Annotated in this window: 63 protein-coding genes (1 of these 63 running past the window's edge); 37 read left to right on the top strand and 26 right to left on the bottom strand. The window is 70.3% G+C overall.

What is annotated here, in order from left to right; translation table 11 throughout:
• Together QSK31_RS38985 and QSK31_RS38980 are read left to right on the top strand one after the other, a co-directional pair.
• On the top strand, positions 1-598 hold the 3' portion of the coding sequence (locus QSK31_RS38985; RefSeq protein WP_285689746.1) for an aldo/keto reductase. The gene continues 377 nt to the left of window position 1, outside the view; only the last 598 of its 975 coding nucleotides appear in the window; its start codon lies off the left edge, out of view; it ends in the stop codon at positions 596-598.
• Positions 595-1317 carry a YqjF family protein gene (locus QSK31_RS38980; protein ID WP_285689812.1) on the top strand — a complete coding sequence of 241 codons (723 nt, stop codon included), beginning with the start codon at positions 595-597 and terminating at the stop codon, positions 1315-1317. The genes QSK31_RS38985 and QSK31_RS38980 overlap by 4 nt, the downstream gene beginning before the upstream one ends.
• Here QSK31_RS38980 and hpt read toward each other — a convergent pair.
• On the bottom strand, positions 1304-1870 hold the full coding sequence (gene hpt / locus QSK31_RS38975) for a hypoxanthine phosphoribosyltransferase (RefSeq protein ID WP_285689745.1): 567 nt from the start codon (positions 1868-1870) through the stop codon (positions 1304-1306). The two genes, QSK31_RS38980 and hpt, sit on opposite strands and share 14 nt — an antisense overlap.
• 121 nt (positions 1871-1991) lie before the next feature.
• Here hpt and QSK31_RS38970 point away from each other — a divergent pair, with 121 nt between their 5' ends.
• Positions 1992-2948, top strand: coding sequence for a CDP-alcohol phosphatidyltransferase family protein (locus QSK31_RS38970; RefSeq protein WP_285689744.1), 957 nt, complete (start codon positions 1992-1994; stop codon positions 2946-2948).
• On the opposite strand, the gene QSK31_RS38965 is transcribed toward QSK31_RS38970, so the two are convergent.
• Entirely contained in the window at positions 2914-3360 is a 447-nt protein-coding gene (locus tag QSK31_RS38965; RefSeq protein WP_285689743.1) for a GNAT family N-acetyltransferase, read from the bottom strand. The two genes, QSK31_RS38970 and QSK31_RS38965, sit on opposite strands and share 35 nt — an antisense overlap.
• Positions 3361-3417: 57 nt before the next feature.
• On the opposite strand from QSK31_RS38965, the gene QSK31_RS38960 reads away from it, so the two are divergent.
• Together QSK31_RS38960 and QSK31_RS38955 are read left to right on the top strand one after the other, a co-directional pair.
• Positions 3418-3957 carry a hypothetical protein gene (locus tag QSK31_RS38960; RefSeq protein WP_285689742.1) on the top strand — a complete coding sequence of 180 codons (540 nt, stop codon included), beginning with the start codon at positions 3418-3420 and terminating at the stop codon, positions 3955-3957.
• Between the two features lie 9 nt (positions 3958-3966).
• Complete coding sequence (locus tag QSK31_RS38955) at positions 3967-4380, top strand: SRPBCC family protein (protein WP_285689741.1); 414 nt, start codon at positions 3967-3969, stop codon at positions 4378-4380.
• Between the two features lie 99 nt (positions 4381-4479).
• Here QSK31_RS38955 and QSK31_RS38950 read toward each other — a convergent pair whose 3' ends face one another.
• The 5 genes from QSK31_RS38950 to QSK31_RS38930 form a co-directional block, all read right to left on the bottom strand.
• Positions 4480-4803 carry a nuclear transport factor 2 family protein gene (locus QSK31_RS38950; RefSeq protein ID WP_285689740.1) on the bottom strand — a complete coding sequence of 108 codons (324 nt, stop codon included), beginning with the start codon at positions 4801-4803 and terminating at the stop codon, positions 4480-4482.
• Positions 4800-5816, bottom strand: a complete 1017-nt coding sequence (locus QSK31_RS38945) for a DUF695 domain-containing protein (RefSeq protein WP_285689739.1) — start codon at positions 5814-5816, stop codon at positions 4800-4802. Before QSK31_RS38945 ends, QSK31_RS38950 begins: the two co-directional genes overlap by 4 nt.
• Before the next feature lie 161 nt (positions 5817-5977).
• Positions 5978-6922 (bottom strand): nucleoside hydrolase, encoded by a 945-nt coding sequence (locus QSK31_RS38940; RefSeq protein WP_285689738.1) that lies wholly within the window; start codon positions 6920-6922, stop codon positions 5978-5980.
• A gap of 2183 nt (positions 6923-9105) precedes the next feature.
• Positions 9106-9921: a hypothetical protein gene (locus QSK31_RS38935; RefSeq protein WP_285689737.1), complete on the bottom strand. Its 816-nt coding sequence runs from the start codon at positions 9919-9921 to the stop codon at positions 9106-9108.
• A 17-nt stretch (positions 9922-9938) separates the two neighbouring features.
• A complete protein-coding gene (locus tag QSK31_RS38930) occupies positions 9939-11078 on the bottom strand; it encodes an NsdA family TPR-like regulatory protein (protein ID WP_285689736.1) in 1140 nt (379 codons plus the stop codon).
• A gap of 597 nt (positions 11079-11675) precedes the next feature.
• Between QSK31_RS38930 and QSK31_RS38925 the strand changes: the two genes are divergently transcribed.
• From QSK31_RS38925 to QSK31_RS38845, 17 genes are all read left to right on the top strand, one after another.
• Complete coding sequence (locus QSK31_RS38925; RefSeq protein ID WP_285689735.1) at positions 11676-12062, top strand: hypothetical protein; 387 nt, start codon at positions 11676-11678, stop codon at positions 12060-12062.
• A 128-nt stretch (positions 12063-12190) separates the two neighbouring features.
• Positions 12191-13114: a hypothetical protein gene (locus QSK31_RS38920; protein WP_285689734.1), complete on the top strand. Its 924-nt coding sequence runs from the start codon at positions 12191-12193 to the stop codon at positions 13112-13114.
• Positions 13115-13227: 113 nt separating this feature from the next.
• Positions 13228-14079, top strand: a complete 852-nt coding sequence (locus tag QSK31_RS38915) for a cell division protein FtsK (protein WP_285689733.1) — start codon at positions 13228-13230, stop codon at positions 14077-14079.
• Positions 14076-14261 (top strand): hypothetical protein, encoded by a 186-nt coding sequence (locus QSK31_RS38910; protein ID WP_285689732.1) that lies wholly within the window; start codon positions 14076-14078, stop codon positions 14259-14261. Before QSK31_RS38915 ends, QSK31_RS38910 begins: the two co-directional genes overlap by 4 nt.
• A gap of 121 nt (positions 14262-14382) precedes the next feature.
• A complete protein-coding gene (locus QSK31_RS38905; RefSeq protein ID WP_285689731.1) occupies positions 14383-14940 on the top strand; it encodes a DUF6197 family protein in 558 nt (185 codons plus the stop codon).
• Positions 14940-15263 (top strand): hypothetical protein, encoded by a 324-nt coding sequence (locus QSK31_RS38900; RefSeq protein ID WP_285689730.1) that lies wholly within the window; start codon positions 14940-14942, stop codon positions 15261-15263. The genes QSK31_RS38905 and QSK31_RS38900 overlap by 1 nt, the downstream gene beginning before the upstream one ends.
• A gap of 281 nt (positions 15264-15544) precedes the next feature.
• Positions 15545-16390 (top strand): RRQRL motif-containing zinc-binding protein, encoded by an 846-nt coding sequence (locus QSK31_RS49305; RefSeq protein ID WP_502873077.1) that lies wholly within the window; start codon positions 15545-15547, stop codon positions 16388-16390.
• On the top strand, positions 16387-16836 hold the full coding sequence (locus tag QSK31_RS38890; RefSeq protein WP_285689729.1) for a hypothetical protein: 450 nt from the start codon (positions 16387-16389) through the stop codon (positions 16834-16836). Before QSK31_RS49305 ends, QSK31_RS38890 begins: the two co-directional genes overlap by 4 nt.
• The gene (locus tag QSK31_RS38885; protein WP_285689728.1) at positions 16833-17015 is read left to right on the top strand and encodes a hypothetical protein; all 183 of its coding nucleotides are present in this window, start codon (positions 16833-16835) and stop codon (positions 17013-17015) included. Before QSK31_RS38890 ends, QSK31_RS38885 begins: the two co-directional genes overlap by 4 nt.
• Positions 17012-17452 carry a hypothetical protein gene (locus QSK31_RS38880; RefSeq protein ID WP_285689727.1) on the top strand — a complete coding sequence of 147 codons (441 nt, stop codon included), beginning with the start codon at positions 17012-17014 and terminating at the stop codon, positions 17450-17452. The genes QSK31_RS38885 and QSK31_RS38880 overlap by 4 nt, the downstream gene beginning before the upstream one ends.
• A complete protein-coding gene (locus QSK31_RS38875; protein ID WP_285689726.1) occupies positions 17449-17919 on the top strand; it encodes a Pycsar system effector family protein in 471 nt (156 codons plus the stop codon). The genes QSK31_RS38880 and QSK31_RS38875 overlap by 4 nt, the downstream gene beginning before the upstream one ends.
• Before the next feature lie 13 nt (positions 17920-17932).
• Positions 17933-18130, top strand: a complete 198-nt coding sequence (locus tag QSK31_RS38870; RefSeq protein WP_285689725.1) for a hypothetical protein — start codon at positions 17933-17935, stop codon at positions 18128-18130.
• A complete protein-coding gene (locus QSK31_RS48970) occupies positions 18130-19050 on the top strand; it encodes a hypothetical protein (protein ID WP_352244540.1) in 921 nt (306 codons plus the stop codon). Before QSK31_RS38870 ends, QSK31_RS48970 begins: the two co-directional genes overlap by 1 nt.
• Positions 19051-19120: 70 nt before the next feature.
• Positions 19121-20626 (top strand): replication initiator, encoded by a 1506-nt coding sequence (locus tag QSK31_RS38860; protein WP_352244542.1) that lies wholly within the window; start codon positions 19121-19123, stop codon positions 20624-20626.
• Between the two features lie 71 nt (positions 20627-20697).
• Positions 20698-20946: a hypothetical protein gene (locus tag QSK31_RS38855; protein WP_285689818.1), complete on the top strand. Its 249-nt coding sequence runs from the start codon at positions 20698-20700 to the stop codon at positions 20944-20946.
• Positions 20894-21088, top strand: a complete 195-nt coding sequence (locus tag QSK31_RS38850; protein WP_285689723.1) for a helix-turn-helix domain-containing protein — start codon at positions 20894-20896, stop codon at positions 21086-21088. Before QSK31_RS38855 ends, QSK31_RS38850 begins: the two co-directional genes overlap by 53 nt.
• Entirely contained in the window at positions 21088-22326 is a 1239-nt protein-coding gene (locus tag QSK31_RS38845) for a tyrosine-type recombinase/integrase (RefSeq protein ID WP_285689722.1), read from the top strand. The genes QSK31_RS38850 and QSK31_RS38845 overlap by 1 nt, the downstream gene beginning before the upstream one ends.
• 57 nt (positions 22327-22383) lie before the next feature.
• Here QSK31_RS38845 and metH read toward each other — a convergent pair whose 3' ends face one another.
• Entirely contained in the window at positions 22384-25908 is a 3525-nt protein-coding gene (metH, locus tag QSK31_RS38840) for a methionine synthase (RefSeq protein ID WP_285689721.1), read from the bottom strand.
• Positions 25909-26064: 156 nt separating this feature from the next.
• Here metH and QSK31_RS38835 point away from each other — a divergent pair, with 156 nt between their 5' ends.
• Positions 26065-26934, top strand: coding sequence for a PAC2 family protein (locus QSK31_RS38835; protein WP_285689720.1), 870 nt, complete (start codon positions 26065-26067; stop codon positions 26932-26934).
• A gap of 5 nt (positions 26935-26939) precedes the next feature.
• Here QSK31_RS38835 and QSK31_RS38830 read toward each other — a convergent pair whose 3' ends face one another.
• The 6 genes from QSK31_RS38830 to QSK31_RS38805 form a co-directional block, all read right to left on the bottom strand.
• The gene (locus QSK31_RS38830) at positions 26940-27125 is read right to left on the bottom strand and encodes a DUF397 domain-containing protein (protein ID WP_285689719.1); all 186 of its coding nucleotides are present in this window, start codon (positions 27123-27125) and stop codon (positions 26940-26942) included.
• Positions 27126-27242: 117 nt separating this feature from the next.
• Positions 27243-27410, bottom strand: a complete 168-nt coding sequence (locus tag QSK31_RS38825; protein ID WP_285689810.1) for a DUF397 domain-containing protein — start codon at positions 27408-27410, stop codon at positions 27243-27245.
• A gap of 35 nt (positions 27411-27445) precedes the next feature.
• Entirely contained in the window at positions 27446-28324 is an 879-nt protein-coding gene (locus QSK31_RS38820; protein ID WP_285689718.1) for a helix-turn-helix domain-containing protein, read from the bottom strand.
• Positions 28325-28436: 112 nt separating this feature from the next.
• A complete protein-coding gene (locus tag QSK31_RS38815; protein WP_285689717.1) occupies positions 28437-28850 on the bottom strand; it encodes a DUF6232 family protein in 414 nt (137 codons plus the stop codon).
• A gap of 224 nt (positions 28851-29074) precedes the next feature.
• Positions 29075-29866 (bottom strand): class I SAM-dependent methyltransferase, encoded by a 792-nt coding sequence (locus tag QSK31_RS38810; RefSeq protein WP_285689716.1) that lies wholly within the window; start codon positions 29864-29866, stop codon positions 29075-29077.
• A 171-nt stretch (positions 29867-30037) separates the two neighbouring features.
• Complete coding sequence (locus tag QSK31_RS38805) at positions 30038-30385, bottom strand: hypothetical protein (RefSeq protein ID WP_285689715.1); 348 nt, start codon at positions 30383-30385, stop codon at positions 30038-30040.
• A 93-nt stretch (positions 30386-30478) separates the two neighbouring features.
• Between QSK31_RS38805 and QSK31_RS38800 the strand changes: the two genes are divergently transcribed.
• Complete coding sequence (locus QSK31_RS38800) at positions 30479-31270, top strand: GntR family transcriptional regulator (RefSeq protein WP_285689714.1); 792 nt, start codon at positions 30479-30481, stop codon at positions 31268-31270.
• A gap of 9 nt (positions 31271-31279) precedes the next feature.
• On the opposite strand, the gene QSK31_RS38795 is transcribed toward QSK31_RS38800, so the two are convergent.
• The 6 genes from QSK31_RS38795 to QSK31_RS38770 all read right to left on the bottom strand — a co-directional run bounded on the left by QSK31_RS38795 (position 31280) and on the right by QSK31_RS38770 (position 36296).
• Positions 31280-31699 (bottom strand): HEAT repeat domain-containing protein, encoded by a 420-nt coding sequence (locus tag QSK31_RS38795; RefSeq protein WP_285689713.1) that lies wholly within the window; start codon positions 31697-31699, stop codon positions 31280-31282.
• The gene (mshC, locus tag QSK31_RS38790; RefSeq protein WP_285689712.1) at positions 31696-32934 is read right to left on the bottom strand and encodes a cysteine--1-D-myo-inosityl 2-amino-2-deoxy-alpha-D-glucopyranoside ligase; all 1239 of its coding nucleotides are present in this window, start codon (positions 32932-32934) and stop codon (positions 31696-31698) included. The genes QSK31_RS38795 and mshC overlap by 4 nt, the downstream gene beginning before the upstream one ends.
• Positions 32935-33071: 137 nt before the next feature.
• Entirely contained in the window at positions 33072-33872 is an 801-nt protein-coding gene (locus QSK31_RS38785; protein WP_285689809.1) for an SCO1664 family protein, read from the bottom strand.
• A gap of 2 nt (positions 33873-33874) precedes the next feature.
• Complete coding sequence (locus QSK31_RS38780; protein WP_285689711.1) at positions 33875-34471, bottom strand: DUF3090 domain-containing protein; 597 nt, start codon at positions 34469-34471, stop codon at positions 33875-33877.
• 98 nt (positions 34472-34569) lie between these two features.
• Positions 34570-35226, bottom strand: coding sequence for an MSMEG_4193 family putative phosphomutase (locus QSK31_RS38775; RefSeq protein ID WP_285689808.1), 657 nt, complete (start codon positions 35224-35226; stop codon positions 34570-34572).
• Positions 35227-35243: 17 nt separating this feature from the next.
• Complete coding sequence (locus QSK31_RS38770) at positions 35244-36296, bottom strand: LLM class F420-dependent oxidoreductase (protein ID WP_285689710.1); 1053 nt, start codon at positions 36294-36296, stop codon at positions 35244-35246.
• A gap of 127 nt (positions 36297-36423) precedes the next feature.
• Here QSK31_RS38770 and QSK31_RS38765 point away from each other — a divergent pair, with 127 nt between their 5' ends.
• The 5 genes from QSK31_RS38765 to QSK31_RS38745 all read left to right on the top strand — a co-directional run bounded on the left by QSK31_RS38765 (position 36424) and on the right by QSK31_RS38745 (position 40657).
• Positions 36424-37395 (top strand): aldo/keto reductase, encoded by a 972-nt coding sequence (locus tag QSK31_RS38765; RefSeq protein ID WP_285689709.1) that lies wholly within the window; start codon positions 36424-36426, stop codon positions 37393-37395.
• On the top strand, positions 37392-38660 hold the full coding sequence (locus QSK31_RS38760) for a sensor histidine kinase (RefSeq protein ID WP_285689708.1): 1269 nt from the start codon (positions 37392-37394) through the stop codon (positions 38658-38660). Before QSK31_RS38765 ends, QSK31_RS38760 begins: the two co-directional genes overlap by 4 nt.
• Positions 38638-39276, top strand: a complete 639-nt coding sequence (locus QSK31_RS38755; RefSeq protein ID WP_285689707.1) for a response regulator — start codon at positions 38638-38640, stop codon at positions 39274-39276. Before QSK31_RS38760 ends, QSK31_RS38755 begins: the two co-directional genes overlap by 23 nt.
• Positions 39277-39368: 92 nt before the next feature.
• Positions 39369-40460 carry a hypothetical protein gene (locus QSK31_RS38750; protein ID WP_285689706.1) on the top strand — a complete coding sequence of 364 codons (1092 nt, stop codon included), beginning with the start codon at positions 39369-39371 and terminating at the stop codon, positions 40458-40460.
• 5 nt (positions 40461-40465) lie between these two features.
• Complete coding sequence (locus QSK31_RS38745) at positions 40466-40657, top strand: DUF5703 family protein (protein ID WP_285689705.1); 192 nt, start codon at positions 40466-40468, stop codon at positions 40655-40657.
• Between the two features lie 16 nt (positions 40658-40673).
• Here the strand turns inward: QSK31_RS38745 and QSK31_RS38740 are convergent, their stop codons facing one another.
• Both QSK31_RS38740 and QSK31_RS38735 read right to left on the bottom strand, forming a co-directional pair.
• Complete coding sequence (locus QSK31_RS38740; RefSeq protein ID WP_285689704.1) at positions 40674-41330, bottom strand: hypothetical protein; 657 nt, start codon at positions 41328-41330, stop codon at positions 40674-40676.
• Between the two features lie 37 nt (positions 41331-41367).
• Complete coding sequence (locus tag QSK31_RS38735; RefSeq protein WP_285689703.1) at positions 41368-42675, bottom strand: M20/M25/M40 family metallo-hydrolase; 1308 nt, start codon at positions 42673-42675, stop codon at positions 41368-41370.
• Between the two features lie 58 nt (positions 42676-42733).
• Between QSK31_RS38735 and QSK31_RS38730 the strand changes: the two genes are divergently transcribed.
• Both QSK31_RS38730 and QSK31_RS38725 read left to right on the top strand, forming a co-directional pair.
• A complete protein-coding gene (locus QSK31_RS38730; protein WP_285689702.1) occupies positions 42734-43333 on the top strand; it encodes a hemerythrin domain-containing protein in 600 nt (199 codons plus the stop codon).
• 95 nt (positions 43334-43428) lie between these two features.
• Positions 43429-44409, top strand: a complete 981-nt coding sequence (locus QSK31_RS38725; RefSeq protein WP_285689701.1) for a LysR family transcriptional regulator — start codon at positions 43429-43431, stop codon at positions 44407-44409.
• On the opposite strand, the gene QSK31_RS38720 is transcribed toward QSK31_RS38725, so the two are convergent.
• Positions 44380-46848, bottom strand: a complete 2469-nt coding sequence (locus QSK31_RS38720; RefSeq protein ID WP_502873076.1) for an ATP-dependent Clp protease ATP-binding subunit — start codon at positions 46846-46848, stop codon at positions 44380-44382. The two genes, QSK31_RS38725 and QSK31_RS38720, sit on opposite strands and share 30 nt — an antisense overlap.
• Positions 46849-46936: 88 nt before the next feature.
• Here QSK31_RS38720 and QSK31_RS38715 point away from each other — a divergent pair, with 88 nt between their 5' ends.
• The 6 genes from QSK31_RS38715 to QSK31_RS38690 all read left to right on the top strand — a co-directional run bounded on the left by QSK31_RS38715 (position 46937) and on the right by QSK31_RS38690 (position 52175).
• Entirely contained in the window at positions 46937-47290 is a 354-nt protein-coding gene (locus QSK31_RS38715) for a PIN domain-containing protein (protein WP_285689699.1), read from the top strand.
• 99 nt (positions 47291-47389) lie between these two features.
• Positions 47390-47650, top strand: coding sequence for a hypothetical protein (locus QSK31_RS38710; protein WP_285689698.1), 261 nt, complete (start codon positions 47390-47392; stop codon positions 47648-47650).
• 7 nt (positions 47651-47657) lie between these two features.
• Positions 47658-48578 carry a hypothetical protein gene (locus tag QSK31_RS38705; RefSeq protein WP_285689697.1) on the top strand — a complete coding sequence of 307 codons (921 nt, stop codon included), beginning with the start codon at positions 47658-47660 and terminating at the stop codon, positions 48576-48578.
• Complete coding sequence (locus QSK31_RS38700) at positions 48571-51204, top strand: FtsK/SpoIIIE domain-containing protein (protein ID WP_285689696.1); 2634 nt, start codon at positions 48571-48573, stop codon at positions 51202-51204. Before QSK31_RS38705 ends, QSK31_RS38700 begins: the two co-directional genes overlap by 8 nt.
• Complete coding sequence (locus QSK31_RS38695) at positions 51201-51893, top strand: hypothetical protein (protein WP_285689695.1); 693 nt, start codon at positions 51201-51203, stop codon at positions 51891-51893. Before QSK31_RS38700 ends, QSK31_RS38695 begins: the two co-directional genes overlap by 4 nt.
• A gap of 66 nt (positions 51894-51959) precedes the next feature.
• Positions 51960-52175, top strand: a complete 216-nt coding sequence (locus tag QSK31_RS38690; protein WP_285689694.1) for a hypothetical protein — start codon at positions 51960-51962, stop codon at positions 52173-52175.
• Here QSK31_RS38690 and coaD read toward each other — a convergent pair.
• Genes coaD through QSK31_RS38675 form a run of 3 tightly spaced genes read right to left on the bottom strand, consistent with a single transcriptional unit; the run spans position 52165 to position 54074 of the window.
• A complete protein-coding gene (gene coaD, locus QSK31_RS38685) occupies positions 52165-52572 on the bottom strand; it encodes a pantetheine-phosphate adenylyltransferase (protein ID WP_285689693.1) in 408 nt (135 codons plus the stop codon). The two genes, QSK31_RS38690 and coaD, sit on opposite strands and share 11 nt — an antisense overlap.
• Positions 52572-53336: an aminotransferase class IV gene (locus QSK31_RS38680; protein ID WP_285689692.1), complete on the bottom strand. Its 765-nt coding sequence runs from the start codon at positions 53334-53336 to the stop codon at positions 52572-52574. The genes coaD and QSK31_RS38680 overlap by 1 nt, the downstream gene beginning before the upstream one ends.
• Positions 53337-53345: 9 nt before the next feature.
• On the bottom strand, positions 53346-54074 hold the full coding sequence (locus QSK31_RS38675) for a DUF72 domain-containing protein (protein ID WP_285689691.1): 729 nt from the start codon (positions 54072-54074) through the stop codon (positions 53346-53348).
• Positions 54075-54236 lie beyond the last annotated feature (162 nt).

Raw genomic sequence — 54236 nt, 5'->3', positions numbered from 1 at the left:
GGTCGACACGACGATCCCGATCGAGGACACCGTCGGCGCGATGGCCGAGCTCGTGGCGGCCGGCAAGGTCCGGCACCTCGGGCTGTCCGAGGCGGCGCCCGCGACGATCCGCCGGGCCCACGCGGTGCATCCGATCACCGCGCTGCAGTCGGAGTACTCGCTGTGGACCCGTGACCCGGAGGCCGAGGTGCTGCCCACGCTGCGTGAGCTGGGCATCGGGCTGGTGCCGTTCTCGCCGCTGGGCCGCGGTTTCCTGACCGGCCACATCACGTCCCCCGACGGCTTCGACGACGACGATTTCCGCAAGGGCAATCCTCGGTTCACCGGCGACAACTTCACCGCGAACCTGGAGATCGTGCGGGTCGTCCGCGAGGTCGCCGTGGAGGCGTCCGCGACCCCGGCGCAGGTGGCGCTGGCCTGGCTGCTCACTCAGGGTGACGACGTGGTCCCGATCCCCAGCACCAAGCGGGTGGCGCGGCTGGAGGAGAACGCCGGCGCCGTCGCGCTCACGCTGACGCCCGGGCAGCTCGACCGGCTGACCGCGATCGCGCCGCCGGCCGGTGACCGCTACGCCGACATGTCGCAGGTGGGGCACTGAACGTCGAGGGGGTCACGCCGCTCACCACCCGGCCGGTCCGCCGGCCCTGGCTGGTCCAGCAGTGGCGCGACCTCGCCTTCCTGCACTGGGCGCTCGATCCGGCGGTGGTGGCGCCGTTCCTGCCGCGCGGCACCCGGCCCGACGTGATCGACGGCGTCACGTACGTCGGCCTGATCGGCTTCCGGATGGTCGGGCTCGGCCCGCTGCGCGGTCCCGGCATCCCCTACCTGGGCACCTTCTGCGAGACCAACGTGCGCCTCTACAGCGTCGACGCGCGCGGCCGGCGGGCGGTCGTCTTCCTCTCGCTCGACGCCGAGCGCCTGATCCCGGTGCTGACCGCCCAGGCCACGCTGCGCCTTCCCTACCGCTGGGCCCGGATGAGCCTGCGGCAGAAGGACCAGGTCTTCGAGTACGCGAGCAGCAGGCGCACCGCCCGCTCGTCGTTCGCGGTCCGTCGCGGCGAGCCGATCGAGACGCCGACCCCGCTGGAGCATTTCCTCACCGCGCGCTGGGGACTGCACACCCGTGCCTGGGGCCGCACGGTCCACCTGCCCAACGACCACCCGACGTGGCCGCTGCACCGGGCCGAGCTCCTGCACTGCGACGAGTCCCTGATCGCGGCATCGGGACTGCCCGCGCCGACGGGCCTACCGGCGAGCGTCCTCTACTCCCCCGGCGTCCGGGTGGTCTTCGGCGGCCCGGGGGTCAGTGCGCGCTGACCGCCGCATGGACGTGCGGGGCCAGGACCGCGGCGCAGCTGAGGTTGCGGTACCGGCCGCGGTGGTCGAGGCCGTAGCCGACGATCAGGCCCGGCGGGACGTCGAAGCCGACGTACGCCCGCGTGTCCCCGAAGTCCGGCGTGTCCGGGCGCCGCATCAGCGCACACGCCGCGATCGACCGTGGCCCGCGCTGGCGCAGATTGCCGATCAGCCAGTTCATCGTCAGCCCGGTGTCGATGACCCCCTCGACGATGATCACGTCGCGGTTCTCGATGTCCAGATCAAGATCTTTGAGCAGGCGTACGGAGCCGGACGCCCGGTTGCGCGTGCTGTAGGACTTGATCGCCATCCAGCCGATCTCCACCTGGCCGGGATAGGCGCGCGCCAGGTCGACGGTGAACGTCGCCGCGCCCGCCAGCACACCGACCATGACCGGCGTGCGCCCCGCGTAGTCGGTGGCCAGTTCCGCGGCCAGGGCGGCCACCCGCTCGCGGATCTGCTCCTCGGTCAGCAGCACGGACTCGAGGTCCGCGGCGACGTGCTCGGCGTCCACACACTCTCCCAGCAAAGATCCGACCCGCCGGGGTGATCCTGTCACGATCACCGTCACCGAGGGGCCTATGCTGCACGACAGCTTTTGTTCACGTGTACATAACATCGGCGGGGTAGCGGTCATGGCGGAACGAGTAGCGCTGGCGGACATTCGCGAGCGCACTTACAAGGATCGCGACGCCTGGTGGACGGTCTGGCTGGTCGATCCGCTGGCCTCCCGGCTGGTCCGGCTGGTCTCACCGTGGCGTGCGGTCACGCCGAACCGGCTGACGATCACCGCGTTCCTGGTCGGTGTCGCCGCGGCGGCCTGCTTCTGGCAGCAGACGTGGGGCTGGCTGGTCGCCGGCGCCGCGCTGTTCCACCTGAGCTTCGTCCTGGACTGCATGGACGGCAAGATCGCCCGGCTGAACGGCAGCGGGTCGGTGTTCGGCTCCTGGCTCGACTACGTGTTCGACCGGCTGCGCGTGCTCGTGTGCACGATCGCGCTGATGGGCGGGCAGTTCGAGCGCACCGGCGAGTTCGTCTACGTCTGGCTCGGCGGCCTGGTGATCTTCCTGGACATGTTCCGCTACCTGAACGCGCTCCAGATGACCGCGGTCAAGAACGACATGCGGTCCCGGCTGGCCGCCGCCCGCGGCGAGACCGAGCCGATCTACCTGGAGGACGGCGAGGACAAGGGCGACGGGCGGGCGGTCGTCGACATGTACGGCGACTTCCGCGGCCGGTTCGGCGCCTTCTCCACGCTGCGCAACCGGCTCTTCGGCCGGCGGATCCGGGCGCACCTGTTCAGCGGCATCGAGTTCCAGATGTTCGTCTTCATCGTCGGCCCGGCCACCAGCCTGATCATTCCGGCCACGCTGGTGGCGGCGGCGCTGCTCGTCGGGTTCGAGCTGCTGCTGATCTACAAGCTGTGGTCGGCGACGCGGACCTTCGCCCGGCACCTGGCCGAGGCCACCGCGCCGGGGTCAGGGCCGGAGTCAGGGCCGGAGTCAGGGCCGGAGTCAGGGCCGGAGTCAGGGCCGGAGTCAGGGCCGGGGCCACGGATCACAGCACTCGAGCCCAGTTCACCACTTCCGTGACCGGCTGGAATCCCGCCGAGACGTAGAGCTGGATGGCCCGGACGTTGTCGGGCTCGGTCTGCAGCGACAGCCGGTGCGCGCCCTCCTCGCGGGCCGCCTCGGCGACGTGCGCGAGCAGCGCGTGGGCCAGACCGGCGCGGCGCGCGGACGGGTCGACGTAGACGTCGCGGATCATCCAGATCGTGCGCAGGGTGAGGGACGCGGGTACGACCGTGATGGTGAGCACGCCGCGGACCATGTCGTTGTGTCCCGCCGCGAAGACCCGCAGCCGGTCGGTGACCATCTGGTCGCGCATCCACTCCTCGGTCGCCTCGGGCGCCGGGTTCGCGCCGTAGTGCTGCCGGTACGCGTCGAACTGCGCGACCGCGTCCGGGAACCACGGATGCGTCGCGGTCAACCTCACCACCGTCATGTGATCATGATGGCGCATCTCCGGCCTGTGAGCGTCAAACCGGGGCATAATGCCCTCATGGACCCCGAGCATCCGGTAATCGGCCCCACCGAGGACACGGCCGGTTTCTTCCAGCCGCGCGGCCAGGTCTTCGTGACCATGCTCTGGGTCATCGCGATCGCCTGGGCGGTCTGCCGCGGGCTGTGGATCCTGATCGCGGCGGCCTTCGGGTCACGCCCCGGCGCGGACGACATCGCCACCATCGCCGAGAGCCTGATCCTCGTCCCCACGGTCACCGCCAGCGTGATCATCCTGGTCGCCTGGAACCGGCTCGGCTGGCTGCACAGCTCGATGCACGGGCTGGAGTTCGCGGCAACCGGCCGGCGCGGCGTCGCCATACCCTGGTCCGGCGTGGCCGCGGTCGCCCTGCGCCACCGTGGCGTCTTCACCGAGCTGGTCGTCACGCCGACCGGCCCCGGCGCGGTCACCGAGCTGCCCGGCCCCGGACGGCAGCCCCGGCGGCGCGGCGACTCGTACCTGGTCGACATCGGACTCATGTCACCCGGGCCGCGTACGCTCCTCGCGGAACTGCACCGGCGGATGCCCTCCAAAGTCTGAGGTGAGATCGTGACCGACCTCGTCATCACCCGCGTCTTCGACGCGCCCCGCGAGCTGGTCTACCGCGCCTTCGTCGACCCCGAGCAGCTGGCGAGCTGGTTCGGCCCGGTCGGCTGGTCGGTGCCCCGCGACAGCGTGTCGATCGACGCGGTGACCGGCGGCCACCAGCGCTTCACGATGGTCAGCGACGAGGACCCGGCCCTCACATCACCGGTCGAGGCCACGTTCCTCGAGGTGATCGAAAATCGGCTGCTGGTCGGCGAGTCGGCCGGCATGCGCCTGAGCATCGAGTTCCACGACGAGGAGGGCGGGCGTACCCGTCTGGTCCTCACCCAGGGCCCGTACCCGCCCGAGGTCGAGGGCGGCGCGCGCGAGGGCTGGAGCTCCAGCTTCACCAAGCTGGACAAGCTCCTGTCCCGCTGACCACGCTTTTCGCGGCCGTGCGCGCCGACTGACCATGCTTTTCGCGGCCGTGCGCGCCGACTGACCGCGCCCTTCGCGGCCGTGCGCGCCGCGCCGGGCTCAGTCGAACCGGACCAGCAGGCCGGTGATCAGCCCGGCGCGGCGCCGGATCTCCAGGCTGCCGGTGCCGCCACGCGACCAGGCGAACGCCACGACCTCGGTGCCGCCGTCCACCCGGACGGCGAGCACGCGCATCGTGTCGTCCGGCGGGTTCGCCGCGTAGGCCTCGGCGATGGCGTCCCTCCCCGCGAAGGGCCCGACCGGCGGCCCGTCGAAGGCCATCACCGCGTCCGGGTGCAGCGTGGCGACCAGCTCGGACCAGTCGCCGCTGAGCACCGCCGCGTTGAACCGGTCGATGTGCGCGCGGGCCGCCGCCTCGGTCACGGGATCAGGTGCTGGACGCCCGCCCAGCCCGGGTCGTGGGTGACCGTGGTGCGGACCTTGCCCTCGGGCCACGACTGGACGATCGGGGCGAGCGCGTCGATGGCCGGCTGCCGGTCGGCGTACAGGTGATACGTGCGTACGCCGTCGCAGGCCTCCTGCGCGACCAGGACCGGACCGTCCGCGTACGCCATCATCCGGTCCTCCAGGCCGTGCAGCGCCTCGAGGGAATCGCCGGCCGGAAGCCCACCGGGGTTGGCCGTGCGATAGGGGACGTCGAGCCGGACGTGCGTGTCCGCGGCCGGCCAGCGCGCGGCCCGCAACGGCACCCGGATCGTGGCGACCAGCGGACGGCCGGCACGTTCGCCGCCGAGCATCGCCCAGCGCGGCTCCAGCGCCTGCACGGCCGTGAGGAGTTCGCCGCCGGTCAGCGCCGGCCCGGCCACGGCGGTCGTGTCGATGCCACGGATCCAGATCTCCACGCTGTCCTCGCCGAGCAGCCAGTCCAGCGCCAGGAAGGCGACCTGCACCCGGGCCTGCTCGTCCAGCCCGCCGAATGCCGGGTGCCACACGGTCACGTCGATCTGCGCGGCGTTCTCGTCCACCTCGGCGGCGAAGCGCAGGCCGGACAGCTCGACATCCTGCCCGGCGATCCCCAGCCGGTGGTCGAGGGCGCCCGGGGACGCCTGCCGGGACGACGCGAACGAGAACGTCTCGTCGGCGTCCGGGGCGGCCCGCAGCCAGCGTTCGGCGGTGGCCCGCAACTCCCGGTTCCCGTCCGCCGACATCACGAGCAGATGCTGCGATCGGGGCGCGCCGGACGCGAACTCCCACGCCAGCCCCGGCGCGACGGCCGACACCCGGTCGCCGAGCTCGTCGACCAGGCCGCTGTTCCAGTCGTTGCCGGCGATGGCCTGCTCGGCGCGGGCCCGGCCGGTGGCCGCCCACCAGGCCCAGAACGCCGCGATCGCGTCCTCGGACGGCTTGACGCCCTTGCCCCGCTTCCCGAAAATCACCGCGGCAGACTACCGAGCGTTGTCCCTCCCCGCCGCCCTTTCCCGGGCCCGGGCCGCGCTTTGCCGAGCCTGCACCGCGCTTTGCCGAGCCTGCACCGCGCTTTGCCGAGCCTGCACCGCGCTTTCCCGGGCCCGCGCCGCGCTTTCCGGGCACCTCGCCCCTATCGGTCTCCGAAGCGGGCCAGGATCCGCTCGTGCAAGTCGGCGGCGTCGAAGTCCGCCGCCACGTCGATCTCGCGGCCCTCACGCGGCCCCTGCCGGTAGCGCCGCCGGTCGGCCAGCGTGGCGCCGCGAGCCGGGCCGTGCCCGTCCTCGACGTCGACCCACACCCGCTCCGGCCGCAGAATCCCCGGCCAGACCGCCTCGGCGACCGCCACCAGGTCGTGGATGATCAGCCGCCGCTCCCCCAGCATCCGCTCGTACATCGCCCAGTTACCGGCGGCGATCCGCGACAGCCCCTCCCCGACCGCTCCGGTGGCGACCAGCGCCGCCATCCACTCCTCGGACACACCCGCCCGGTGGGTGAGATCCAGCGGAACCAGCGTGACCGCCAGATCCGACCGCACGATCACCCGGCGCGCAGCCTCCGGATCGCACCAGATGTTGAACTCGGCGCTCGCGGTGACGTTGCCACCGCGGAAGCCGCCGCCCATCACCACCAGCCGCCCGATCCGCCCCGCCGCCTCCGGATGCTCGGCGAGCAGCGTGGCGACGTTGGTGAGCGGCCCCAGCGCCACCACGGTCACCGGCTCGTCCGAGGCCAGCAGCGTCCCCGCGAGCACCTCGACGGCCGGCCGCGGCTCGACCGGCCGGGCCCGCAACGGCATGCGCCCGGCCTGCCCGCCCAGCCCGTCCCGGCCGTGCACGTATTCGGCGGCGCGCAGACTGTGCCCGGCCAGCGGCCCGTCCGCACCGCGTGCCACCGGAAGCTCCGCGCACCCGCACATCTCCAGCACCCGCAGCGCGTTGCCGGCCGTCCGCTCCCCCGGCACATTGCCGTAGGTGGTCGTCACCAGCCGCAGGTCGACCTTCGCGCCGGCCGCGGCCAGCGCCAGCCCGAACGCGTCGTCAACCCCCGGATCGGTGTCGATGATGAGCGGCAGCACGTTACTTGGCGTTGCAATAGATGACGGCGGAAGGGTGTGCAGTTCGCGCGGTCATAAGGTCTCCTGAGCTGGGTGCCGACTGTGTGACACGAGTCAACGTTAGGCGTAGCTGGTCATCGCCGGACGGCATGAGGACGGCATGATCTTGACTGGGCCTGGTTCTGGCCAAGCTAGCTGCCCGCGCGCACAGTGGGCGCTCAACGTTCGTCGTGGGCCGGGTGAAATCACAGAGTCCGGCGTACAGGCCGACTCGTCCGCCGCCCTCCTGCCGAAGACCGCGAAGACGGCGCTGAACTGCGACAACTGGCGGTCGTCGACGGTCATCAATGGTCGGTACCGGGCAACGTCGTGCACCCTGTAGACGCCCTGACGCCCTGTAGACGCCCTGACGCGGGCACCGCTGGGGTTGGCCGGCTCCCGGGATTCCGAAGCCAGCCAACCCCCTCGATGGGCTTAGCCGATCATGACGTCTTTTACGATGGCCGAGACGGTGCCGACCAGCGACACCAACGTTCCCCCAACCAAGCAGACCTCCTGCACGCTCAGACGGCGCTTCGGCCGCCGCGCAGGGTTCTTGGTGCCCTTTCTCTTCCTCCGCGCCATACTTACTCTGAGTCCCCTTCCAGTGGGCTCGACGAGCGGCACCTTCGGTTTCGAGGCCTTGGGGGTGCCGCTCGGCTCTTTTCCTGACCACCACGAGGGTGGGATTTGTCCGTTTTCGCGAATCTGACCTGCACAAACACCCGAGTCCTGTTGACATTCCCTCACTATAGCGATAGGATAGGTGTAGGTACCTGCGAGGACTATACCCCAAGCGGCTTGTCAAGAAAAGTTCGTCTTCACGTCGGCGCGCGCAGAAACAAGATTTTTCTGCGAAAACTTTTCTGACCGACCTGCCAGGACTCGCGAACTTCCTAGTCACGTGACTAGTTCAGGCTAATGCTACCCGCGCCTTGATCGCTACGGACCGCCACCACTCAAGGGCCCAGCCAACGCGACGCGCGACATGTCATCCCGGTCGCCTGAGCTCCGCTATGTCGGGCCACCGCCAGGGCGCCAAGGTGGAGCGCCCAACTGGACGAACGACCTTGGCGCCCTGGCGGTGGCCTGGCATCCCCTCTGGGCAGGCGACCGGGATGACTCCCGACCCTTGACCGACCCTCCGACGAAGGCCGGCCCTGCTCCCGTGATGGCCATCCTGGGAGCCTGCCCGTCCGGCGAGGACGCTTCTTAGATCTTCGAACGCACGTATCGGTTTACGGCGATGTAGCAATAATCGCACTTACCTGCCAGTCGTCGGCCGTCCGCAAACCCCAAATGCCAAGCCCTGGTCAACCGCTTTGCGGAGTCCAGGGCTTCTTCGTGTTCGCGCCTGCCGCCGGGCTGGAACCGCCGGGGTGCCGCCTGGCGCTTGCGCCTTAGGCGGCGGGGTCCCCGAGTGGCGGGCCTCCGGCCCGGCCCTGCTGGGCGGCGCGAGCGGCCCGCGGAGCGGGTCGCCTTGAACCCGTATAGAAACTTCTCACAAAAGCCCGTGCCCAGCCCTTGCCTTGCCCGTGCCCTGTCCTGTCCTCCGTCGACTGATGCGCGACACACGTTCGTCAGGCGATCTGCAACGGCAGTCCGTCTCGGCACCCTGTGCCCGACGTCAAGGGAGCCGGATTACCTCGCTAAAAGCCTCCAACGCCTCCCCGAAAGCGTCCGCGGTCTCGTCCATCGTGTAGAACGTTTGGGGGCCGTTCTTCGCGTTGCGTGCATCTCGGAGCGCGTACGCCGCCGCCACCTCCTTACTCGGTCCTGTCGGCGGAGGCCCCTGCAGCGAACAAGCTGCGGCGTACAGGTCATGCCACGCCTGCTCGACCACTCGCTCCTTGGCGCCGGCGCGAAGGGCTTGCCTGTAGATTTCAAGTCGTTGCTCGAATTCGCGACGCCCCATGCCCCTGTGCATAGCACGCAGGCCCGGCTTGCCGTGCGGAGACCGGAACTCAAATCGGCCCCACTGCGCTAGATCCTGGATGCACATTTTCTAGCCGGAACGGCCACCACCGTCCCGCAACTGGTCTGCCACGCACGCCTTGAGACTCGGCGAAGATCCGTACCTGAGGCGAATGGACCTGAGGTGACCTGAGGTGAGGGGATACTGACGCGCGGGAGCGGTCGGAAAGTGTCCCGCGTCTCGCCGAAATTTAGGACAGCGAGCCGACGTGGAACTGCGCCACCGTGGCGTCGTCGTGCAGCTTCGTTCGGGGATAACGCTCGCCGTGTGGGTCGCCACCCTCGATGGTGCGGACGTGTTTGATTAGTGCTGAGGGTCCGACCTTGTCGAGTAGGTCCAGGTACGCGGGCCACTCGTAACACTGCATCTGGTCGACGGGACGTGTGGCTCCATCGGTGAATGCGCTCGCTCGTCGCATGGCTGAACGCGAGTAGCTATTCGCCCGGGCGTGCTGTGCCGCGTTTGGATCGGACGCCGCTACCCACCACCCGTCCGGACGGTTGCGGGTTGCCGTCTGCCTGGCGACCAACTCAGCCAATGCTGTCTTGTGCCCTTCGGAGCCGAATGCCCATCCGGCAACGGCATCGGGCTCTGTTCCGCTAATCTCCTCGATCGACAGGTCGCAAGTTACCTCGGGCCCGGAATCGAGGTCTACAACGATGCTCACGTCTGAAAGCGCCAGGGTATCTACTCGCTCAGTGCCTATCCGGAGAATCCCGATCGCGGCACAGGGCGTTCCCGGATTGCTTAGGTCGCAAGTCTCGGCATGCAGGCTTGCGACAACAGCAATTCCCGTGGCTAGTCCCTCGGTCAGCTCGATACCGGGGTTGTCGATCAGCGCGGACAGCGTCCGGACGCCGAGCTGCTGTGCGTACCATGCGACACCGTGGTGGCATCCGCCGAACGGGATACCTGCGCCATCGACCACGACGGCAATATCTGGCGTGGCGACGACGAAGTCCTCGTTGGGACGGCCCGGAGCTCCGTCTGTGGCTAGCGCGAACACGCTGCGGGTAACCTCCGTCAGATCGAGCCTGCAAGCAGGGCGCGAAGCTTCATAACCGGCTCAGTCATGCTCCACGGTTCCAGGTGGTGCAACAAGTTCCGTAGGTCCCTGATGGTACGAGAGGACCCGGTGGTCGCCGCAATCGCCAACGCTTCCTCTGCGGCTGCACACGCTTCGATTGGCCCATCCGCCAACGCATAGGCCTGCGCCAGCCGTCCGAGGTACTGACCTCGATCCCGGTGGTACTCCGGCGGAAGTTGCTTCAACACCCTCTTGAAGGCGGTCACGGCCTGGTCGCCTCGTCCGAGTTCGAGGTGAACCTTGGCTCGCGTAATTTCGAGGTATGTGCTGAGATCGCAGTAGCGGCCGATCGATGGGTCTCCGATCTCCGGCTCGGCCTCGGAGCTCTCGCTCACGAGTCGTGCTGCCCGTTCAAGTGCGCGGTCCGCGTCAGAGTCGGCGCCGCTAACAGCGTGGCCGACGGCCTCCGTCTGCGCGGCGAGCGCCCTCACCCTTGCCGCTGTTGGGCCATCACCTCGCTGCGCTGCATGGGCAAGGCGTGCTGCCTGTGAACCTTGTCGAGCGCTGATCGCTTGGACTGATCGGCGCATCAACACGAAGCCGGCCATTCGGTCGTCGCCTGCAGCCTCGGCCCACTCCAAAGCGCGCCGGTACCAGTTCGTTGCCAGCGCGGGGTTCCCGGAGTCCTGCGCGAGCCAACCGGCAAACTCGGCGTATCCTGCGCCCACCTGCAGAAGATCCGTCAACAGATGGCCGCTCGCATCGCGCGCGAGCGACTCAATGGCGTTGGCCTGGGCTTCCATAACGGGCAGCAGGGTGCGCGGTCCAATGAGGTTGTCTGCTGTGTAGTGGTGGCGCAGCCCTTCGCCAAGTGAGGCGACGAACTCGGGTGCCGCTCGTACCGGATGGACTGGCGGCAGAGTGAGAGCGTGCTTTGCCTTCCTGTCAGTCTCTTCGTGGGTGGCTTCGGCTTGAAGCTGCGAGAACCGCTCTCGCACTTCGTCGTTCGCAAGTTTGAGGGCAGTGTCGAGGAGCTGCTGCGTCCGAAGGGCCAGCTCGCCCGTCGGGTTGGCCTCCCACTTCGATACCCCCCTTGCCGAGACGCTGAGATGAGCCGCGAACTCGTCGCAGGACATCCGTAGTGCGATGCGGAGTTTGTACGCCGTCTCACCCCGCCATGTCGTTACGACCAGCACATCTTCCCCCACATTGAGTGATCTCTGTCGGAGTGTAGAGCTGCACGTCGATGTATCGCCGCTGGAGTGCAGGTGTGGTGCAATGCTGGTGCACCGTCAGTTCGTGGTCTATTTGCGCTGCTCAGCGTCTACTTGTAGGCGCAGGCTAACGACAAATCCAGGACGGAGGTGACCAGGCTTGGTCAGTGACCCTTAGGGCCGGGCGCTGCGGGTGGAATCCCGTTCTCTCGGGCCAAGCGCCGTACGTATGCCCCGGTGAACGGGGATAGGCGTTCAACTTCCGTGGGCGTGATGCCCGCCTTCAATGCCGACAAGACGGCCTCGATGACTGCCAGTCTCGCCTTCTCGTGATCGGCCGCAGTGTCGCGATAGCGCGAAGCTGTAGTGCGGAGCGCGTCACGAGGGTCAGTCACTACGAAAGAGTATCGCAACGCCGTTGCGCAACATAAGCCGGTATCGCTACCATGTTGCGCAACAGTGTTGCGATAACGGATCGCAGCCGTGGACGCCCCTTCGGGCGTAGCTAAGGAGCCAGTAATGCCTCAGAACCAGCCTCGTATCAGCACGCAGCCGCGGCTGATGCTGGACACCACGAGCGTCATCTTCGAGATGGCGGACGAGATCATGCCGAAGATCGACGAGAAGACGAACACGCAGAAGCTGGACCGTGAGACGGGTCTGCCGATGTGGACTGCGCCGATGTTCGGGCGTGGCCGTGCGGCGGGCAAGAAGTGGAGTGGTCAGCTCAACGTGACGATCGTCTCGGCCGAGAAGCCGGCCGCCGAGGACGGCGACCGGGTGGTGCCGCTCGACCTGGAGGCCCTGCCGTGGGTCTCGCAGCAGAACGGCAACACGCGGCACGGTGTCGCGTTCAAGGCGATGGGCCTTGAGGTGGTGTCGACCGCGACCATGAAGGTCGCCTGACCCCTGACCGTCTGGCTCCTGGTAGCCACTGACCCGCAAGTGCGGGGCCGCCACGAGATTGGCGTCCTGTGCGGCCCCGCGCCTGTCCCTCAACAACTCCCAGCCCTCCGGAGAGGGAGGAACTTGTCGTGTCCAAGTCTAACCGCCGTAACTGGTTTGGCGGCTCCAACAACGGGCGGACCGTCACGGTCATCGAGCCCGAGATCGAGCGTACCCAGCGCCGGAAGGCGAAGATCGCATTCTTCGTCACGGCGATCGTGACTGCCTTGCTGGCGGGCACGGTCTTCTCGTCTTACGTGCACCCGATCCTGGGTGGCTTCCTCGGCCTGCTGGCCGGTGTTCTGCTCGGTGGCACCGTCGCCGTGCTGATCATCATCTGGCCTGTGCTGCGGATCATCTGGCACTGGCTGCCGGAGATCCTGCTCGGCTGTTTCCTGGTCTACGGCTGGACGTGGCTCATGGGTGCCACGCCGGTGTGGCTGTCGCTGCTCATCCTCGCCGTGATCATCGGCGCTCCGTCCGCGATCGGGCCTGCCCGTCGTGCGGTGCTGTCGGCGTTCTGGTGCCTGACTGTCCGGCACCGGCTGCGGATGTGTTTCGCGGCGTTCATCGCACACAACCGGCAGCGCACTCTGCCGTTCATCCTGTTCGCCAAGCCGACACCGGCCGGTGAACGGGTGTGGATCTGGCTGCGGCCCGGTCTGTCGCTGTCCGACCTGGAACAAGAGGGCCAGACGCAGAAGCTCGCCGTCGCCTGCTGGGCGAACGAGTCCCGCGTCACGGCCGCCTCACGTAAGTACGCGGCGCTGATCCGCATCGACATCGTCCGCCGCGAAACGCTCACGGCCGACGTGCTCTCCCCGCTTCCGGACCACGTTCCGGACGACATGCCGGCCACCGCCCTGGCGTCCCCGGCCACCCCGCCCGTCGGCCTCAACTTCGCCGACGTGCCCGGCCCGCGCACCAAGCGCGCACCCAACACCAACACCCGGGCTCGCATCCCGCGAAACCCGGAACCGTCCTCGGAGATCGACCCGAGTGACTACGCCTAACCGCTGACACGTACGTGTCAACAACCCTTCCCGTGTGACCCGGCGCGCCACCGCGTCACCACGACCTTCACGTGTCTCGCCGGGCACACCCCAACCGAATCGGAACCGCGCTCATGAACGCTCCGTTCGATGCCCCGCCGAGCGTTCCGGTCGGCACGGGCATGTCCATCTACGACCCCATCCTCATCGGCATCGACGAATACGGCCTCCCGGTCCACCTGCCGCTGATCTACCACAACATTCTGATCGGCGGTGAACCCGGCGCCGGGAAAAGCATGCTGCTGCACAACATCGTTGGCTACGCCGCGATGTGCGACGACTGCGACCTGGTCCTGATCGACGGCAAGCAAGTCGACCTGGGCCTGTGGAGGGGCAGCGCTGCCGAATTCGTCGGCCCCGATCTCGACCACGCCATTTACACGCTCGAACGCGTGCAAGGCGTTCTCGACCTGCGTAACTCCTATCTGCTGGACCAGCGACGCCAGAAAATCGAACGGGGCGACGGTATGCGCCCGCTGCTGCTGGCAATCGACGAGCTGGCCTACTACGCCGCCACCGTCGGCACGAAAATCGAGCAGGAATACTTCTCCGCTCTCAACCGCGACGTAGCCGCCCGAGGCCGGGCGGTCGCCGTCATCGACGTCTCCGCCACCCAGCGTCCCAGCTCGGACATCATCCCAACGTCGCTGCGGTTCCTGTTCGGCTGGCGCTTCGCCGGCCGATGCGTCGACGACTCATCGTCGGACGTCGTACTCGGTCACGGCTGGGCCGGACGCGGCTACTCCGCCGCGAAGATCGACCCCAAGAACCGGGGCGAGGGCCTGCTCCTGGCCGAAGACGGCATCCCGACGCGTGTCAAAGGCGCGTTCCTCACCAACGCCAATCTCCTCCGCGTCGCGGACTACGCCGCCGCCAAACGGCGCGAAGCCCGTGACACCCCACCGAACCTGAGGGCTGTCGCATGAAAACCACCACCCGCATTCCGCGCATTCCCCGGCTTCGCATCCGCGAAAGCCGCGTCGTGGCTATCCGTTGCGCCTCCTGCCGTAGCTGGCGCAAACCTCGCCGTTTCACCCGCAACGGCAACACCTGCCGCCGCTGCCCGGCGATCCCCGCAACCAAGACCTGGACCAAGAACGCGGCCTGAGCCGCTGACACCCGGCACCACCAGCACAACCACATAGAGGAACCGACGAACCGGGACCAAAGCCCTGGAAAGCAGCCCGGCCCGTCGGCCACACCAACGCCCCCGAAAGGACGTGGCATCCATGCACCGTACCCAAAACCCGGCCGTCGACACTGCCGACACCGCCGACGAGACCATCACCCCTGCCGTGATTCTGCGCGGCGCTGCCCGCTACCTCGAGACTCGAGGCTGGGTCCAGAACGTCTACTACGGCGGCACCCCCGGTGACGCCTTCCCGCCCGCCTGCGCCGACGGCGCTATCGGCATGGCCGCGTTCGGCTTCTGCTACCCGACGCCGATGAACGCGACCGACGTGCCCGGCTTCCGGTCCTACAACAACGCCCGCGCGTTCCTCAACGCTCACCTGCTCGGGCTCGGCTACCGGCCGCCGTGCGACCCCTGGTGCCCCGAGGACGAGTACTGCCTCTGCGCCAACGACACCACCGAAGTCGTCTTCGCCTGGAACGACGACGACACCCGCACCTGCGGCGAGATCGTCGCGGCTTTCAACGCGGCCGCCGACGAATGGGATTGGACGCACGCCACCGACGAGCAGCTGGCGGCGTACGCCGAGTACGCGACGGGTATCGAACCTCAGCCCATCCGAGCGGCCTACCTGACCTGGCTGGCGGCCCGCTGATGAGCTCTCCCGCCGTCAAGCTCGACCCCCGGCTGATGAAGGCCGGCATGGCGGTCACCGTCGCCGACCTGATCCGCCTGTGGAGCGACCACACCCCACCGGCCCTGCCGGCTCCTGAGCAGTGCCGCACCTGCGGCCACTTCTACAGCGCCGAGGCACCGCTGTGCCCGACCGCGGCCGTCGTGCGGCCGCTGCTGCGCAAACGCCGCTACGAGGCCGACACCCACGGCAACCTCTCGCGGCTCACCACCAACCAGACCGACGACCTGCTCTGCGCCCCCAAGCACCTCTCCACCGCTCTGACCTGGCGGAAGGACTTCTGATGACCACCCTCGCAGAGATCCCCAACCTGACACGTACGTGTCAAGAACCGGCGTTCACCAGCGCCGGACTCGTCGCCGCTCTCGAAGCGGCCTGGGACGCGATCCGCGCCCGTCACCCCGAGGTCCCGGCTGTCGTCCTCATCGTCGGCTCCGGATCACCCACGAAACCGAACTCGAACATGAAGTGGGGCCACTTCGCGTCCTTGCGCTGGCAGTCAGGAGAGCAACGCCTTCCTGAGGTCCTGGTCTCGGGTGAGGGCCTGTCCCGCACCCCGGTCGAGGTGTTCACCACCCTGACCCACGAGGCCACCCACGGACTCGCCGACGCACGCGGCATCGAAGACACCAGCCGCCAAGGCCGCTGGCACAACAAGAAATTCGCCAAACTCGCGGCCGAGCTGGGCATGGCCACCGACAAGACCGACAAGTTCGGCTACTCGGCCTGCACCCTGACCGAGGACACCCAGCGCGCCTACGCGCCGGTCATCACCAACCTCGGCAAGGCACTGCGCGTCTTCCGCCACCCGGAGACCTTCGGCGAGGCCAAGAAGCGCACGAACAACAACAACGGCGTCTCCGCCGAGTGCGTCTGCCCGCGCAAAATTCGGCTCTCTGTAACGGCTTTCGATGAAGGCCCGATCGTCTGCGGCGTCTGTGAGGCCGCTTTCCTGCCCGAAGACGTTGACCGCGACAGCTACGAGTTCCCCACGTTCGGCCAGCCGTGCACGCACGGCGACGACCAGGCCGACGTGACGCCGGCCGATGACTCGGAGGACCCGATGGTGTTCTACGACCCCACCGGTGAGCGGTTCGGCATCCCGACGTTCCCGTTCAAGCTCGCCCCGGACGGCTACGCCACGCTGCGCCAGCTCCACGCCCGGAACCTGCGTCCCGGCGGTCAATCCGTTGCAGCGCAACTGATGTGGCGTCGCGGTAAGCGCGTCGCCTTTCTCTACCGCATCGATCTGGCGCTGCCGAAGCGCACCGCCACCGCGGCACAGCTCGCCGCCCTCGACAAGGCCAACCGCGCCAAGCGCGTCTGCCCGGCCTGCCTCCAGCTCAAGCCCTACCAGATTCCGCGCCGCACGGGCGCGTGCCTCGACTGCACCCCCGGAGGTGTCTCATGAGCACCTACAACTCCGACGACTCACGCCGCTACTGGCTCAAGATGCTGTCTCAGCCCGGAGCCCTGGTGATCGACGGCAACCTGTACTTCGTCGGTCCCGAGCCCGACCCGGCCGACCTGGCCGCCAACCCGAAGCTCCACGGCTGCTACGGCACCGGATTCACGATCGGCCACGCCGACGGCACTCAGACCGTCACCCACAACCTCGGCTGCTGCGGCGCGATCCCGGGAGACGTCCGCCCGGCTGACAACGCCGCCTTCATCGGTCAGCCCGAGCTGGCTCCGAAACCGGCTGTCCTGGTGCACAACCACTTCGACCACCTCGACTACATCGGCGGCCACTACCCGTTCGAATGCCTCGTCTGCTACCGCCGCTTCGAGTACACGGAAGTTCCGTCGGACGTTGCGGAGACGCTGCTCGCGTCCCTGCTCGGTGACGAGTCATGACCGGCGCAAAAGCCGGCCGCCGCCGACCGTGCAAGCGGTGGCACATCACCCGCGTCTGCCGCCCGGACACCGGCCTCGGCTTCTCCCGGCCGATCGACAACGGCGACACCAGCACTCCCGTGCCGGACGGCGTCGAACTGTTCTTCTTCACCGGCCGCCGTCAGGAGGCCACCCGATGAGCGTCCTTCACCAGCAACGCATCCGTGTCTCCTACAACCCGCAAGGCTTCCTCGCCCCGGAGAAACCGTGGGAGACGGTCTGCCCCTGCTGCTCGGTCACCGCCTTCGGATCCGGCGTCTCGCACGACGCCTTCGCGACATGGACCGAAGCCCTCGCCATGGCCGAGAACCACCTGCGTCGCTACCACTGCCGGTACTGCATCGATACGCAGATGCCCGCCGGGCGCTGCGACTACATGGGCGAGCTGTACCAGCGATGCCCGCTCTGCCAGCCCGCCTGCAAGTCCTGCGACGGCCTCGCCGCCTACCCCGCTAGCTACAACACCCCGTCCGAGCTGCGCGCCGACCTGCAAGCCCTCGGCCTCGGCCCCATTTTCTGCCTCGACTGCAACGGGGTCATCTCCCTCATCCCTCTGGACCCGGAGGCCATCTCATGAACCGCACCCCCGACCCGAAGACCATCTCCGACGCGATCACCGAGACCAGTGGCCAGATCGCCCGCGTCGACATCAAGGCGTCCATGCTGCTGGCCGGAGCCCTCACGTCCGTCTCCGTCAGCATCGCCCTGCTGGCCAAGACCAAGCTCCCCGCACCCGTGACGGCCGGTGCGCTGCTGACCGTCGCGCTCATCGCCGTCGCCGTAGCCGTGCTCATCACGGCCGTACGGCCGACCCTCGGCGGCAACCACGGCTTCATGCGCTGGGCCAGCACCAACAGCCTCGGCGAAGTCCTGTCCGACTTCAGCCAGAACGACCGCGAGAACGCGGCCTACCTCGCCCAACGCCTCATGGCCTTGTCGCGCATGGTGCGCCACAAGTACCGCCTGGTCCAGCTCGCCACCGACCTGCTGCGAGCAGCCCTCCTCATCGCCCTACTGACCGCTTCCCTCTTCGCGATCATCTGAACGGAGACCTTCCATGCCGGACAACAAGCGGACTCCCAAAACGACCGAGACTTCCAAGGTCACCACTGAGCGGACCGTGACCGAGCGCTACGTCAGTCGCCGAATCACCGTGCACGGGGCCCGCGACCGTGCCCACGCCCTTCAGATCCTGGCCGCGAAAGGCATCCACATCGACCCGGCCGACTCGACCAGCCGCGAGCGGAGGTCATGATGACCACCGCACCCACGCCCACCAAGAAGACCACCCGACCCGCGCCGCGCCGCCGCTTCACGGCAGACACCGGCCAGGCAGCGGTCCTCGTCGTCATCGTCCTGTTCGTCGGCCTCATGGCCGGAGCTGCCTCGTTCAACCACGTCAAGGAATGGACCCTCGACAACAGCCCCGCAGGAACCGACGAATGGTTCGGCTGGGCCAACGCGGTCATCTCCGAACTCATCCCGACCGCAGCCATCATCGAGATCGGCCGCCGACGCCGCCGTGACAAGCAGAACGCGAAGGTCGGATACCCGATGGCACTGCTCATCGGCGCTGTCCTGTTCTCGCTGACCGCACAGCTCGCCGTGGCCAAGCCCGGCCTGTCCGGCTGGGTGGTCTCCGCCCTCCCGGCGCTGGCCTTCCTCGGACTGTCCAAGCTCGTCTTCACCGCAACCGCCACCGCACCTCGGCCCACCACCAAACCGGTCGCGGCCACAAAGCCGGCCGCCTCGCCCGCCAGCCCCACAGGCGAAACGCGCGCGAAGGCCCGCCCGGCTGCCGCATCCACGACCAGGGCCACCCCCGCCAAGAAGACGGCGGCGGCGAAGAAGACACCGAGCAACCGACCGCCCGCGAAGAAGACCGCACCGGAGCAGGCGACGCCCACCCCGGCCGCACCGGAACCGGTACCCGCCACGCTGCCCGCTGAGGACGCTCCGCGATACCCGCAAGCGCTGCTGGACAACGCCCGCGCGATCGCGACCTCGCACCTCGACAGCACCGGCGAACCGATCAGCACCAACAAGATGGCCGTACGTCTGCGAGTCGACACCGCAACCGCCGAAGCGATCCTTCTCTACCTCGAAACCAACCCGCCCAAGCAGGCAGACACCACCGCCCGCAACGGCAGCACCATGGCAGGAGCCAACGCCTAATGAGCAGCTCGTCGCTGCCTCTCGCGTCCACAACCACCACGGTTGTGGGCACGGGGGAGAACGCCGAGAAATTCTGGCCCTGGGCCACCCCCACCGCACCCGAACCTCGCACCCCGACACCGAGCTGGGTTTCGACACCGCCGAGGTCGCCGCCGCCCGCGCCCGGGTCCGCTCCGGCGACTTCGGCGACTGGCTCGGCCACGTCCAGGCCGCCGCCGCCTGCCGCCACCCGATCCGGCTCACCGGGCAGATCGACGTCAACAACCCCGACGGCACACTCCTGCACACCATCGACACCGCCGACATGCCCGACGGCGCCATCTACACCCCCTGCGGAAACCGCCGCGCCGCCGTCTGCCCCTCCTGCGCCGAGGTCTACCGCCGCGACACCTACCACCTCATCGCCGCCGGACTCCGCGGCGACCGATGGGGCCTGCCGCCACTCGGCCAGCACCTCGCCGTGTTCCTCACCGCCACCGCCCCCAGCTTCGGGCAGGTCCACCACCGCGTCGTCAAAACCCACGCCGCCGACTGCCGCAACAAGGACACCTGCACCTGCCGGCCGAACCCCTGCCACCCGTTCGGCAAACCCTGCGAGCACGGCCAACCGACGCGGTGCACAGCCCGGCACAAGGCCACCGATCCCGCCCTCGGTCAACCGCTGTGCCTGGACTGCTACGACCACGACGCCCAGGTCGTCTGGAACCACGAAGCACCCGAACTGTGGCGGCGCACCATCCAGGAAGCCGACCGCGAACTCCAGCGTCTCGGCAAGCGCCTCGGGGTCACCTTGCGCCGTCGCTACGTCAAGGTCTACGAACTGCAAGCACGTGGCGCCCTGCACTACCACGCAGCGATCCGGTTCGACGGCTATCACCCCGACTGCCCCGGCGCGATCGTCCCGCCCGACCAGATCGTCACCCGCGCCATGGTCGCCGCCGTGCTGGAAACAGCCTTCCGCAAAACCAGCTACACCAGCGCCCCTCATCCGGCCAACGGCGGCGAAGGCTGGCATATCGCCTGGGGCCAGCACGGTCTCGACATCAAGCACATCAACGCGCCCGGTGGTGACGACAACCTCGCCAAGCTGACCGGCTACCTCGCCAAGTATGTCACCAAGAGCACCGAGGCCACCGGGCAGATCTTCCGCCGCATCGACGAACTCACCATCGAGCTGCACGCCACCCCGGATACCCACGTCGGCCGGCTCATCCGCGCCTGCTGGAACCTCGGCACCGCCGACGGCTGGCACCGGCTACGCCGCTACGCCCACATGTTCGGCTGCGGCGGCCACATCACCACCAAGAGCCGCGGCTTCTCCGTCACCTACGGCTTCCTGCGCATGCAACGCACCATCTGGCGACGCACCCAGGGCTTCCCGCAACTCTGGGACGACGACCAGGCCGACCTCGTCGTCACCCGGCTCGGCTACCACGCCACCGGCTGGATCAGCACCGGCGACGCCCTGCTCGCCAACTCCGCTGCCGACGCCGCTCGCCGCCGCGACCAAGCCGCCCGCGAGGCACGCGAAGACGACTTCGCCGCCGCCGCGACCATCCTCCCCACCGCAGCTTGACACGTACGTGTCAACCGGCCCGTTCCTTGACAACTCCACAGCGGAATCCACAACCCGGAAGAGGCACACCTATGCCCGGCACGCCCCGGCCACTGCTCGCCGTCCGGCTCATCGGCCCGGCCGCGACCGTCGCACAACAGAAACAACACCTGCTCACCCTGCTCACCGAGCAACACGGCGACCGGGTGAGCATCCGTAGCAGCACCCACTCGGCACGTCACGCCGGAGAAATCCGCGTCTACGTGACCGCAACCCTCAAGGAGCACTATGACCACACCACTACGGAGGGAGGCACTCTGGGACATCCACCAGACTGCTGAATACCTCCGCGTACCCGTCCAGACCCTCTACACCTGGCGCAAACGCCAATACGGACCACCCGCAAGCCGCGTCGGCCGCCACCTCCGCTACGACCCCGACGACGTCCGCGACTGGTTCCGCACACAACGCCAGGCGGCCTGATGGCGGGGCATCTGGTCGACACCTGGTATCGCACAGTCGCAGGCCCTGATGGCAAGACTCAGCAGGTCCCGCGAGCGAGCTACGGGAAAGGCTCTCGTTATCGGGTCCGGTACCTCGGTCCTGACGGGCGTGAGAAGTCGAAATCTTTCCCGGACAAAAAGAAGAGAGAAGCCCTAGCCTTTCTGGCCTCGGTGCAAACCGATGTACTTCGGGGCAGCTACGTCGATCCGAACGCGGGGCGGATCACCTTCCAGGCGTTCACAAAGGAATGGATGAGCGCAACCTCCGTAGACGAACAGACGATGGTCCGTCTCGAATACGAGTTCCGGCTACACGTTCTTCCGCAGCTCGGGCATCTATCGTTGTCGGCAATCCATCCGTCAACAATCCGCGCATGGGGGCGGCAGCTTCAAGAGAAGGGACTTGCCGCAAGTTACCGGCGTGTCCTCTACAACGACGTCTCCATGGTCTTCAATGCCGCTGTCGACGACAAACGCATCGCCAGTAGCCCGTTCGCAGCGAAAAGCGTTCGGGCTCCGACATACACCCCGCAAAAAGTCATCCCCTGGAACGCAGAGCAGCGCATCGCAATGAGGTCAGCAACGGCACCTCGATACCGCATCTGTGTGGACATAGGTGCCGGATGCGGTCTGCGGCAGGGCGAGATATTCGGATTAAGTCCGGACGACATCGACAGAGACCGGAGAATCATTATGGTCCGGCGTCAGATCAAAATCGTCCGGGGCAGGCTCATCTTCGCGCTACCCAAGGGACGCAAGACACGCGAGGTACCGCTGCCACGATCGGTGGCTGACCGCCTGGACCACCACGCGGAAAAGATACCTCCCGTCGATGTCACACTCCCCTTCGGCACACTGACCGGGGAACCGGTGACAGTTCGACTGCTCTTGTCCCGGCCCGATGGGAGTGCCCTCGAGCGGAATGAGTTCAACCTGCGGGTGTGGAAGCCGACCATCCGTCGCGCGGGCATCGAGGACGATCGCCGCAACGGGATGCACGTGCTCCGGCACACCTACGCTTCCGTCCTGCTGGACGCCGGCGAAAGCATCAAGGCGCTCGCCAGCTACCTGGGCCACACGGATCCGGGCTTCACTCTGCGGGTGTATACGCACCTGCTGCCCAGCAGTGAGGACCGGACCCGACGGGCGATCGACGCCGCCTTTGATGCTGACCCGCCAGACCCCTCCGGAGCGCCAGACGGCATGAGCACGGCATGATCTTGGATTCCAGGCCAATCTAGCCGATAGAAGCGCAGGTCAGAGCCGATTCTAGAGTCACTTGGCGTTGAAGTAGCTGGCGTCCGGGTGGTGGACGACGATCGCGTCGGTGGACTGCTCGGGCTCCAGCTGGAACTCGTCGGACAAGGTGACGCCGATGCGGGTGGCGTCCAGGAGGTCGACGACCTTGGCTCGGTCCGCCAGGTCGGGGCAGGCCGGGTAGCCGAACGCGTAGCGGCAGCCTCGGTAGTCGTTCTTCAGCAGGCCCGCCAGGTCCGGTGGATCGCCGGTCGCCACCGTGGAGCCGTCGGGGAAAGCCAGCTCGGAGCGGATGCGGCGGTGCCAGTACTCGGCCAGCGCCTCGGTGAGCTGCACGGACAGGCCGTGCACCTCCAGGTAGTCGCGGTACTCGTCGGCGGCGAACAGTTTCGCCGTGTACTCGCTGATCGGCTGGCCGACCGTCACCAGTTGCAGAGCCACGACATCAAGCCCGTCCCGCGTACGCGGGGCGAAGAAGTCCGCCAGGCACAGCCGGCGCTCCTGCCTCTGCCTCGGGAAGGTGAAGCGGGCCCGTTCCGCCGCGCCGTTCTCGTCGAGGACGACCAGCGTGTTGCCCTCCGCGTAGGCCGGGAAGTAGCCGTACACCACCGACGCCTCCAGCACGTGGTCGGCGATCAGCCTGTCCAGCCAGTAGCGCAGCCGCGGCCGGCCCTCCGACTCGACCAGCTCCTCGTACGACGGGCCCTGGCCGCCGCGTGCCCCGCGCAAGCCCCACTGACCCAGGAACGTCGCCCGCTCGTCGAGCAGCGACGCGTAGTCGGCCAGCGGCACACCCTTGATCACCCGGGTGCCGAAGAACGGTGGCCGCGGGATCGGGACGCCGGTCGCCACGTCCGAACGCACCGAGGCGTCGTCCAGCGGCGGCAGACTGTCCGACACGAGGGCCCGCTGCCGTTCGCGCCGCGCCCGGCGGGCCGCCAGCGCCGCCTCGCGATCAGGGTCGATCACCGCGGCGCCGCCCCGCTTGGCGGTCATCATCTTGTCCATCAGGGACAGCCCCTCGAACGCGTCCCGCGCGTAATGCACCTCGCCCTCGTACTGCGAGCGCAGGTCGTCCTCGACGTACGACCTGGTCAGCGCCGCGCCGCCGAGCATCACCGGGAACCGGGCGGCGAGCCCGCGGGAAGCGATCTCCTGCAGGTTCTCCTTCATCACGACCGTGCTCTTGACCAGCAGGCCGGACATGCCGATCGCGTCGGCGCGATGCTCCTCGGCCGCCTCGATGATCGCGGTGATCGGCTGCTTGATGCCGATGTTGACGACCTCGTAGCCGTTGTTGCTGAGGATGATGTCCACCAGGTTCTTGCCGATGTCGTGCACGTCACCCTTGACCGTGGCCAGCACGATGCGACCCTTGCCGTCCTCGTCCTCGTTCTTCTCCATGTGCGGCTCGAGGTAGGCCACCGCCGCCTTCATCACCTCTGCCGACTGCAGCACGAACGGCAGCTGCATCTGGCCGGAGCCGAACAGCTCACCGACCGTCTTCATGCCGTCCAGCAGGATGTCGTTGACGATGTCCAGCGCGGAACTCGTCCCGAGCGCCTCGTCCAGGTCCGCCTCGAGGCCCTTGCGCTCGCCGTCGACGACGCGGCGCTTCAGGCGCTCGTCCAAGGGCAGCCCGGCCAGTTCCTGCGCCCGGGTCTCCCGTGCCGACGCCACATCCACGCCCTCGAACAGCGCCATGAACCGGTGCAGCGGGTCGTAGCCCTCACGACGCCGGTCGTACACCATGTCCAGGGCGACCTGGCGGTGCTCGCCGGGGATGCGCGACATCGGCAGGATCTTGCTGGCGTGCACGATCGCGCTGGTCATGCCGGCCTCGACGCACTCGTTCAGGAACACCGAGTTGAGGACCTGCCGGGCTGCCGGGTTCAGGCCGAACGACACGTTCGACACGCCCAGCGTGAAGTTGACGCCCGGGTAGAGCTCGCTGATCCGCCGGATCGCCTCGATCGTCTCCAGCGCGTCGCGGCGGGTCTCCTCCTGACCGGTGGCGATCGGGAAGGTCAGCGCGTCGACCAGGATGTCCGACCGGTTCATCCCCCACTCGCCGGTCAGCGTGTCGATCAGCCGGGACGCGACCCGCACCTTCCAGTCCGCCGTCCTGGCCTGGCCCTCCTCGTCGATGGTCAGCGCGACCACCGCGGCGCCGTGCTCCTTGACGATCGGCATCATCCGGGCGAACCGCGAGCCCGGGCCCTCGCCGTCCTCGTAGTTCACCGAGTTGACCACGCAGCGGCCGCCGAGCATCTCCAGCCCCGCCTCGACGACCTGCGGCTCGGTGGAGTCCAGCATGATCGGCAGCGTGGACGCGGTCGCGAACCGGCCGGCCAGCTCGCGCATGTCCTGTGTGCCGTCGCGGCCCACATAGTCGACGCACAGGTCCAGCAGGTGCGAACCGTCCCGGGCCTGGCCACGGGCGATCTCCACACAGGCCTGCCAGTCACCGGCCAGCATCGGCTCACGGAACGCCTGGGAACCGTTCGCGTTGGTCCGCTCCCCGATCATCAGCACGCCGGCGTCCTGCCGGAACGGCGCCTCGTGGTAGATCGACGACACGCTGGGCGCGTGCTCCGGCGTACGCGAGCCCGCAGTTGATCCTCGCACCTCCTGAACGACCCGGGAGATGTGCTCCGGCGTCGTCCCGCAGCAGCCACCGACCAGCGAGACGCCGTACTCCCGGACGAACCGGCCGAGCGCCTCCGCGAGCTCGTCGGGGGTCAACGGGTAGTAGGCGCCGCCGGCCGCGAGGATGGGCAGCCCCGCGTTCGGCATGACAGACAGGGGTACGCGTGCGTGCCGCGACAGGAACCGCAGGTGCTCGGTCATCTCGGCCGGGCCGGTGGCGCAGTTCAGCCCGATCAGGTCGATGCCCAGCGGCTCCAGGGCGGTCAGCGCGGCGCCGATCTCGCTGCCCAGCAGCATCGTGCCGGTCGTCTCCACAGTCACGTGCGTGATCAGCGGGATCGTGGTGCCGACCTCGGCCATCGCCCGGTGCGCGCCGACCACCGCCGCCTTGGTCTGCAGCAGGTCCTGGCAGGTCTCGATGAGCACCGCGTCGGCGCCGCCGAGGACCAGGCCGGCCGCCGTCTCCTGGTAGGCGTCCCGCAAAGACGTGTACGACGTGTGGCCCAGCGTCGGCAGCTTGGTGCCCGGACCGACCGAACCCAGCACGTACCGTGGCTGCTCCGCCGAGCTGAACCGATCGGCCGCCGCCCGCGCGATCCGGGCACCCGCCTCCGCCAGCTCGCGGATCCGGTCCGCGATGTCGTAATCGCCGAGGTTGCTGGCGTTCGCACCGAAGGTGTTGGTCTCGACGCAGTCGGCGCCGGCCGCCAGGTAGGCCTCGTGCACGCCCCGGATGACGTCCGGGCGGGTGACGTTCAGAATCTCGTTACAACCCTCGAGGCCCTGGAAGTCCTCGTCCACGCTCAGATCAGCGGCCTGCAGCATCGTGCCCATGGCCCCGTCGGCGACGAGGACCCGCTGGGACAGCGCGGAAAGCAGGTCGTTGGTCGGCATCCCGCCACTTTAATCCGGGGGTGTCCGGGCGTGACCGGTTGTCCACAGGCGGGCCTGCCATTGTGACCGGGCTCTCGCCGGTGCGGCGCGGCCGCCGGGTGCGCTTCCAGCGCGGCACGTAGGCTTCGGGAGTACGAACGGCGGAAGGTGGAGAACGTGAGCGAGTTCGACGGCCTGCCCGAGCTGCGTTCCCCCGTGGCGATCGCGGCGTTCGAGGGCTGGAACGACGCGGCCGACGCGTCCACCGCGGCCGTCGAGCATCTGGAACAGGTGTGGGAGGCGCGCGAGATCGCGGCCATCGACCCCGAGGACTTCTACGACTTCCAGGTCAGCCGGCCGACGGTCACCATGACCGAGGGCGAGACCCGCACCATCGAGTGGCCGACGACCCGGTTCATGCGGGCCACCCCGCCCGGCGCCGACCGCGACGTGGTGCTGATCCGCGGCATTGAGCCGAGCATGCGCTGGCGGACGTTCTGCGAGCAGGTCCTGGAGATCTGCCACAGCCTCGAGGTCGAGCGCATCGTGCTGCTCGGCGCCCTGCTGGCCGACGTCCCCTACACCCGCCCCCTGCCGATCAGCGGCTCGGCGTCCCGCCCCGACGTGGCCACCCGCTACCAGGTGGCGCCCACCCGCTACGACGGCCCCACCGGCATCGTCGGCGTCCTCCAGGAGGCCTGCGGCCGAGCCGAGGTCGACGCGCTGTCCTTCTGGGTGCACGTCCCGCACTACGCCAACAACCCGCCCTGCCCGAAGGGGACGCTCGCCCTCCTGCACCGCCTCGAGGACGTGCTCGACCTGCCCGTGCCGATGGCCGAGATGGCCGAGGAGGCGGACGAGTGGGAGAAGCGGGTGCGAGCGGCCGCCGAGCAGGACGCGGAGCTCGGCGAGTACGTCCGCGAGCTGGAGGAACGCGTCGGCGACGCGGGGATCAAGCCTCTGACGGGCGACGAGATCGCCAGCGAGTTCGAGAAGTACCTGCGCCGCCGCGGCGGCTCCGCCGGCCCGACCGCCGGCTCCTGGTAGTACCGTCAGAAATCGCCATTGTGGATGCCCTGCTTCAGGGCAGCCCACTCGTCGAGGTCCAGCTTGATGATCTTCTCGGGCTCGCGATTGTTCCGCAGGTAGACGAACTCGCCGTCGAAGGCCACCTCGGCACACGCCCCGCTCGAGCAGAAGCTGCTGCGCGTCCACACCAGATTTTCCAGGGCCGTCATGGAAGCCTCCCCTCGTATCCGATCGCCAGCGTACTGGAGCCCGCTTCCTTAACGAAGACTTAGTCGGTGCACAAAAAAGTGCGCCGACCGTAGCCGACGCACCAGCAAGCCAGACTCTCAGCGAGGGAAGTCGCCCGCCTGGATCCCCTCGAGGAATCCACGCCAGTCATTGTGCGAGACCTTTAGCACCCCGTCGTCCGGACGCTTACCATCACGCACAGCAACAAACTCGAGGCCGTCGGCAACTTCCACACACTGCCCACTCGAGCAATACGAGCTCTTCATCCACTCCGTCGTGGCCTGCATCCAACCCTCAATCCTCAGCTTGCCTCGAGGGCCGCAGCTTCCGCGACGATCCGCTTGACCGACTTCACCTGAGGCAAGGCACTTTCCCATGCGTCAGTGAAGACTCGGCGGTGAAGGTTCACCACCCCGGGATCGTCATCAAGATAGTCGGTTTCCGAGATCTCACGGTAGACCAACTCGCCATGAAATACCCCGCGTTTCACACCCAGGAGGCAGAAGGACCCGACGTTGGCCAGGAGTCCCTCCGACACCGGCAGAACCCGAACATTCACGTTCGGCCGGCCCGCCGTCACCGCGAGGTCCCGGAGCTGTTCCGCCATGACGTCCACGCCGCCGACGTTCATCATCAGCACCGGCTCGTAGAGAATCACGCTCAGTTGCGAGGAGTCGGTCCGGTCGAGCACCGTCCGGCGCCGTTGCGCCCGGGCGCCCAGGTGCGCCTTGAGACGGTTGTCATCGATCTCGGGGTCGTAGAACCTCAGGACCGCCTCGGTGTAGGCAGGGGTCTGCAGGATCCCCGGAAGAATGTTGGTCTGGAACCAACGTGTCGAGTCGGCGACGGCCTCGAACTGCAACAGCTGGACGGAGTTGACCGTCAGGTGCTCGCGCAGGTCCGGGTCCACCACCCAGCGCTCACGGCGGGACATCCGGGCTTCCTCGAGAAGCTCGCCGACCATTGCCGGGTCGGTGATGTCGAGGAGGTCGAGGACGGAGCGGAGGTCGGTCGCCGAGACGTTGACCTCGCCCAGCTCGATGCGCTGAACCTTGGAGAGGGACCACTCCATGGCGACGGCGACCTCGGTCTGGGTCAGGCCCTTGGCGTCGCGCGCCTGCCGCAGGGCGTGGCGGACCCGCCATCGGCTGACGGCGGGGTATTCAGCCCGACCCGACACGACCTTGTGCCTCCATCGATAACACTGCGTGAGCCTGCCGTATCCCTACTAGCTATATCGCAGACACGGAACGGTACGCCAGTACGGCAGGCTCGTTGATCCCGGATCTTTACTACTGCGTGTCTTCCCTTCGCTCGATTGCTCGGAGCAAGCCTCGGCAGGCGGCGTCGAACTCGCTGCGGGGCAGTTCGAAGACGACCACGCCGGAGCCCTTGTACTCGGCCTGCAGCCGGGAACAGGATCTGGCCTTCGCTCGCCGGCGTTCGATGAGCGCGATGAGCGCCGCCAGGCCGAAGACGACCAGGGCCAGCGGCAGCGCCCAGCCTCCGAGCTGGGACGCCAGCAGGCCGACGACGATCGCCGACGAGCCCGGCGCCCACATCCCGGTGGTCCACGGTGGTTCGTCGTGCCGTACGGAGAAGCCGTTCAGCTCGGCGATCACCCACACCTGCCACCCCCGGTCGACCCGGACCTTGACGAGGTTGTCGGTGATCACCAGGCGGTGGCTTCTGAAGTAGACGGTCAACTGCTTCACCTCCTTCCGCGCGGGTCTTGCACCGACCCGGAAAGGAGGAGAAGGATGGGATTTGAGCGGGCACACCCTTTCCCCTTTCCGGGGTCGGATGCCCGAGGCGGCGCTCAGTGGCAGCTGGGCGCCGCTTCCTTCGTCCACGGACCCCTATCGTGACGCTGCACTCAGTATGCGGCCAAGCGGACGTAACTGCTATACCGCAGATTGCAGTACGGCCGTCAGGATTTGCCAAATGTCAGCAAGTGGCTGGAGGCGCCGAGCAGCGACGGCTCGGCCTCGAGGCCGCGCAGCACGGACAGGAACTCGGCCGACGTCACCGGGTCGTCGAGCAGGTCGGCCACCCGGTCGGCCATCGGCCAGACCGGACCTTCGACCGCGAGCGTGCGTACCCCCGTCAAACCCGCCGCCGAGGCCTCCCTGGCCGGCTCACCGGGGGCGTGGAAGTAGGCCGTCGTGAACAGTGGGCGACCGGGCGGGCTGACGTGCCGGCCGTGCGCCAGGTCGTCGAGGGTGACCGCCTGCACCTCCCGGTCGCCGAAGAGGCCGCGCGCAACGACGTCCAGCAGCGGCGCATGGCGGGTGATCGTCGCGCCGGCCACCAGCCCACCGGCACGGGCGACGCGGACGGCCTCTCGCCACGCCAGAGCTCGTTCCGCGGGATCGGGCAGGTGATAAAGAGGCCCCATCAGGAGTACGACGTCAGCGGTGCCGTCGCCCTGCGGCAGGGAGCGGACGTCGCCGAGCACGGCAGCGACCCCGGGCAGTTCGGCGGCGGACGAGATGTGTGCGGGCACCGGGTCGACGACGGTCACCTGGTAGCCGGCATGCGCCAGCGGGCCCGCGTAGACGCCCGTGGCGCCACCGACGTCCACGATCACGGCGGGTGGCGGCGGCAGGATACGGGTCAGGATGTCCCACGTACGCAGGAACTCCAACCGCCCGACGCCGCTGGACAGCCGGACGGTCTCGCCGCCGCGCTCGTAGTACTCGAGGATCTCCGGGGTCAGCATGTGATCGACGATCGCGGCTGCACGCCCCCGGGGCAAGCGGGATTCAGAGCGAGCGCGCTTCAGCGCATGCGGGGCTCAGCGCACGTGAGGCTCAGCGCATGCGGGGCTCAGCGCACGTGAGGCTCAGCGCATGCGGGGCTCAGCGCACGTGAGGCTCAGCGCACGCGAGGCTCAGCGCCAGAAGACGGCGACCGCGGCGTTGGCCAGGGTCAGGCCGGCGATGGCCAGGAAGTGGCCCTTGTTGACGGCGTCGCGTTTCCGGGAGAAGAACACCATCACGAAGATCAGCAGCGCGATCACCAGCTTGACGGCGAGTTTGACCGGGCTCGGCTCGGCGTCACCGCCACCACGCAGCGGCGCGGCCAGGCCTATGCCGCTGAGCAGTTGGACGATGGCGCCCCAGAGCACCGCCTTGTTGATCCGGATCTTGCCGCTGAGGTACTGCGTGACCAGGCCACCCAGCAGGAGCGCGAAACCGATCAGGTGCACGTACAGAAGGATCAGCCGGAGTGCTTCCACGCGGAGAGCTTCGCAGATCGGCCCGGGCGTGTCGCTGCCGGGCCGGGCACGTCGCCTAGGGCATCCTAGGAACCTAGGGCTAGGAGGTACGCGATGACGATCAACCCGGGCGCCGCCGAGTTCCCGCACCGCCAGATCGCCACCCAGCTGAAGGAGCGCATCCGCCGCGGCGACTGGCAGCCCGGCGAACGCCTCCCGTCGATCCCGGCGATGGCCGAGATGTTCGGCGTCGCCAAGCAGACCGTGCAGCGCACCGTCGACCAGCTGCGCGTCGAAGGCATCCTGATCACCAAGCCGGGCTCCGGCACGTACGTCCGGGGCACCCGCCGCCGCCTCAACCGCCTGGCCCGCGGCAGGTACGGCTCGCACCGCGGCTACCACGCGGATCTGGCCGCGCGCTACCGCCAGCAGCTCGCCGGGGTCGGCCGCGAGCCCGCTCCCCCGGAGGTGGCGGACGCGTTCGGCGTGCGGGACGGCACCGAGATGCTGGTCCGCCGGCACATCGTGCGCACCGACGACGCCGCGGTCGAGGTCGGCGCCTCCTGGTTCCGGCTGAAGGACGTCACCGGCACCTCCCTGGAACGGCGCGAGGCGTTCGGGCGGCCGCTCTACCAGGAGGCGGAGGAGGCGCTGGGCCGCCGCTACACCTCGGCCACCGACACGATCAGCGCCCGCCAGCCCAGCCGCGAGGAAGCGGAGATCCTGCAGATCCGGCCCGACACGCCGGTGCTGCATCTGCTGCACGTGGCCTTCGACGAGACCCGCAAGCCGATCGAGGTGGCCCAGGCGACCTGGCCGGGGCCGATGACGACGCTGACCGAGGACTACAAGATCCCGGCGCCCACCCCCGACCCCGACCCCGACCCGGGATTCGCCCTGGCCTAGAAGAAGAGCCTAGGAAAGAGTCCGGAGGGCGCGGGCCGCCGCGTGGCGGACCCGCGGGTTCTCGTCGTCGAGCATCGCGGTGATCGCGTCGAAGGCTTCGTCGACCCGGTGGCGGACGACCACCTTGGCGGCCATCTCCCGGACCCGCCAATGCTCGTCGGACAGCGCGGCCGCGATCGGGCTCGCGGTGCGGTCGCGCCAGGGCGCCCAGAGCAGCCCGCGGGCCGGCCAGACCCGGAGCCAGTACTGCTGCTCGACCGGCGCGTCCAGGTAGCGCGGCGACATCGGGCCGGCCAGCACGACCAGCAGATCGACGTCCACGGCCACCCCGGTCAGCATGGCCAGGCAGCCGTCGACGAGGGCGTCCGCGCCGCGCCGCGCGACCTCAGCCTCGACCCGCTGCCGCGGCGAACCGGCGGCAGCGGTCACAGGCGGATGCCGAGGAGGGCGTCGACCGTACGGGCCATCAACGCCGGCGCCGCCGGATCGTCGCCGGCGCCGGCCATCGCGGCCTCCGACCAGGCGTCCACCACGGCCAGCGCGGACGGGGCGTCGAGGTCATCGGCGAGCGCCTCGCGTACGGCGGAGAGGAAGCCCTCGCCCGACGGCCCGGAGGCGGACGACGCTGCCGTGCGCCAGCGTGCCAGCCGCTGGTGGCCGGTCTTGAGGACGTCGTCGGTCCACTCCCGATCGGAGCGGTAGTGGCCGGCCAGCAGGCCCAGCCGGACGGCCATCGGGTCGACGCCGTCGCCGCGCAGGCGGGAGACGAAGACCAGATTGCCCTTCGACTTCGACATCTTCGCGCCGTCGAGGCCGATCATGCCGGCGTGGACGAAATGGCGGGCGAACGGGCGGTCGCCGGTCAGCGTCTCGGCGTGGGCGGCCGAGCACTCGTGGTGCGGGTACAGCAGGTCGTTGCCGCCGCCCTGCACGTCGATCGTGGTGCCCAGCAGGGTGAGGGCGATGGTCGCGCACTCGATGTGCCAGCCGGGGCGGCCGGGGCCGAGGTCGCCGCCGTCCCAGGCCGGTTCGCCGTCGCGGGCGCCGCGCCACAGCAGCGGGTCGAGCGGGTCCAGCTTGCCGGCGCGCTCCGGGTCGCCGCCGCGCTCGGCCGACAGCGCCACCATCTCGTCGCGAGACAGGTGCGACTCGTAGCCGAAGTCGGGGGCCGACGCCACCTTGAAGTAGACGTCGCCGGTGCCGTCCTCGAGCGTGTAGGCGCAGCCCGCGGCGATCAGGTCACGGACGTGGCCGGCGATGCGCGGGATGGACTCGACGGCGCCGACGTAATGGGCCGGCGGGATGATCCGCAGAGCCTCCATGTCCTCACGGAACAGGGCGGTCTCGCGCATCGCCAGGACCAGCCAGTCCTCGCCGTCGCGGCTGGCCCGCTCGAGCAGCGGGTCGTCGATGTCGGTGACGTTCTGCACGTAGGTCACCGGGTGCCCGGCGTCGCGCCACAGGCGCTGCACCAGGTCGAACGTGATCATGGTGGCGGCGTGGCCCAGGTGGGTGGCGTCGTAGGGGGTGATGCCGCAGACGTACATGGTGGCGGGCCCGGACGGCGCGCTCTCGAAGACGCCGCGGCGGGCCGAGTCGTAGAGCCGCAGCGCCGGCGACGTTCCTGGCAACGACGGCACCTCGTGCCCCACCCAAGCGTCCATGCCAAGAGCCTATCCAGCACCATCAGCAGATCAACAACGAGATCAAGATCAAGAGCCGGTCGTAGCGGGGTGGTGGGTGCGGACCGCCGCTCACGCCGAGGGTCGCTTCGCTCCACGTGCGTAAATGGTCGCGCTCTCTAAACAGGCGGCCAGGGGACGGCGGGCCAGTCCGTCGGGGGCTGCGGGAACTTCGCGGAGCGCAGCAGGCGCTTCACGCGCAGGCGGACGTGCTGGACCTCGGTGATCGTCAGGTGCTCCTCGAGGGCCGCGCCCAGCTTGCCGTCCAGGGCCGAGCGCAAGGACGTGAGCGTCTCGACCGCGTCCGGCGGGAGCGGCTTGCCCGTCCAGCCCCACAGGACCGTGCGCAGCTTGTTCTCGACGTGGAAGGAAACGCCGTGGTCGACGCCGAAGACGCGGTCCTCGGGGGCGTACAGGACGTGGCCGCCCTTGCGGTCGGCGTTGTTGATGACGGCGTCCAGCACGGCCAGGCGGGCCAGGCGCGCGTCGTCGGCGTGGGCCAGCGCGTACGCGTCGCCCTCCTCGTCGCGGGCGTTGGCGACGGCCAGCCAGCCCTCGGGGATGTCGTAGGCCGGCACGAAACCGATCAGCGACTGCGCCCCCTCCGGCTCGTCGATCCAGAGCTGGCAGGCGCCCACGCCGAGCGGGCCGTCGCGCAGGATCGTCGGCGGCACCAGGCCCCAGCCGGTGGACTGCGACACCAGGTAGGCCGACACCTCGCGGCCGGCCAGCGTGCCGTCGGGGAAGTCCCACAGCGGGCGCTCGCCGCGCACCGGCTTGTAGACGCAGCGCCGGGTCAGGCCGTCGAGGGTGATCTCCGCGCGCAGCGTGGTGTTGGACGCGTCGACGAGGCGGCCCTCGAGCTCCATCTCGCCGCGGGTCAGCAGTTCGACCGCGTCGTCCTCGGGCAGCACCGAGATCGTCACCGGTGATAACCGTTGTGCCGGGGACAGAGGTGGCCCGCCGGGTCGAGCGGCTGGCCGCAGAGCGGGCAGGGCGGGCGGCCGGCGGCGACCACGCGGCGGGCGCGGTCGATGAACGCTCGGGTCGCCTCGGGGGTCAGCCGCACCCGGAGCCGGTCGAGGTCGTCGTCGGGCTCGTCCTCGTCGTCGTCGGGCAGGTCATCGTCATCGTCGTCGTCATCGACGCCGAGCTCCACCTCGGCGTCGCTCTCCCCGGCCTCGATCGCCTCGATCACCACCGTGGTGGTGTCGACGTCGAAGGCCAGCCCCAGCGTGCCGACCCGGAACTCCTCGTCGACGGGCGTGTCCAGCGGCTCGTTGTCGTGCACGGGGAGCACCGGCGCGTCCGGTATGTCGACGTCGAAGCGGCGGCTCGCCTCGGTGAGGAGTTCCTCGAGTTTCTCGGCGAGGAGCGACACCTGCACCTTCTCCAGGGCCACGCTGACCACGCGGCCGCCGCCACGGGCCTGGAGGAAGAAGGTGCGGTCACCCGGCTCGCCGACCGTACCGGCGACGAACCGCTCGGGCGGCTCGAACGCATGCACCTGGTGCGTCATACGGACGACCCTATCCGCCTCCCGGCGCGTGCGCGCAGTGCACCGGCGCGGTTCGCCTAGGGCGCAACCGCCCTCCACCCTGCGGAAACAGGCGACTACTAAGAGTTACTGCCGCCGCCGACCGCGGCGTCGCTCGACGACGCGGTCCCGGCCGGAGGGATCAACGAGGTCAGATCGCTGGTGTCGTTGAGGCGCACGAGGAACGGGCGCGTCGGCGTGTACCGGATGACGCTGATCGACGCCGGATCCGCCACGATCCGCTGGAACTCGTCCAGGTGCAGGCCCATCGCATCGGCCACGATGGCCTTGATCACATCACCGTGGCTGCACGCCAGCCAGAGCGCGTCCGCGCCGTGCTCGGCGGTGACCAGCGCGTCCCAGCGCCGGATCGCGGCCACCGCGCGGGCGGACATCGCGGCCATCGCCTCGCCGTTCGGGAAGACCGCCGCGCTGGGGTGCTGCTGCACCACGGCCCACAGCGGCTCCTTGGCCAGCTCGGCCAGCGGCCGGCCCTCCCAGTCGCCGTAGCCGCACTCGATCAGGCCCTCCTCCTCCACCGGCTTGGCGTCCGGCAGGGCGAGCTCCATGGTCTGCCGGCAGCGGATCAGCGGGCTGGTCACCACGGCGGCCAGGGGCAACGCGCGCAGGCGCTCGCCGGCCCGCTCGGCCTGGGCCCGGCCGGTGTCGTCGAGCTCGACCGGTTGCCGGCCGGCCAGACCACCGGAGGCGTTCGCGGTGGTCCGGCCGTGCCGCATGAGCAGGACGGTGGCCACTACGACGCCACCCCGGCCTCGTCGAACGCCTCGGCCACCACCCGCAGGGTGTCCAGACCGGACTTCAGATCCCCGACGTACGGGCTGATCGACAGCGTGGTGACGCCGGCGGCGGCGTACTCCCGGATCCGCTCGACGATCACCGGGCGCGGGCCGACCAGCGCGGTGCGCTCGATGAACTCCTGCGGCACCGCGGCCGCGGCCTCCCGGATCTTGCGGTCCAGATAGAGGTCCTGCACCTCCTTGGCGGCGTCGGCGAAGCCCATCCGCACGGCCAGCCGGTTGTAGAAGTTCTGCTCGCGGCTGCCCATGCCGCCGACGTAGAGCGCCGCGTACGGCCGGATCACGTCGGCGCTGGAGGCCACGTCGTCGCCGATCACCACGGGCACGCTGGGCGCCACGTCGAAACCGGTGAGGCCCTGGCCGTGCTTGGAGCGGCCCGCCTCGATGTGGCGCAGGTGGTCGGAGGCGGTGCTCGGGTCGAAGAAGATGGCCAGCCAGCCGTCCGCGATCTCGCCGGCCAGCTCCAGGTTCTTCGGCCCGACCGCGGCCAGGTAGACCGGGATCCGCTCGCGCGGCGGGTGGAAGCCGAGGCGGAGCGCCTTGCCGGCCCCGTCGGGCAGCGGCAGTGTGTAGTGCTCGCCCTCGTACGCCACCGGCTTACGGGCCAGCGCCAGCTTCACGATGTCGACATACTCGCGGGTGCGGCCGAGCGGTTTCGCGAAGCGTACGCCGTGCCAGCCCTCCGAAACCTGCGGTCCGGAGACGCCCAGACCCAGGCGGAACCGGCCGCCGGAGATCGCGTCGATCGTGGCCGCGGTCATCGCGGTCATCGCGGGAGTACGCGCCGGGATCTGCATCACCGCGGCGCCCACGTCGATCCGTTCGGTCTGACCGGCGATCCACGCCAGCATGGTCGGCGAGTCGGAGCCGTAGGCCTCCGCCGCCCACACCACCGAGAATCCGAGCCGGTCCGCCTCCTGCGCGAGAGCCAGGTGGTCGGCCGGTGTGGTCCATGCCGCCTGGTAACCGAGGCTGAGTCCGAGCCGCACGCGCCCTCCCGACATAGAACGGAAACCTTCTCCGACGAGCCTACTGACCCGGCCGGGGGCGTCTCGGTCCGGTAACCGACGCGGCGCGGGATGTCGCAAGTCGGCGGAGTCTGAATATGGTTCACGCATGCAACAGCGACCGCTCGGCCGAAGCGGGCTGGCGGTCTCGCGGCTCGCGCTCGGCACCATGACGTGGGGCCGGGACACCGACCCCGACGACGCGGCCGCCCAGCTGAAACTGTTCCTCGACGCGGGCGGCACGCTGCTGGACACCGCCGACGTGTACGGCGACGGCGACGCCGAGTCGGTGATCGGCGCGTTGATGGAGCAGCTCGTGCCCCGCGACGAGGTGCTGATCTCGACCAAGGCCGGTCTGACGCCGGGCGGGTGGCGCCGCCGCGACGGCTCACGCGGGCACCTGCTGCGCTCGCTGGAGGGGTCGCTGCGCCGGCTCGGCACCGACTACGTCGACCTGTGGCAGGTGCACGGCTACGACCCGCAGACCCCGCTGGAGGAGACGCTCGCCGCCCTCGACCACGCGGTGGCCAGTGGCAAGACCCGGTATGTGGGCGTCTCCAACTTCGCCGCGTGGCAGACCGCGCGGGCGGCGGCGTGGCAGGCCGCGTGGCCGGGACGGGCGCCGATCGTGGCCGCCCAGATGGAGTACTCGCTGCTGGAGCGGGGTATCGAGCGCGAGCTGCTGCCCGCCGCCGCGGCCATGGGCATCGGCCTGCTGCCCTGGTCTCCGCTGGGCCGCGGGGTGCTGACCGGCAAGTACCGGGACGGCCGCCCGCTGGACTCCCGGGCCGCCTCCGAGCACCTGTCCGCGTTCGTCGAGCCCTACCTGGAGCCGCGCAGCTCCAGCATCGTCGAGTCGGTGGCGACCGCGGCCCGCGGGCTGGGCGTGTCGCCGGTCGAGGTGGCGCTGGCCTGGATCCGCGACCGGCCCGGGGTGTCCTCGGCGATCCTCGGCGCCCGGACCGCCGGCCAGCTGCAGGGCGCGCTGCTCAGCGAGGAGCTGACGCTGCCCGCCCAGATCGCGAAGGCGCTGGACGACGTGTCGGCGATCGAGGTCGGCTACCCCGAGCGCGAGGGATGATCCGGCGGGCGCTGCTCGCCCCGCTGCGCGCGAGCACCTACCGCCGGGCGGTGTTCCTGCTGCTCGGGGCGGTGATCCTTCTCCCCTACGTGCTGCTCGCCGGCCTGGTCGGCCGGACCGTGCTGATCTCGACGGACGACCGGGTCGCGACGCTGGCGATCGCCGTGGTGGTGAGCCTGATCGGGCTGGTGCCGCCGTTCCTGAGCGGCACCCGGGAGCTCGAGATCGCCGCCGTGCGCGCGTTGCTGCGGGTCGATCTGCCGCACCCCGGACCGCCGGCGATGGAGACCAGGCTGCGGGCGGCGCTGTGGTTCGCCGTGCACCTGGCCGTCGGCGCGATGATCGGGACGGCACTGGTCGGCGCGGTCCCGCTGGCCTTCATGGGCCTGTCGGCACGGGTGACGCCCGCCTCCGCCGGAGCGGCGCTGCTGCTCCTGCTGGGAACCGTCTACGCGACGGCCGGCCTGGGCGCGCTGGCGGCGACCATGGCGCCCGTGCTGCTCGGCCCGTCGCCCGCCGAGCGGCTGGCGGCGGTGGAGGCCCGGGAACATCGGCTGGCCGAGCGCAACCGGCTGGCCCGCGAGCTGCACGACTCGGTGGGGCACGCGCTGACCGCGACGACGTTGCAGGCGGGCGCGGCGCGGGCGGTGTTCGACAAGGACCCGGAGTTCGCGCGGCGGGCCCTGGAGGCGATCGAGGAGGTCGGCCGCTCCGCGATGGACGACCTCGATCACGTGCTCGGAATGTTACGTGACGAGAACGAACGTTCTTTCTCCTCGCCGGCGTCCGGGGACCTCGACCGGCTGCTGGACGACGTGCGCGCCGGCGGGATCGAGGTGCACGCCGACGTCGAGCTCCCCGGGACCCTGCCGGCCGGGACGCTGCCGGCCGAGGCCTTCCGGCTGGTCCAGGAGAGCCTCACCAACGCGGCGAAGCACGGGTCGGGCGCGATCCACCTCCGGATCAGGAGCGGGGACGGGATCGAGATCGAGGTGCGCAATCCGTTCGACGGGCGGCCGGCGGGACGCAGCGGCCGCGGGCTCACGGGGATGCGCGAGCGGGTCCGGCTGGCCGGCGGCACCATCGAGGCGGGACCCGAGGACGGCGAGGCAGGACCCGAGGGCGGCGAGGTAAGGCGCACGGGCGGCGAGGCCGGACGCGCGGGCGGCGACGCGGGACGCGCGGGCGACAGCCGGGCGGGACGGGACTGTGCCGAGTGGAGGGTGCGTGCCAGACTGCCGCGTGATCTCCGTACTGATCGTTGACGACGACGCGCTGATCAGGGCCGGGCTGCGGGCCATCCTCGGCGCGGAGGACGACATCGACGTGGCCGGCGAGGCGGAGGACGGCGCCGACGTGGTCCCGGCGGTGGTCCGGCTGCGGCCCGACGTCGTTCTGATGGACGTACGCATGCCGCGCCTGGACGGGATCCAGGCCACCAGGCTGCTGCACGAGCGCCTCGAGCGCCCGCCGCGCGTGCTGGTGGTGACGACCTTCGAGAACGACGAGCACGTGTACGACGCGCTGCGCGCCGGCGCCGGTGGCTTCCTGCTCAAGAGGTCCCGCCCGGCGCAGATCGTGGAGGCGGTCCGGGTGGTCGCGCGGGGCGAGTCGCTGCTCTTCCCGGCCGCGGTGCGCAGGCTGGCGGCGGCGTACGGCCCGAGCAGGGAGCAGCTCCCCGGGGTGCGCCTGACCGACCGCGAGGGCGAGGTGCTGCGCCTGATGGCCGAGGGCCTGTCCAACGCGGAGATCGCGGCGAAGCTGGTCCTGGGGCTGGAGACGGTGAAGACCCACGTCGGCAACGTCCTGGCCAAGCTCGGCGTCCGCGACCGTACGCAAGCCGTGGTTGTGGCTTATCGCTCCGGCTTCATCTCCCCCTGAGGCGGGAGCCGGCTTCATCTCCCCCTGAGGCGGGAGCCGGTACCCGCGCGGGCGGGATCCGGCGGGCGCCGCGGGACGCGACCGTGAGGGGCATGAGCATTCAGACGAAGGCGGCCCTGTTCGCCGCCGGTTCCGGAACCCTCGCCCTCGTCGCGACCGTCACCGGTCGCGGCTTCCCGTTCGGCCCGCACGACCCCGGCAACGGCGCCTCTCCCCTGCGCGCTCTCGACCCGGCCGTCGGCGCGCCGCTGTTCGCCGCCGTGCTGCTGATCACCGCGGTGCTGCTGCTCCTCCTGCACGGCCCGGCGCGACCGCCGGGACCGGCCCGGGCGGCGATCCTCGCCTGGTGCTGGACGGTCGTGGTGGCGCTGGTCATTCTGGTGCCCGACGTCCGGGTGCTGACCTTCGCCGGCTACCTGCCGGTGCTGATCGTCGGGGCGCCGTTCGGCTATCCGCCGATGGACTACGGCGTCGTCTTCAACTGGCAGCTCGCCTGTCAGATCGGGGCCATGGCCGGCGGCCTGCTCGTGGCGGCGGCGGTGCTGCGCTGGCAGCGGAAGATCGCCGGGGTGTGCGAGAGCTGCGGCCGCGCCGACGACTTTTCGACATCCGCGGCCGCCGACGGCCGGCCGGGCTGGACGACACCGGAGGCCGCTGCTCGCTGGGGCCGCTGGGCGGTGGCCGTCGCGGTGGCGGTCCCGGCCTTCTACGCAGTGGTCCGGCTGGCCTGGGCGGTGCACATCCCGTTCGGCATCAGTGACGAGTTCCTGGCCGAGCTGCACAATTCCGGCATGGTTTGGGCGGGCGCCGGCCTGGGCGGCTTCGCGCTGGCCGGCGCGGTGCTGACGCTCGGGCTCACGCAGCGCTGGGGCGAGGTCTTCCCGCGCTGGATGATCGGCCTGGCGGGGAGGAGAGTGCCGATCCGGCTGGCCACGATCCCGGCCGGGCTGGTCGCGCTGGCGGTCACCGCCGCGTCGGTCGCCTTCTACAGCAACCCGGAGCTCTACACGTCCGACCTGAGCCTGGCGCACGTGCCGCAGATGACCTGGCCGCTGTGGGGCGCCGCCCTGGGCGCCGCGACCCTGGCCTACCACCTGCGGCGGCGGCCGGCCTGCGCCGATTGTGGTCGCGGCCGCGAGTCCGATCGAGGACTGGTGCAGGCGCGGCGGCCTGACGCATATTAGGAGCCATGGACTACGAATACGCGCCGCTCCGGTTGCCTTCGAATGTCGATCGCCTGGCCGCCGCGGCGCAGCTGGCAATCCAGGCGGAGTTCTCCGGTTGGGAACTCGCCCGGGTGCAGCTCTTCAGGGATGGAACCCGGCAGGTGATGCTCCGCCGCAAGGTGCGGGACAATCCCCAGCCGGGTCTCTCCTACTGACGGCCGACAAAGCCGGCTAGGCTTCTTCGTCCTCCTCCGGGAGGTACGGGTGCTCGTCGAGACGGCCGACGAGCAGGTCGTCCGCGCCCGGCGTGAACGGGCCGGCGCCGTCGCTGTCCTCGTACGCCTCCAGGTCCAGGGGTTTGGCGGTCTCGCTGACCGTGATCAGCCCGTCCAGCGGTTCCAGCTCGGGCACGTCCAGTGAGCTGAGCGAGCCGTCGCCGGACTGCAGCAGCTCCAGCACGGCCTCGCCGACCGACTCGATGGGGCCCGGGTCCTCGTCCTCCGGCACCGCGTTGCTGCGGGCCGCGTCGGCCATCCGGAGCAGAGCCGACACGCTGGGCACCTTGTAGTCACGACGCTGCCGCACCGAGATCACCTGCGGGTGCGCGTCGGCCGGCTCGGCGCCGTCCAGCCCGCCCACGCCCAGGCCGAACCGCTGGTCCGCCTCGTCCGGGTCGATCGACTCGACGTCCCACGGCGTCACCTCGCCGAAGTTGTCCAGCAACTGCTCGTCGTAGGCGAACGAGGCGTTGTTGAGCGCCACGTACGCCTGCCAGACGCCGTCGTCGTCGATGCGTCCCTCGGCGGCCTTCACCGCGGCCAGGTGCGCGCGGGCGGCATCGACCACGCGGTCCAGGGCGGCGTCAAGGTCCGCCATCCGGTCGGTCATCTGAGTTGGTTCCTCTCGGGTGGGGTCAGAGAAGACTTCATGCGCTGCGCAGGAGCCGGTCGAGCACGCGCACGCCGAACCTTAGTCCCTCGATCGGCACACGCTCGTCGATGCCGTGGAACAGCGAGGAGAAGGCGAGGTCGGGGGGCAGTCTGAGCGGGGCGAACCCGAAGCATCGGATGCCGAGGGTGGTGAACGCCTTGGCGTCCGTACCTCCGGAGAGCATGTAGGGGACCGCCCGCGCGCCCGGGTCCTCCGCGCGCAGTGCGGCGCTGATCGCGTCGACCAGCGCGCCGTCGAAGCCGGTCTCGAGCGCCGCCTGCTGCTGCAGGTGCTCGATCTCGATGTCCGGGCCGATCACGTCGCGCAGCTGTCCCAGGAAGAGTTCGGCCTGGCCGGGCAGGGTGCGGCAGTCGATCGTGGCGGACGCCTTGCCGGGGATCACGTTGTCCTTGTAGCCCGCCTCGAGCCGGGTCGGGTTGGCGGTGTTACGCAGGGTGGCACCGATCAGGTTGGCGATCGGGCCGAGCTTGCCGATGGTGAGCTCGGGCTCGTCCGGGTCGAAGTCGATGCCGAGCGCGTCGGAGACCTGCTCGAGGAAGCTGCGCACGGTCGGCGTGACGACCACCGGGAACCTGTGCCGGCCGACCGCGGCGACCGCCTCGGCGAGGGCGGTGACCGCGTTGTCGTCGTGTACGAAGGAGCCGTGCCCGGGGCGGCCCTTGGCGTGCAGCCGCAGCCAGTCGATGCCCTTCTCGGCGGTCTCGACCAGGTAGAGCCGCAGGTCGTCGTTGACCGTGTAGGAGAAGCCGCCGACCTCGCCGATGGCCTCGGTGCAGCCCTCCAGCAGGTCGGCGTGCTCGCGGACCAGGAACTGCGAGCCGTACTGCATGCCCGCCTCCTCGTCGGCGGTGAACGCGAGCACGATGTCGCGGGGCGGGACCACGCCGGTGCGCTGCCACTCACGGACCACCGCGAGCATCATCGCGTCGAAGTCCTTCATGTCGATGGCGCCGCGGCCCCACAGGTAGCCGTCCTTCTCCTCGCCGGAGAACGGCGGGACCGACCACTCGCCGGCGTCGGCGGGGACGACGTCCAGGTGGCCGTGCACCAGCAGCGCGCCGCGGGAGCGGTCGGCGCCGGGGATCCGGGCGACCAGGTTGGCGCGGCGCGGCGCGGACTCGTGGATGACCACCTCGACGCCCACCTCGGTGAGCTTCTCGGCGACGTACTCCGCGGCGACGCGTTCACCGGCCGTGGTGCGCTGGTCGCCGGTGTTGCTGGTGTCGATGCGCAGCAGGTCCTGGCAGATGCCGACGACCTCGTCGACAGCGGTGTCGGTCATCTGACCTTCATACCAGGCACTTGTTTCGCGGGTTTCCGCGCCGGGTACTCCGGCCGCCGTGTCAGCGCTGAACCTTCCCCCGCTCCCGCCGGTCGGCGGCGAGGTGACCGGCCGCAACGTGGTCGACGTGCTCGCCGAGCAGCATCGTGAGCTGCTCTCCCTGGCCGAGCTGCCGGACGGGCCGGACCGCGGCCGGCACGCCCAGGTGCTGGTGGCCGAGCTGTCCCGGCACCTGTCCGCCGAGGAGCAGTACCTGTACCCGGCGGTGCGCAAGGTGGTGCCGGACGGCGACCGGCTGGCCGACCGCGAGCTCGCCGAGGACCACGATCTGCTGGTGACGCTGCAACGCCTGGACAGGGCGAGGCCCGGCGATCCGGATTTCGAGGCCGCGGCGGCCGCGGTGGGTGACGCGATCGCCCGGCATGTCCGCGCGGACGCCGAGGAACTGCTGCCGCTGCTGCTGCAGATGGCGCCGGTGGAGGACCTGATCCGGATCGGCAACCGGGTGGAGACGGCCGAGGAGGCGGCGCCGACCAGGCCACATCCCTCCACGCCGGCCCGCCCGCCGTGGAACAAGGTGGTGGATCCGGTGGTGGCCGTGGTCGACAAGGCACGCGACGCTGTGACCAGGCGCACAACGTACGCGAAGGACCTTTGATCGACCGGCGTCATTTAACCGGTTTGCAACAGACGGGGGATCTTTGCCCGGCCGAAGGTCTAGCCGGGATCCTGCGAACGTCCTACCGTCACGCTATGAACCTGGAGCTGCGGCACCTGAAGGTGGTCTGCGCGATCGCCGAGACGGGCAGCGTGACCAAGGCGGCGTCCCAGCTGGGACTCGCGCAACCCGCCCTGACGGCCCAGTTGCAACGGATCGAACGCACGCTCGGCGGACCGCTGTTCGACCGGGACCGGCGTGGCGCACGCCCGACCGCGCTCGGCGAACTGGTGCTCTCCCGCGCCCGGGTGCTGCTGCCCGCCATGAAGGGACTGCAGGACGAGGCGGCCCGGCTGGCCGGCGCGGGCGCCGACGAGGACACGATGAGCCGCTACCGGATCGGCCAGGTCGGCGGCCCGGTGATCGGCGGGCTGGTCAACCGGCTGTCCGAGGCTCAGCCGGACGCGCAGATCTCCACGCACGCGTCGTACTACGTGGAGGAACTGGCCACCATGGTGCGCGACGGCCGGCTGGACTACGCCCAGGTCGGCGTGTGCGGCGACGCGATGCCGTCGGCGGACTACGGGCTGGTCTGGCAGACCATAGCGGTGGACGGCGTCTGCGTGCTGATGCAGGAGGATTCGCCGTACGCCAAGCGCGACGAGATCGACCTGGCCGAGCTCGCCGACGAGGAGTGGGCGGCCGGGACCGGGGACGGCTGCTTCTCCGACTGCTTCGCGGCGGCCTGCGCCCGGGCCGGTTTCACCCAGAAGAGGTGCCTGGAGACCGACATCCGGGGCGTGGTGGACATGGTCGAGTCCGGCGTCGCGCTGGGGCTGTGTCAGCCCACTTTCCGCGCGCCCACCGGACTCACCCATCGCCCGCTGGCCGGCGCCCCGGTCCGGTGGCGGCAGGTGCTCGGGTGGCACCCCGACTCACCCGCCGCCCGGATCGCGCCCCGGCTGATCGGGATGGCGGTCGACGCCTACGAGGAGGTCACCGCCCGCAATCCCCGCTATGTGGAGTGGACGCGGGCGTTCCCGCACCTAGGCAGCAACACTCTCGCTGCTGCGTGAGCCGGCGGTCAGCGTGAGGCTGCCGTCGACGACGTCCGCCGTGACCGTCTGACCGGGGGCCAGGCCGGCCGCCAGCAGCATCCGGGAGAGCCGGTTGTCCAGCTCCCGCTGGATGGTCCGGCGCAGCGGGCGCGCCCCGAACTCGGGCTGGTACCCGCGCTCGGCCAGCCAGTCCACCGCCGCCGTGGTCACCTCGAGCGCGATGTCCTGCGCGTGCAGGCGGCGCCGGGTGTCCTCGAGCAGCATCTCGGTGATCTTCCGCAGCTGGTCGGTCTCCAACCGGCGGAAGACGATGATCTCGTCGATCCGGTTGACGAACTCGGGCCGGAACTGGTCCCGCAGCCGCCGGTCGAGCTGCTCACGCAGGGCGGCGTCGGCCGAGGACGTGCCGGTCTCGAAGCCGACACTGCGCTTGCTGCCGTCGATCAGGTCCGAGCCGATGTTGCTCGTCATGATCACCACGGTGTTCCGGAAACTCACCGTGCGGCCCTGGCTGTCGGTCAGCCGTCCGTCGTCCAGCACCTGCAGCAGCATGTTGAACACGTCCGGGTGCGCCTTCTCCACCTCATCCAGCAGCACGACGCTGTACGGACGCCGCCGCACCGCCTCGGTCAGCTGCCCGGCCTCGTCGTAGCCGACGTAGCCGGGAGGCGCCCCGACCAGCCGCGACACGGTGTGCCGCTCCTGGAACTCGCTCATGTCCAGCCGCACCATCCGGTCGCTGTCGCCGAACAGCGCCTCGGCCAGCGAGCGCGCCAGCTCGGTCTTGCCGACGCCGGTCGGCCCGAGGAACAGGAAGCTGCCCACCGGCCGGTCCGGGTCACCGAGTCCGGCACGTGAGCGGCGCACCGCCTCGGCCACCGCGGTCACCGCGTCGTCCTGGCCGACCACGTGGTCGTGCAGGTGCCCCTCGAGGCGCAGCAGGCGGTCCCGCTCCTCCTCGGTGAGCTGGGTGACCGGGATGCCGGTCGCCCGCGAGACCACGTCGGCCACGTCCACCGGCGTCACCTGCGGGATGTTCTCCGTCGGAACGGCCGGCTTCTCCAGGGCCGCGATCTGGTCACGCAGCTCGGACGCCCGCTCGTAGTTCTCCGCCGCGACGGCCTGGTCCCGGTCGCGGTTGAGCTGCTCGAGTTCGTCCGCGACGCGACGAAGATCCGGTGACGGCGTCTTCACCCGCAACCGGACCCGCGCACCGGCCTGGTCGATCAGGTCGATCGCCTTGTCCGGCAGGAACCGGTCGGTGATGTACCGGTCGGACAGCTCCGCCGCGGCCTTCAGCGCCTCGTCGGTGATCCGCACCTGGTGGTGCGCCTCGTAGTTGTCCCGCAGGCCGTGCAGGATCTGCACGGTGTCCGGCACCGACGGCTCGCCGACCAGGACCGGCTGGAAGCGCCGGGCCAGCGCCGCGTCCTTCTCGATGTTCTTGCGGTACTCGTCGAGCGTGGTCGCGCCGACCACCCGCAGGCGGCCGCGGGCCAGGGCCGGCTTGAGCATGTTGCTGGCGTCCATCGCGCCGCCCTCGCCGCCGCCACCGGCGCCGACCAGGGTGTGGATCTCGTCCAGGAAGACGATCAGGTCCTCGCCGTGCTCCTGGATCTCGTCGATCACCTTGCGCAGGCGCTCCTCGAAGTCGCCGCGGTAGCGGGTGCCCGCCACCAGGCCGGCCAGGTCGAGCTGGATGACCCGCTTGCCCTCCAGGGTCAGCGGGACGTCGTTGTCCACGATGCGCTGGGCGAGGCCCTCGACGATCGCGGTCTTGCCGACGCCGGCCTCGCCGATCAGGACCGGGTTGTTCTTGGTACGCCGGGACAGCACCTCGACGGCCTGCTCGATCTCGTCGGCCCGGCCGATGACCGGGTCGATCTCGCCGCGGCGGGCCAGGTCGGTCAGATCCACGCCGTACTGCTCCAGCGTCGGGGTCTTCCCGCCCCCACCGGCCGCGGGCTGGTCCGGCTGCGCCAGCGCGCGCGGGTCCAGCTTGCCGTTCAGCACCCGGCCGGCGGCCGAGTCGGGGTTCAGGCCCAGCGCCATCAGCACGTGCTCGGGGCCCACGTAGGAGGAGCCGAGCGCCCGCGAGATCTGCAGGCTGTCCAGCAGGGCGCGCTTGGCCGCCGGGGTCAGCGCGATGGTCTCCGGGAGGCCCTCATTGCGCACGTCCGGCGTACCCAGCTCGGCCAGGACCGCGTCGGGGTCGGCGCCGCCCCGCTTGGCCAGAGCACGCAGCGGCTCGCGCTGCAGTGCCGACCAGAGCAGGTGATCGGTGTCCAGATCGGCCACCGGGACGCCGTCGGGCGTCGTCTCGGCGGCCCGCGCGGCCGCGTCCGAGAGGAGCGCCCGCGCGTCGTTGCTCATGTATTTCGTGATGTCGATCCGCTGCGCCCGGCGCGGCTCGCCGCCGTAGAAGCGCGCGAACAGGTCATCCCACTCGCTCATCATCGTCTCCCAACGTGCGCCGCGTTCCGGTCGCACAGTTGAGTGAACTCGGGTCAACTTTGCGGGATTCCCACTGTGAGACGCTGCTCTCATGACGGAATACCCGCTGCTCGTGGTCGATGCCGCCAACGTGGTCGGGTCCAAGCCGGACGGCTGGTGGCGTGACCGGGCGGGCGCGACGGAGCGTCTGCGCGACGGTCTGGCGCATCTGCCCGAGCCGTTCGACGTGCTCCTGGTCGTGGAGGGCAGGGCTAAAGACATCAAGCCCATTCCTGGCGTACGGGTGGAAAGCGCCCCGCGATCCGGCGACGACGCGATCGTCGACGTGGTGGCCACCGAGGCTCCCACGCGGAGAGTAATCGTCGTAACAGCAGACAGTGAGCTGCGGCGACGGGTCACCGAACTCGGCGCGGAGGTGCGCGGACCGTCCTCTGTACCACGATGAGTGCTCTTGAATGAATGGGACGGCCGGGCATGCGGGCCCCAGGAGGGGCGATACTCTTCGAAGAGGTGCTCAGATACTCACTTCCGGGAGGCTGCACGAGTGGCCAGCGTCGCCGAGGTGCGCGCGGCGGTCGACGCCGCGTTGCAGCAGGTCACCGAGGGTCAGGCAGCGATTCAGGCGGCGCGGGAGAAACTGGGCGAGGCCCAGCAGAGCCTGGCCGCCGCGCTGGACGGCAGCGGCAACGACGCGGTCGGCGCCGCCCACGCCTCACTCTCCCAGGCCGACCAGCAGCTCGAGGAGTGCATGGGCGCCACCCTGCTCGCGATCGAGCAGGCCCAGACCTACACGGCGACCCTGTAGGCCGGCCATGTCCATGCTGCAGGAGCTCGGCGCTCAGTTGCGGGCCACCTCCGACGAGCTGCCGACCGGACTCGTGACCGTCGCCATGGAACGGCTGCGCAGTGCCACCGAGCTGCTCAACTGGGTGCGGCAGACCTCGGTCGACCCGATCGGCGTCCCGCAGCTGGGCAACGCCACCGAGCACGCCGAGCACGCGGCCGCGGCGCTGCGGCTCGCCCAGGACGCGATCGCGTCGTACCTCGCCCAGATCGGCCTGTCCGGCGAGAGCCAGGGCGGCGACGCCAACCGCGACTGGCGGTCCGGGCTGGAGCACGACGACTCCGACAAGGTCGCGCCGCCGCCCGGCGACGAGGACCGGCAGCCCCCGCCGGAACGCCTCGGCCCGTGGTGGCAGCGCCGGGTCGAGCAGCTGACCAACGAGGCGCCACCACAGAACGCCGAGAACGGCAACGGCGGCGCGGGCGGCAAGGTCGGCACCACCGAGCTGCTGCGGCGGGTGGCCACCCGGGTGCGCTCCGGCGACCGGGCCAGCCTCGGCCGGGACCTGCACGGCGTGAACGCGGCGACCGGCCTGTCGCTGTCCGCCGCGGCCGGCCCGGTGCTCCGCCGGCTGGCCGGTGACCTGCTCGGCCACGACCCGCGGCCGGAGGACCTGGGCCGGCTGCGCACCGCGGTGTCCGGACGGGTCCGGTCGCTGCTGCCCGGCATCTCCCCGGCCGCCCTCGAACAGGTGCTCACGCGCACCTGCCGGGCCAAGGCGCCGGAGGGCGCCCAGTCGCACCCCGCCGACTCGGCCGTGACGTCCAGCGTGGTGGCCGGCGTGCTGCTCGCCCGCCTCGGCCGGGACGCGGCCACCCTCGACCCGTCGGCCCCGGAACCGCTGCCCCGGCGCGGCGACGACCGAGCGGTGAACGGCGCCGATGCCTGATCCACTGGCACAGCAGGCGCTCGATGTCCGCTCGGCGCTGGCCCAGGCACTCGGCGCGGCCGACGTCGCGCTGACCGAGGCCCGGCAGCGGCACATCGCCGCGGTCGAGCGCCGGGACCGGGTCGCGGCCGCCGCCGAACGCCAGCGGGTACAGCTGGCCCTGGCCCGGGACAACCGGCTCCGGGACATCGCCCACCGGCACCACGACGACCTGGCGGCGCTGTCCGGCGCCGCCGCCGCGGCCGGGCAGACCGAGGCGCCGGGCGCTGCGGGCGACCCGTGGGAGACCTGGCAGCCCACCCCGGGCATGCCCGGCGACACCGCGCCCGAGCTGCGGATCGGGCGGTTGCTGCTGCCGTACGACGGCGAGGTGCCCGCCCTGGTGCCGCTGCTCGACCGCGGGCACGTGGTGGTGCGCGGCGACGAACGCCTCGGCGACGAGGTGGTGGCCGGGCTGCTGCTGCGGGCGCTGGGCTCGGCCGTGCCCGGCACGGTACGCCTGACCGGCTACGACCCGGAGAACCTGGGCGGCGGGCTGGCCGGGTTCGCACCGCTGGCCGGCGCCGGCGTGCTCACCTTCGTCGGCCCCGGCGGCCTCCAGGCGCTGCTGGACGACCTGGTCGAACACGTACGCCGGATCAACGAGACCGTGCTGGCCGGCGAGCACACGTCACTGCGGGAGCTGGCCGCCGCCACCGGGCGCCGCCCCGAACCGTGGCGGGTGGCCGTCCTGCTCAACCCGGGCGGCCTCAGCAAACCCGAGCGCCAGCAGCTGGAACGGCTGCTGCGCACCGGCGCGGCCTGCGGCGTGCACCTGGTCATCCGGGGGCTGGGCGTGCGCGCCGTGCCCGGCATCGAGGTGATCGACGCGGCGCCCGGCGACGCGGCCCGGTCCAGCGGCGCCGGCGACCTGCCGATCCAGCTCGACGCCGGGCCGTCCGCCGGGGTGCTCACGCTGACCAGCCGGCGGATCGCCGACGAGGTGGCCGCCGGTCCGGCCCCGGTCGCGCTGGCCAGCCTCCTCCCGGCCGACGAGTGGCGGGAGAACTCCGCGCTCGGGCTGACCGCGCCGCTGGGCGACAGCCCGCAGGGCACCGAGGTTCGGGTGACGCTGGCCGACTACCCGCCGCACGCGCTGATCGCCGGCCCGTCCGGCACCGGCAAGACCAACCTGATCTACGCCTGGATGGGCGCGCTGGCATCCCGCTACTCCCCCAACGAGCTGGCGTTCTACCTGCTCGACTTCAAGGAGGGGGTGTCCTTCGCACGGTTCGCGCCGGGCCGTCGCGACCCGAGCTGGCTGCCGCACGTACGCCTGGTCGGGGTGAACGTGAACACCGACCGCGAGTTCGGGCTGGCGCTCATGCGCTTCCTCGGCGGCGAGCTGCGGCGGCGGGCCGACGCCGCCAAACGGCACGAGGTCACCAACCTGGCCGAGCTGCGGGCCGAGGACCCGGACGGGCACTGGCCCCGGATCGTCGCGGTGGTCGACGAGTTCCAGGTGCTGCTGGCCGGGCGCGACGCCGTGGCCGGCGAGGCGGTCGACCTGCTCGAGGACCTCGCCCGCCGGGGCCGTTCGCAGGGCATCCACCTGGTGCTGGCCAGCCAGGACGTGTCCGGCATCGAGGCGCTGTGGGGCCGGCCGGCGCTGGTCGCGCAGTTCTCGCTGCGGATCGCGCTGCCCCGGGCGCGGCGGGTGCTGGCCGAGACGAATCTGGCGGCCGAGTCGTTGCCCCGCTACCACGCGGTGGTCAACGCGGACTCCGGGGCGTACCCGGCCAACAAGGTGGTGCGCATCCCGGCGGCCGGCGACCGGGACAGCTGGAACGACCTGCAGCACCGGCTGTGGCGGCGGCGCCCGCAGGAGATCCCGGCGCCGCGGCTGTTCGACGGCGACGCGATCCCGCGGCTCGAGGACAGTCCGGACTTCCGCCGGATCCAGGGCGGGGAGCCGCTCGCGTCGCCGGTGGTGCTGCTCGGCGAGACCATCGACGTGGCGTCGCGGTCCGCGCGTACCGAACTCCGGCGTGCCCCCGGCCGCAACCTGGCCGTCCTCGGCACCCGCATCGACGAGGCCTGCGCGGTCCTCGGCACCGCGGCGCGCTCGCTGGCCGCGCAGTACGCGCCCGGCGCGGCCCGCTTCTCGGTGGCCTGCCTGGACACCGACGCGAGCGGCGCGGTGGACACGCTCAAGTCCGACCTCAACCCGGCGGACACCGGCTACTACGACGCGTCGAATGTGGACTGGCTGCTGGAGGACACCGCCGCGGCGGCCGAGGAGGCGCCCGGGGAGAAACCGCACTTCCTCTTCCTGTACGCGGTCGACGCGGTGCCGTCGCTCGGCGGGAGCGTGCTGCGGATCCTGCGGCAGGGCCCGGAACGCCGGATCCACGTTCTCGGCTGGTGGCGGGGCGCGGCGCTGCTGCGCGACACGCTCGGCGGGCAGGCGTCGCGCACCGACCCGATCGGCGCGTGGGTGGCGCTGGACGTGCACGGCAGCGAGCTGTCGCCGTACTTCCCCGGCACCGGCGCGCCGCCCTGGTACCCGCGGCCGTGGCGGGCCCTGCACTTCGACCGGTCGAAGCACCGCGGCGCCGAGGTCATCATTCCGTACGGTGCGTCATGACCACTCCCCTGCCGAGCCCCGACGACGCCGGCTACCGCGGCCTGGTCCGGCAGCTGGCCGGCCTGGCCGCCGCGGCCGCCGAGGACCGCGCCGAGGCCGGCCAGTGGCACGACGACAAGGTGGCCGCGGCCGCCGACAAGCTGCGCGCCGCCGAGGAGGACATGCACGAGGCCGAGCAGCGGTACCGCGCCGCGCGCAAGGCCCGCGAGGGGATCGAGGCCGAGGTCGCGGACGCCTGGAACAGGTACATCCACGACACCGGCGGCAAGGCGGAACGCTTCGGCCGGACCGCGCCGGAGCCGGCCATCCCGCGCCAGCGCGACCGGGACGCCCACGAATACCTGGAGCAGGCGGCGGCGTCGGCCCGGGTGAAGGCGGCGCCGGCCCGGCCGCTGACCGGGGCGACGACGATCATGTTCGCCGCGTTCGGCTTCCTCGGCGGCGCCTGCGGCGTGGCGGCGCACCAGATCCTGCGGTGGGCCGGGCGCGAGGCGGGCGGCGACTGGGCGGTGGGCCTGCCGGTGATGGCCCTGATCGTGATGCTGCTCGGTCCGATCCTCGCGGTCTTCGGTGCCAAGCGGGTGGCCGACCGCCGCGGCGTCGGCCTGGACGCCACGGCCGTCGCCACGGTGCTGGTGACCGGCCTGTTCACGGCGGCCCTGCTGTGGGCGGCGGTCCGCCAGACCTGATCCGACGGCGGCCGATCGCGGACAAGTCCCTGGAGAGGGCGGACGAGCGGGCGCAGACTCGGTGCGGTGGAGTCCTACTCGGAGTGGGTCGGGCGGGGGCGTGATGCCGCCGCCGAGGGCGAGGCGCTGGTCTGCTCCGCCCAGGCCGCCGAGATCGCCCCGGAAAGCCTGCCCGTGATGTTCAACCGCGGTCTGCTGCTGGACCGCGCCGTGCGGCCGGCGCCGGGCAACGCGACGATCGCCAGCTCCCGCGACCACGCGGTGCGCGCGCTCAACCGGTGAGGGCGCGGACCCCCGACGACGACACCGTGGCCAGGGCCGGGCGCGTCGGCAGGTAGAGGGTGGTGATGCCGAGTTCCAGGTTCATCGCGGCCAGCTGCTGCTCCTGGCGCAGGTCGCCGGCGTTGCGGACGCCCCGGATGATCACCTGGGCGCGGTGCGCGTGGCAGTAGTCGGCGGTCAGCCCGGCCCAGGTTGCCACGGCGACGTTCGTCCAGGCCGCGGGCAGCTGCTCGCGGATCGCGGCGGCCCGCTGCTCCGGCGGGACCCCGGGGTGTTTCTCGTCGTTGACCGCCACCAGGACCGTCACCCGGTCGAAGAGCAGGCGCGCCCGCTCGGCCACGTCGCGGTGGCCGGCCGTGAACGGGTCGAAGGTGCCCGGGTAGACGGCGGCGGTCATCAGATGTCGTCCCAGGGGACGTTGTCCCAGGCGCCGTGCAGGATCTCGGTGAGCTTCTCGTGCTCGTCGAAGACCACGTTGTCGACGGCGGCGATGCGGCGGCCCGGCGAATGGGAGTTGAGGGCGGCCGCGGCCAGCAGGTCGGGGAGCTCGTCGCGGCGCACCGGGCGCATCGTCCAGGGGACGCCGGTCATCGACATCGCGATCTGCAGCAGCACCACGGTCACGCCCTTGAGCATCGGCGCGACCGGCAGCACGACCTGGCCGCCGTCCCAGAAGGCGATGTTCCAGACGCTGCCCTCGCTGATCAGGCCGTCGGGGGTGACGAACAGCGCGTCGTCGAAACCGGCCTCGTGAGCGGTGCGGTGGGCGTACCGCAGGCCCATGGTCGAGGCGTGCTTCTGCTCGGGCCACGGCCGCTGGTGGACCTCGGTGCGCACGCGGATCGGCGCGGTGGGTTCCTCGACCGGGTCGTCGATCGAGATCAAGACCCCTTGATCGGTGTACGCGACGCGCACCGAAGCGTCCCCGCGGTCGCCGAGGGCGTGCCGGATCCAGGACCGCAGCCGCAGCTCGTCGTCCACATCGCCCCGGTCGCCGAAGAACTTCTCGTTGGCGTCGTCGAGGCGGGCCAGGTGCAGTGCCATGCCACGCACCCGGCCGTCACGCACCTGCATCGAGGTGAAGTGGCCGTAGTTGGTGACCGCGATCGCGGCCAGCTCGGGCAGGGTCGGCTCGCGGCCGTTCAGCTCGATGTGCAGCACCCGCTCAGGTTACGGCGTCCGGGTGGCGGGACGACCGGCCAGCCGTCCCAGAGCGGAGGCGTCGGCCGTGGCGGCGCCGTGCTGGTCGTTGTTGAAGTACACGTACGCCTCCTTCCCGGCCGGCAGGCGGTGCAGCCACGATTCGAGCGCTTTCCGTCCGTACCGTGGCCAGGGGTTTGCCCTGCCCTCATGAAAGCGCAGGTAGCACCACCCGGCGGTGACCCACAACGGCGATTGCGGCCGCCCCCGGCGGTCCGCCCAGGCCAGCGCCGCGCCGTGCGCACCCAGAACGTCCCGCACCTGGTCGGTCCACCACGACGGATGCCGCGGCTCGACCGCGACCCGGACCGAGCGGGGGAAGAGCCCCAGCGTCTCGTCGAGCGCGGCGGGGTCGGCGCGCATCGTCGGCGGCAGCTGGATCAGCACCGGGCCCAGCTTGTCGCCGAGCCCCGCGGCCCGGTCCAGGAACCGTGCCACCGGCTCCGCGGGCTCCCGCAGCCGCTTGATGTGCGTCAGGTAGCGGCTCATCTTGACCGCGAACCGGAAGTCGTCCGGGGTGCGCTTGCGCCAGCCCTCGAACGTCGACCGTTCGGGGAGCCGGTAGAACGCGTTGTTCACCTCGACGGTCGCGAAGGCCTCGGCGTACCGCTCCAGCCACAACCGTTGCGGCAGCTTCGCATCGTAAAAGCCCGGCCGCCAGTCGCGGTACTGCCATCCGGAGGTCCCGATCAGCAACACGTACGGCTGCGTACCCCGCGAGGAGGAGGATTAGCCCCAACGCCGTTCAGTTAGGGCGGGACGTTGGCTGTCAAGGGTCGGGGCTGATGACGTCGATGCTGGCGGTGGCCTGGTAGCTGCGCCGGTCGATGTTCGGGCCGCGGGCTTGGTATTTGGAGTTCG

The organism is Actinoplanes sp. NBRC 103695 (assembly GCF_030269485.1).
Lineage (GTDB): Bacteria > Actinomycetota > Actinomycetes > Mycobacteriales > Micromonosporaceae > Actinoplanes.
This window is presented reverse-complemented; position numbering and strand designations above follow the sequence as displayed.

What these genes read in the sequence shown, in the direction of transcription:
- QSK31_RS38930 (WP_285689736.1), bottom strand. Translation starts at nt 11,078, where the DNA reads ATGTCCTGCGACGAGTTCGCGGCTCATCTCAGCGTCTCGGCAAGGGGG.
- QSK31_RS38925 (WP_285689735.1), top strand. Translation starts at nt 11,676, where the DNA reads ATGCCTCAGAACCAGCCTCGTATCAGCACGCAGCCGCGGCTGATGCTG.
- mshC (WP_285689712.1), bottom strand. Translation starts at nt 32,934, where the DNA reads ATGGACGCTTGGGTGGGGCACGAGGTGCCGTCGTTGCCAGGAACGTCG.
- QSK31_RS38780 (WP_285689711.1), bottom strand. Translation starts at nt 34,471, where the DNA reads ATGACGCACCAGGTGCATGCGTTCGAGCCGCCCGAGCGGTTCGTCGCC.
- QSK31_RS38725 (WP_285689701.1), top strand. Translation starts at nt 43,429, where the DNA reads ATGAACCTGGAGCTGCGGCACCTGAAGGTGGTCTGCGCGATCGCCGAG.
- QSK31_RS38855 (WP_285689818.1), top strand. Translation starts at nt 20,698, where the DNA reads ATGCCCGGCACGCCCCGGCCACTGCTCGCCGTCCGGCTCATCGGCCCG.
- QSK31_RS38880 (WP_285689727.1), top strand. Translation starts at nt 17,012, where the DNA reads ATGAGCGTCCTTCACCAGCAACGCATCCGTGTCTCCTACAACCCGCAA.
- QSK31_RS38715 (WP_285689699.1), top strand. Translation starts at nt 46,937, where the DNA reads ATGACGGAATACCCGCTGCTCGTGGTCGATGCCGCCAACGTGGTCGGG.
- QSK31_RS38745 (WP_285689705.1), top strand. Translation starts at nt 40,466, where the DNA reads ATGGACTACGAATACGCGCCGCTCCGGTTGCCTTCGAATGTCGATCGC.
- QSK31_RS38850 (WP_285689723.1), top strand. Translation starts at nt 20,894, where the DNA reads ATGACCACACCACTACGGAGGGAGGCACTCTGGGACATCCACCAGACT.
- QSK31_RS38740 (WP_285689704.1), bottom strand. Translation starts at nt 41,330, where the DNA reads ATGACCGACCGGATGGCGGACCTTGACGCCGCCCTGGACCGCGTGGTC.
- QSK31_RS38875 (WP_285689726.1), top strand. Translation starts at nt 17,449, where the DNA reads ATGAACCGCACCCCCGACCCGAAGACCATCTCCGACGCGATCACCGAG.
- QSK31_RS48970 (WP_352244540.1), top strand. Translation starts at nt 18,130, where the DNA reads ATGACCACCGCACCCACGCCCACCAAGAAGACCACCCGACCCGCGCCG.
- QSK31_RS38830 (WP_285689719.1), bottom strand. Translation starts at nt 27,125, where the DNA reads ATGACGGCCCTGGAAAATCTGGTGTGGACGCGCAGCAGCTTCTGCTCG.
- QSK31_RS38890 (WP_285689729.1), top strand. Translation starts at nt 16,387, where the DNA reads ATGAGCACCTACAACTCCGACGACTCACGCCGCTACTGGCTCAAGATG.
- QSK31_RS38825 (WP_285689810.1), bottom strand. Translation starts at nt 27,410, where the DNA reads ATGAAGAGCTCGTATTGCTCGAGTGGGCAGTGTGTGGAAGTTGCCGAC.
- QSK31_RS38910 (WP_285689732.1), top strand. Translation starts at nt 14,076, where the DNA reads ATGAAAACCACCACCCGCATTCCGCGCATTCCCCGGCTTCGCATCCGC.
- QSK31_RS38970 (WP_285689744.1), top strand. Translation starts at nt 1,992, where the DNA reads ATGGCGGAACGAGTAGCGCTGGCGGACATTCGCGAGCGCACTTACAAG.
- QSK31_RS38800 (WP_285689714.1), top strand. Translation starts at nt 30,479, where the DNA reads ATGACGATCAACCCGGGCGCCGCCGAGTTCCCGCACCGCCAGATCGCC.
- QSK31_RS38700 (WP_285689696.1), top strand. Translation starts at nt 48,571, where the DNA reads ATGCCTGATCCACTGGCACAGCAGGCGCTCGATGTCCGCTCGGCGCTG.
- QSK31_RS38735 (WP_285689703.1), bottom strand. Translation starts at nt 42,675, where the DNA reads ATGACCGACACCGCTGTCGACGAGGTCGTCGGCATCTGCCAGGACCTG.
- QSK31_RS38705 (WP_285689697.1), top strand. Translation starts at nt 47,658, where the DNA reads ATGTCCATGCTGCAGGAGCTCGGCGCTCAGTTGCGGGCCACCTCCGAC.
- QSK31_RS38765 (WP_285689709.1), top strand. Translation starts at nt 36,424, where the DNA reads ATGCAACAGCGACCGCTCGGCCGAAGCGGGCTGGCGGTCTCGCGGCTC.
- QSK31_RS38750 (WP_285689706.1), top strand. Translation starts at nt 39,369, where the DNA reads ATGAGCATTCAGACGAAGGCGGCCCTGTTCGCCGCCGGTTCCGGAACC.
- QSK31_RS38965 (WP_285689743.1), bottom strand. Translation starts at nt 3,360, where the DNA reads ATGACGGTGGTGAGGTTGACCGCGACGCATCCGTGGTTCCCGGACGCG.
- metH (WP_285689721.1), bottom strand. Translation starts at nt 25,908, where the DNA reads ATGCCGACCAACGACCTGCTTTCCGCGCTGTCCCAGCGGGTCCTCGTC.
- QSK31_RS38900 (WP_285689730.1), top strand. Translation starts at nt 14,940, where the DNA reads ATGAGCTCTCCCGCCGTCAAGCTCGACCCCCGGCTGATGAAGGCCGGC.
- QSK31_RS38870 (WP_285689725.1), top strand. Translation starts at nt 17,933, where the DNA reads ATGCCGGACAACAAGCGGACTCCCAAAACGACCGAGACTTCCAAGGTC.
- QSK31_RS38845 (WP_285689722.1), top strand. Translation starts at nt 21,088, where the DNA reads ATGGCGGGGCATCTGGTCGACACCTGGTATCGCACAGTCGCAGGCCCT.
- QSK31_RS38760 (WP_285689708.1), top strand. Translation starts at nt 37,392, where the DNA reads ATGATCCGGCGGGCGCTGCTCGCCCCGCTGCGCGCGAGCACCTACCGC.
- QSK31_RS38810 (WP_285689716.1), bottom strand. Translation starts at nt 29,866, where the DNA reads ATGCTGACCCCGGAGATCCTCGAGTACTACGAGCGCGGCGGCGAGACC.
- QSK31_RS38885 (WP_285689728.1), top strand. Translation starts at nt 16,833, where the DNA reads ATGACCGGCGCAAAAGCCGGCCGCCGCCGACCGTGCAAGCGGTGGCAC.
- QSK31_RS38915 (WP_285689733.1), top strand. Translation starts at nt 13,228, where the DNA reads ATGAACGCTCCGTTCGATGCCCCGCCGAGCGTTCCGGTCGGCACGGGC.
- coaD (WP_285689693.1), bottom strand. Translation starts at nt 52,572, where the DNA reads ATGACCGCCGCCGTCTACCCGGGCACCTTCGACCCGTTCACGGCCGGC.
- QSK31_RS38695 (WP_285689695.1), top strand. Translation starts at nt 51,201, where the DNA reads ATGACCACTCCCCTGCCGAGCCCCGACGACGCCGGCTACCGCGGCCTG.
- QSK31_RS38960 (WP_285689742.1), top strand. Translation starts at nt 3,418, where the DNA reads ATGGACCCCGAGCATCCGGTAATCGGCCCCACCGAGGACACGGCCGGT.
- QSK31_RS38905 (WP_285689731.1), top strand. Translation starts at nt 14,383, where the DNA reads ATGCACCGTACCCAAAACCCGGCCGTCGACACTGCCGACACCGCCGAC.
- QSK31_RS38775 (WP_285689808.1), bottom strand. Translation starts at nt 35,226, where the DNA reads ATGCGGCACGGCCGGACCACCGCGAACGCCTCCGGTGGTCTGGCCGGC.
- QSK31_RS38720 (WP_502873076.1), bottom strand. Translation starts at nt 46,848, where the DNA reads ATGATGAGCGAGTGGGATGACCTGTTCGCGCGCTTCTACGGCGGCGAG.